General features: G+C 51.8%; 40 protein-coding genes and 1 pseudogene (1 of these 41 only partly in view). 21 read left to right on the forward strand and 20 right to left on the reverse strand.

Annotated elements, in window-relative coordinates; translation table 11 throughout:
- Nucleotides 1–84 precede the first annotated feature (84 nt).
- Nucleotides 85–840, reverse strand: coding sequence for a Rossmann-fold NAD(P)-binding domain-containing protein (locus BQ5453_RS06040; RefSeq protein WP_071122515.1), 756 nt, complete (start codon nt 838–840; stop codon nt 85–87).
- 496 nt (nt 841–1,336) lie between these two features.
- Complete coding sequence (locus BQ5453_RS06045; RefSeq protein WP_071122516.1) at nt 1,337–2,473, reverse strand: hypothetical protein; 1,137 nt, start codon at nt 2,471–2,473, stop codon at nt 1,337–1,339.
- 1,144 nt (nt 2,474–3,617) lie between these two features.
- Between BQ5453_RS06045 and BQ5453_RS06055 the strand changes: the two genes are divergently transcribed.
- Both BQ5453_RS06055 and BQ5453_RS06060 read left to right on the forward strand, forming a co-directional pair.
- Nucleotides 3,618–4,940, forward strand: a complete 1,323-nt coding sequence (locus BQ5453_RS06055) for a nucleotide sugar dehydrogenase (RefSeq protein WP_071122518.1) — start codon at nt 3,618–3,620, stop codon at nt 4,938–4,940.
- Between the two features lie 88 nt (nt 4,941–5,028).
- On the forward strand, nt 5,029–5,292 hold the full coding sequence (locus BQ5453_RS06060) for a hypothetical protein (protein WP_071122519.1): 264 nt from the start codon (nt 5,029–5,031) through the stop codon (nt 5,290–5,292).
- Between the two features lie 1,314 nt (nt 5,293–6,606).
- Here BQ5453_RS06060 and BQ5453_RS06065 read toward each other — a convergent pair.
- Both BQ5453_RS06065 and BQ5453_RS06070 read right to left on the reverse strand, forming a co-directional pair.
- Nucleotides 6,607–8,541 carry a polysaccharide biosynthesis protein gene (locus tag BQ5453_RS06065; protein WP_071122520.1) on the reverse strand — a complete coding sequence of 645 codons (1,935 nt, stop codon included), beginning with the start codon at nt 8,539–8,541 and terminating at the stop codon, nt 6,607–6,609.
- 1,172 nt (nt 8,542–9,713) lie between these two features.
- Complete coding sequence (locus BQ5453_RS06070; protein WP_071122521.1) at nt 9,714–10,553, reverse strand: patatin-like phospholipase family protein; 840 nt, start codon at nt 10,551–10,553, stop codon at nt 9,714–9,716.
- 236 nt (nt 10,554–10,789) lie between these two features.
- Between BQ5453_RS06070 and BQ5453_RS06075 the strand changes: the two genes are divergently transcribed.
- From BQ5453_RS06075 to BQ5453_RS06135, 15 genes are all read left to right on the forward strand, one after another.
- A complete protein-coding gene (locus BQ5453_RS06075) occupies nt 10,790–12,211 on the forward strand; it encodes an aminopeptidase P family protein (protein ID WP_071122522.1) in 1,422 nt (473 codons plus the stop codon).
- Nucleotides 12,207–13,460, forward strand: coding sequence for a C1 family peptidase (locus BQ5453_RS06080; protein ID WP_262503126.1), 1,254 nt, complete (start codon nt 12,207–12,209; stop codon nt 13,458–13,460). Before BQ5453_RS06075 ends, BQ5453_RS06080 begins: the two co-directional genes overlap by 5 nt.
- Before the next feature lie 553 nt (nt 13,461–14,013).
- Entirely contained in the window at nt 14,014–16,170 is a 2,157-nt protein-coding gene (locus tag BQ5453_RS06085) for a S8 family peptidase (protein WP_071122524.1), read from the forward strand.
- A 135-nt stretch (nt 16,171–16,305) separates the two neighbouring features.
- Nucleotides 16,306–18,384, forward strand: coding sequence for a TonB-dependent receptor plug domain-containing protein (locus tag BQ5453_RS06090; RefSeq protein ID WP_022101637.1), 2,079 nt, complete (start codon nt 16,306–16,308; stop codon nt 18,382–18,384).
- A gap of 400 nt (nt 18,385–18,784) precedes the next feature.
- A complete protein-coding gene (locus BQ5453_RS14065; protein WP_143033314.1) occupies nt 18,785–19,006 on the forward strand; it encodes a hypothetical protein in 222 nt (73 codons plus the stop codon).
- Nucleotides 19,007–19,371: 365 nt separating this feature from the next.
- The gene (locus BQ5453_RS06095) at nt 19,372–19,893 is read left to right on the forward strand and encodes a ferritin (RefSeq protein WP_071122525.1); all 522 of its coding nucleotides are present in this window, start codon (nt 19,372–19,374) and stop codon (nt 19,891–19,893) included.
- A 398-nt stretch (nt 19,894–20,291) separates the two neighbouring features.
- The gene (locus BQ5453_RS06100) at nt 20,292–22,811 is read left to right on the forward strand and encodes a hybrid sensor histidine kinase/response regulator (RefSeq protein ID WP_071122526.1); all 2,520 of its coding nucleotides are present in this window, start codon (nt 20,292–20,294) and stop codon (nt 22,809–22,811) included.
- Between the two features lie 24 nt (nt 22,812–22,835).
- Nucleotides 22,836–24,275 carry a sigma-54-dependent transcriptional regulator gene (locus BQ5453_RS06105; protein WP_071122527.1) on the forward strand — a complete coding sequence of 480 codons (1,440 nt, stop codon included), beginning with the start codon at nt 22,836–22,838 and terminating at the stop codon, nt 24,273–24,275.
- 954 nt (nt 24,276–25,229) lie between these two features.
- Nucleotides 25,230–25,568, forward strand: coding sequence for a hypothetical protein (locus BQ5453_RS06110; RefSeq protein WP_143033315.1), 339 nt, complete (start codon nt 25,230–25,232; stop codon nt 25,566–25,568).
- A gap of 547 nt (nt 25,569–26,115) precedes the next feature.
- Nucleotides 26,116–28,536 carry a discoidin domain-containing protein gene (locus BQ5453_RS06115; protein WP_071122529.1) on the forward strand — a complete coding sequence of 807 codons (2,421 nt, stop codon included), beginning with the start codon at nt 26,116–26,118 and terminating at the stop codon, nt 28,534–28,536.
- Between the two features lie 44 nt (nt 28,537–28,580).
- A complete protein-coding gene (locus BQ5453_RS14335) occupies nt 28,581–28,757 on the forward strand; it encodes a hypothetical protein (RefSeq protein ID WP_154668739.1) in 177 nt (58 codons plus the stop codon).
- A 481-nt stretch (nt 28,758–29,238) separates the two neighbouring features.
- Nucleotides 29,239–30,636: a phosphoglucosamine mutase gene (gene glmM, locus BQ5453_RS06120; protein WP_071122530.1), complete on the forward strand. Its 1,398-nt coding sequence runs from the start codon at nt 29,239–29,241 to the stop codon at nt 30,634–30,636.
- A gap of 90 nt (nt 30,637–30,726) precedes the next feature.
- Nucleotides 30,727–32,268 carry a sulfatase family protein gene (locus BQ5453_RS06125; protein WP_071122531.1) on the forward strand — a complete coding sequence of 514 codons (1,542 nt, stop codon included), beginning with the start codon at nt 30,727–30,729 and terminating at the stop codon, nt 32,266–32,268.
- A gap of 641 nt (nt 32,269–32,909) precedes the next feature.
- Nucleotides 32,910–33,260, forward strand: a complete 351-nt coding sequence (locus BQ5453_RS06130) for a PadR family transcriptional regulator (protein ID WP_071122532.1) — start codon at nt 32,910–32,912, stop codon at nt 33,258–33,260.
- A gap of 38 nt (nt 33,261–33,298) precedes the next feature.
- Complete coding sequence (locus BQ5453_RS06135) at nt 33,299–34,978, forward strand: PspC domain-containing protein (RefSeq protein ID WP_071122533.1); 1,680 nt, start codon at nt 33,299–33,301, stop codon at nt 34,976–34,978.
- A gap of 1,150 nt (nt 34,979–36,128) precedes the next feature.
- Here the strand turns inward: BQ5453_RS06135 and BQ5453_RS06140 are convergent.
- The 4 genes from BQ5453_RS06140 to BQ5453_RS06155 form a co-directional block, all read right to left on the reverse strand.
- Entirely contained in the window at nt 36,129–37,859 is a 1,731-nt protein-coding gene (locus tag BQ5453_RS06140; protein WP_071122534.1) for a GEVED domain-containing protein, read from the reverse strand.
- 90 nt (nt 37,860–37,949) lie between these two features.
- Nucleotides 37,950–39,473, reverse strand: a complete 1,524-nt coding sequence (locus BQ5453_RS06145; RefSeq protein ID WP_071122535.1) for an alpha-L-fucosidase — start codon at nt 39,471–39,473, stop codon at nt 37,950–37,952.
- Between the two features lie 101 nt (nt 39,474–39,574).
- Nucleotides 39,575–40,525: a DMT family transporter gene (locus BQ5453_RS06150; RefSeq protein ID WP_071122536.1), complete on the reverse strand. Its 951-nt coding sequence runs from the start codon at nt 40,523–40,525 to the stop codon at nt 39,575–39,577.
- 223 nt (nt 40,526–40,748) lie between these two features.
- Complete coding sequence (locus BQ5453_RS06155; RefSeq protein ID WP_071122537.1) at nt 40,749–42,017, reverse strand: adenylosuccinate synthase; 1,269 nt, start codon at nt 42,015–42,017, stop codon at nt 40,749–40,751.
- A 566-nt stretch (nt 42,018–42,583) separates the two neighbouring features.
- Between BQ5453_RS06155 and BQ5453_RS14070 the strand changes: the two genes are divergently transcribed.
- Entirely contained in the window at nt 42,584–42,850 is a 267-nt protein-coding gene (locus BQ5453_RS14070) for a hypothetical protein (RefSeq protein ID WP_143033316.1), read from the forward strand.
- 96 nt (nt 42,851–42,946) lie between these two features.
- Here the strand turns inward: BQ5453_RS14070 and BQ5453_RS06170 are convergent, their stop codons facing one another.
- The 7 genes and pseudogenes from BQ5453_RS06170 to porQ all read right to left on the reverse strand — a co-directional run bounded on the left by BQ5453_RS06170 (nt 42,947) and on the right by porQ (nt 47,446).
- Entirely contained in the window at nt 42,947–43,726 is a 780-nt protein-coding gene (locus BQ5453_RS06170) for a TatD family hydrolase (RefSeq protein ID WP_071122540.1), read from the reverse strand.
- 25 nt (nt 43,727–43,751) lie between these two features.
- On the reverse strand, nt 43,752–44,735 hold the full coding sequence (locus BQ5453_RS14555; protein ID WP_071122901.1) for a polyprenyl synthetase family protein: 984 nt from the start codon (nt 44,733–44,735) through the stop codon (nt 43,752–43,754).
- Nucleotides 44,724–45,395: pseudogene (cmk, locus tag BQ5453_RS14560) on the reverse strand ((d)CMP kinase); the annotation flags it as partial. The pseudogene cmk and the gene BQ5453_RS14555, both read right to left, overlap by 12 nt.
- A gap of 208 nt (nt 45,396–45,603) precedes the next feature.
- Nucleotides 45,604–45,882 carry a DUF4160 domain-containing protein gene (locus BQ5453_RS06180; protein WP_071122541.1) on the reverse strand — a complete coding sequence of 93 codons (279 nt, stop codon included), beginning with the start codon at nt 45,880–45,882 and terminating at the stop codon, nt 45,604–45,606.
- A complete protein-coding gene (locus tag BQ5453_RS14775) occupies nt 45,875–46,114 on the reverse strand; it encodes a DUF7723 family protein (RefSeq protein WP_071122542.1) in 240 nt (79 codons plus the stop codon). The genes BQ5453_RS06180 and BQ5453_RS14775 overlap by 8 nt, the downstream gene beginning before the upstream one ends.
- Nucleotides 46,104–46,394: a DUF7724 family protein gene (locus tag BQ5453_RS06190; protein ID WP_071122543.1), complete on the reverse strand. Its 291-nt coding sequence runs from the start codon at nt 46,392–46,394 to the stop codon at nt 46,104–46,106. The genes BQ5453_RS14775 and BQ5453_RS06190 overlap by 11 nt, the downstream gene beginning before the upstream one ends.
- Nucleotides 46,395–46,447: 53 nt before the next feature.
- Entirely contained in the window at nt 46,448–47,446 is a 999-nt protein-coding gene (gene porQ / locus BQ5453_RS06195) for a type IX secretion system protein PorQ (protein ID WP_071122902.1), read from the reverse strand.
- A 264-nt stretch (nt 47,447–47,710) separates the two neighbouring features.
- On the opposite strand from porQ, the gene BQ5453_RS06200 reads away from it, so the two are divergent.
- The 3 genes from BQ5453_RS06200 (at nt 47,711) to BQ5453_RS06210 (ending at nt 53,228) form a co-directional block, all read left to right on the forward strand.
- A complete protein-coding gene (locus BQ5453_RS06200) occupies nt 47,711–50,599 on the forward strand; it encodes a bifunctional fucokinase/fucose-1-phosphate guanylyltransferase (protein ID WP_071122903.1) in 2,889 nt (962 codons plus the stop codon).
- Nucleotides 50,600–51,168: 569 nt separating this feature from the next.
- A complete protein-coding gene (locus BQ5453_RS06205) occupies nt 51,169–52,266 on the forward strand; it encodes an agmatine deiminase family protein (protein WP_071122904.1) in 1,098 nt (365 codons plus the stop codon).
- A 68-nt stretch (nt 52,267–52,334) separates the two neighbouring features.
- Nucleotides 52,335–53,228, forward strand: coding sequence for a carbon-nitrogen hydrolase (locus BQ5453_RS06210; protein WP_071122544.1), 894 nt, complete (start codon nt 52,335–52,337; stop codon nt 53,226–53,228).
- A 325-nt stretch (nt 53,229–53,553) separates the two neighbouring features.
- On the opposite strand, the gene BQ5453_RS06215 is transcribed toward BQ5453_RS06210, so the two are convergent.
- The 5 genes from BQ5453_RS06215 to BQ5453_RS06235 all read right to left on the reverse strand — a co-directional run.
- Nucleotides 53,554–53,937 carry a hypothetical protein gene (locus BQ5453_RS06215; protein WP_143033317.1) on the reverse strand — a complete coding sequence of 128 codons (384 nt, stop codon included), beginning with the start codon at nt 53,935–53,937 and terminating at the stop codon, nt 53,554–53,556.
- 256 nt (nt 53,938–54,193) lie between these two features.
- Nucleotides 54,194–54,406, reverse strand: a complete 213-nt coding sequence (locus BQ5453_RS14080) for a hypothetical protein (RefSeq protein WP_143033318.1) — start codon at nt 54,404–54,406, stop codon at nt 54,194–54,196.
- A gap of 371 nt (nt 54,407–54,777) precedes the next feature.
- Complete coding sequence (gene mnmA, locus BQ5453_RS06220) at nt 54,778–55,854, reverse strand: tRNA 2-thiouridine(34) synthase MnmA (protein WP_022102188.1); 1,077 nt, start codon at nt 55,852–55,854, stop codon at nt 54,778–54,780.
- 388 nt (nt 55,855–56,242) lie between these two features.
- Nucleotides 56,243–56,998, reverse strand: coding sequence for a LytR/AlgR family response regulator transcription factor (locus BQ5453_RS06225; RefSeq protein WP_071122546.1), 756 nt, complete (start codon nt 56,996–56,998; stop codon nt 56,243–56,245).
- A 657-nt stretch (nt 56,999–57,655) separates the two neighbouring features.
- Nucleotides 57,656–57,671: the final stretch of a patatin-like phospholipase family protein gene (locus tag BQ5453_RS06235; protein ID WP_071122548.1), read on the reverse strand. The gene runs 908 nt beyond the window's last position; only the last 16 of its 924 coding nucleotides appear in the window; the start codon falls outside the window, past its right edge; its stop codon occupies nt 57,656–57,658.

A 57,671-nucleotide genomic window follows, 5' to 3' on the forward strand; every position in this document is an offset into this window, starting at 1 on the left:
TAATAGTTATTCTTTAGTAGCCGTTGGTGGTATCGAACCACAAGCATATAAACTTTACACCAGTACAACGGCTTTCCAATAGTATTAAATATGCTCCTCTACTCCTCGGAAGTGTACATTTAATTCATGTAGGTGTTCCAAAAGAGTGCCGAGCGGGGTACCTTCTGTCATTTTTGCGAAGGCATTGACATCTTTGGGGAAGCATTTACCTCCATAGCCAAATTTGCCATCAGGGCCTGGCACGTAGGTGTGTGTGTCGTTGATATAGCCAGAGAGAAGTATGCCTGTATGCACTTTGCGCCAATCAGCTCCCATCTGTTCGCAATATTCGCGGCAAGCATTGAAGTATGTCACCTTGTATGCACCAAATACATTGTGCATATATTTTGTCAATTCTGCCTCTAAGGGTGTCATAACAGTGAATTTCTTGCCAACAAAAATTTTGGTAAGTAGTTCGTGTGCACCCGTGAACACCATGGTCTGTTTTCTAAAGTCCTCAAGGAACGTACGTTCTGTTAAGAACTCGGGCATATAACATACTTGATGCTTCGTTTCACGAGAAAGTCGCTCACTCGTACCTGGGAGAATTGTGGTTCTTACAAAGACTGGTACGTTTGGCAAATTTGTTATCAGCTCTTTCATCAGAGACAAATCCTGTGTACCGTCATCTTCGGTCGGTACATGAATTTGTAGGAAAGCTATGTCTATGTTGCTTAAGTCATCATTGTACCCCTTGGGAGGGTCGCTAATGAATAGTTTGCAGTCTGGATTGTTATGTTCTAGCCAATCCTTTAGGGCGCCACCGACAAAGCCGCACCCAATAATTCCAACGTTGATCATATTAAAATGTTTTTATAATGTTGCCTTTATGTTTCGAACGATCCTTTATAAGGATGAAGCATCTATGAAGAATGTAAGCGAATACAAAATTTGGTTATATTAAAATGCTGCTAAGGGAAAGCATACTTATATGCAGATAACAGTTGCTGTTAGGCGCGTGATTGAGTAAAACGTAGCCTGACACACAGCCAACCGAGGGTCGCGGCAGGGGATGCTACGACCTGTTAATAACCCATTGACGGAATTCTTGGTTGACAAGTAAGCAAGTAGACTGGTTAACAAGTAGGCAAGTTGATAAGCTTAAAAGAATTTGGCAAACTTACCTGTTAACCCGTTAACTTGTTAACTTGTTTACAAGTCCCGTCAACGCATTAAATGGAAAGGAATAAATGTGTGTGTTGAAAAAAGTATGCTTGGTTAGGCTGGGTATGAAAAAGAACAGAATGATGAAACATTCTGTGTGTGAATCTTCTTTTTGGAAAAAAGGCGAAAGGCCTTAAGGGTTTTGTAATGCCAGCACCCAATACCCACATCGGTTGACCAGCTCGTCGTATTCCGCCTCGCGGAGTTGGCGGGTGGGGCTGTTGGCGGGCAACTGCGCTATAAGGGTGCTGATGGCCTGCATGACGCGGGACGTGGCTGCGGTGACGGGCTCGAGTTCGGTGCTGAAACGGGGGAGGAGTGGCGCGTAATAATAGTCGGACTCCTCTACCATGAAGTGAAGCATCTCGTAGACCTCGGCAGGGTCAATTTTGCCCTGTGCCGTGTCGGCAAGCAGCTGCTGGCGCAGCAGGTCGATGCTCTCGGCTTGGGCTGCTGCCTCGTGCTGCGTGCGCACGGGGTGAAAATAATGGTCGATAAAGGCGTTGCGCTCGTGCAGGGCACGGGGATAGCGTGCGGCGCCCTCATGGCGTGTAGCGGCCTCGTGCTTGCCCACCTCCTCAAAGCGTTCGGCGTGCACCCCCGACAGGGCTATGCTCATGCCGCCAACCTGCATTACCAGACGGCGGTCGCGTGAAATGCGTATGACGTAGCCCTCAATGCCTGCAAAGGGGCCTGAGGTGATGCGCAGCAGGGTGCGGTTTTGGGCATAATAATGAAAGGGGTGGAGCAGAAAACGAATGCGCTCGGGGTCGGCTTGGGCTATGCGCATGAAGGGTGTCATCTGGCTGTGGGGTATGATGGCCACACGGCCGTTGCTGCAGTCCTTGCACAGGTGGTAGGGCGGCAGGTTGTTGTCGAGGTAGAGCTGGGTGTCGGCCGGGGTGCCTTGTAAAAACACAAGGCCGCTCACCGTGGGCACCGACAGGGAGCGGGCGCCTCCAGTGCCGTCTTTGTGGCGCGGCACGTATTTAATGCTTTTGTGTATGAAGTAGGGGCGTCCGTCGTGGCGCAGTTGTTCCTCAACAGCCCGCACCCGTTGGTTGTGTACAAAAATATAGCACCAACCTGTGGCCGGTGCATTGTCGTGGTGGAGTGGTGAACTCGATTTGGTGTACGGTTTTATTGCCGGACCTGCTTGTGGGGCTGGTTCGGCGTGCTGTTTGCCTTGCAATGTGCGCGTTTTGCCATCAAGACGGCAATAGTGCGTTTGCGGGGCGGCAGAAAGAGAATTCGTACTATCCAGTGTCATAAACTCTCTTCTACATTATGTTGTCAGCTGTGGCTGGGCAGAGGTTGGCTGCATGTGCAATCTCTGTAGTCCTATACGCATAGGCCCTGTCACTTGCCACTGGCGTTGACGCTTGGTGCGCAGCAGCCAGTTTTGCAACATTATTGTTCATAGTCTGCTTGCCATTTTGGGTATGAATGATTGGCAAATATCTCTATCAGTTCGTGTATGTTTTCTATTATAAACACGACCTATGGCACAAAGGTAGTGTTTTTCTTGCAATTAGGACACTTTTACACTGCAAATATTCTGCTTATGTACGCTTTATATCTGTCTTTGGCACAGTTAAGGTGTTCGGAAATGGCTGGTTATCAGGTGTGTTGCGAAAAATATGCCTGTTTTATAATGTTAAAGTCATAATGATAAGAGGCTTCAAGCTTCGGATTTAACAAGGGCGGGCTGAAAGCCCAATGGAGCACATAGCCCAGGGCAAGCGAAGCGACACCCTGGGGCATCCGCATAGTAGAGTCTCCGCGCCCTGTAAGGGCAAAAGCTTTAACCCTTTATGTTGTTATTTTTACTTGATAGCTGATTTAGCGGTCTTAAAGAGGAACATCGTATGTATATTTTGTTCAACACCTGTGCCATGTCCTAAAGCTTTTGCCCTTACAGGGCACGACTACTCCAACACGCGATACCCAGGGTGTCGCTTCGCTTGCCCTGAGCTAAGTGCTCCATTGGGCTTTTATTGACATCATCGGCTGCGGCTCAGCAATTCAAGCAAGCTTGATTGCATTCGCCTTGCACGATGATTCAGCCCGCCCTTGCTAAATCCGAAACTTGAGTAAGAGGCTTAAAAACCTTGGCAGACTTACCTGTAAACCTGTCAACCTGGTCAACTTGTTTACTAATTCCACCAGCTCTTCTGTATCCCGCGTTAGCGGCCCAAGAGCGGAGAACTCTTAAAGGTTCGTCGCACCCAAAATAGGGTGAGCCTGAAAAAACGCCATAAAAATTTGGGCAAACACCTCCTTTCACCTTAACTTTACAAAACCAAAAGTCCCCATGACGCTTAACAGTAAGAGCGTGGGGCGTAGTAAACATTTCAACTTTCGGATTCAGCTCCTTCAAGTTAAAACCGGAACTTGAGTAAACACATATAAATATGCGCCAATTCAAAGATATACGTATTGCTGTGGCTGGCACAGGCTACGTGGGCCTGAGCATAGCCACCCTGCTGTCGCAGCATCATCACGTGACAGCCGTTGACGTGGTGCCCGAAAAGGTGGAAAAACTCAACCGCCACGTCTCGCCCATACAGGACGACTACATTGAAAAATATCTGGCCGAAAAGCCGCTCGACCTCACCGCCACCCTCGACGGCCGCGCAGCCTATGCCGACGCCGACTTTGTGGTGATAGCCGCCCCCACCAACTACGACCCTGTAAAAAACTACTTCGACACCAGCCATGTGGAGGAGGTTATCGACCTCGTGCTTGAGGTCAACCCCCAGGCCGTGATGGTGATAAAGAGCACCATACCCGTGGGCTACACCCGCAACCTCTACCTCAAGTATGCGCAGCGGGGCGTCAAGCAGTTCAACCTGCTCTTTTCGCCCGAATTCCTGCGCGAGAGCAAGGCCCTCTACGACAATCTCTATCCCAGCCGCATCATCGTGGGCTACCCCAAGATAATTGACACCCACGAGTTTGAGGCCGAAAACCGTGCCATCGAGTCGGTGACCGATGTAGAGGCCATGCACCAGGCCGCCCGCACCTTTGCCGCCCTGTTGCAGGAGGGCGCCATAAAGGAGAACATCGACACCCTGTTTATGGGCATGAAGGAGGCCGAAGCTGTCAAGCTCTTTGCCAACACCTATCTGGCCCTGCGCGTGTCATACTTCAACGAGCTCGACACCTATGCCGAGATGAAGGGTCTCGACTCGCGCGCCATCATCGAGGGCGTGGGTCTCGACCCCCGCATCGGCACACACTACAACAATCCCTCGTTTGGCTACGGCGGCTACTGCCTGCCCAAGGACACCAAGCAGCTGCTTGCCAACTATCAGGACGTGCCCGAAAACCTCATCGAGGCCATTGTCGAGAGCAACCGCACCCGCAAGGACTACATAGCCGACGCCGTGCTGCACAAGGCTGGTTGGTACGACTATTCAAGCCGCAACCAGTATGGCACCGACCCCGCTTCGTGCACCATTGGTGTGTACCGTCTGACCATGAAGTCGAACTCCGACAACTTCCGCCAGTCGGCCATACAGGGCATCATGAAGCGTATCAAGGCCAAGGGTGCCGAGGTCATCATCTACGAGCCTACGCTCAACGATGGCACCACCTTCTTTGGTTCACGTGTGGTCAACGACCTGGCAGCCTTCAAGGCTCAGAGCCACGCCATCATAGCCAACCGCTACGACAGTTGCCTCGACGATGTGAAGGACAAGGTGTACACACGCGACCTGTTTAGAAGGGATTGAGAGTGAAAAGTTGTCGTGAAATTGTTTAAGTGAAATTAAAAGCGTAGCTTTACGTTCATAAAACGGAAAATGCAAAAATGGCCATGATATGACTAACAACGAATTCTGGTCTTCGGTGTCTGCTATCATTAGCAACGGCTTTAATAATGAGGATCTTGTAAAACTCGAAAACTATGCAGAGCAATTCATCAACAGACAGTTATTATTTGAACGCTACACACAAGGCGAACAGTATGGCTGCGCAGAGGGAGGTCGCCTCCATGTTATTGTCACCATACTCGCGGGAGCAGAAACTCCGGCAGATAAACTCACTGCGCCAAGGGGCAGTTTCAAAAAGATGATGTGCGTATAAACACGTCGGAACTTAAATGCAATGGGACACGTCAGTTGACTAATCATGTGAGGTTTATAGAAAGCGCATTTGAAAACCCCTAACTCAAGTTTCGGATTTAGTAAAGGCGGGCTGAAAGTCCAGTGGAGCCCATAGCCCAGGGCAAGCGAAGCGGCACCCTGGGTATTGCGTGTTGGAGCAGTCGCGCCCTGTAAGGGCAAAAGCTTTAAGACGTGGCGCAGCTGTTGAACAAAATATACATACGATGTTCCATTTTAAGACCGCTAAATCTGCTATCAAGTAAAAATAACAACATAAAGGGTTAAAGCTTTTGCCCTTACAGGGCGCGGAGACTCTACTATGCGGAAGCCCCAGGGTGTCGCTTCGCTTGCCCTGGGCTATGTGCTCCATTGGGCTTTCAGCCCGCCCTTGCTAAATCTGAAACTTGACCCCCTAAGTTTTTAGCTTAGCGGTAGTTCACTGACAAATAAAAGTCCGTACAACATACTTCTCCACCCGAGTGGCGGCAAGCGCAGAGCGATACTGCGGTGGAGAACTTCATTTAATAGCAATACAACGCATGGCTTCCGAGCATATAATATAATGTAACGGCTTGAAAGCACTTACCACATTAGTTAAACACTTATTTTATTTGAGCATACCACCTCGACCCTCGTGCAGGGCTGGGGAGGGTGCGTTGTGCTGTTTTTTTTGCTGCTGTGCGGCCTTGCCAATGATAGCATTTTATGCTTTTGCCCTTACAGGCAAGGTGTTCAAAATCGGCATCAAAAGCGAGACCGTTTTGGGGTATTCTATCCGTTGTTTCTGTTGTCTAGTAAAACGTAAACATGCGAACGGACTCAAACACTAACCCAAGTACCAAACGCTATCACCAAACGCTACCTCTAATGGGGGCGACGCGTCTCGCGGCTGCTGAAAAATGCCCGACGCGAGACGCGTCGCCCCCATTAGAGCGCAATTTCTTGGCATAACAGTTCTTCCCATAGCTTCAAATCCGCTTTTTAACCTGTCAATCTGATAGAAAACGCAAGCACTAATGGGGGCGACGCGTCTCGCGTCGGGAACTAAGGCAAAGGCTCACAAACAGACATGTAATTAGTGCTGTTTGTGAGCCTTTATTTAGTGTGTGCACATTGCAATTTTCCCGACGCGAGACGCGTCGCCCCCATTAGAGGTAGCGCTTAGAGGTAGTGCTTAGTGCTTGCGTTTGGTGCTTGCGTTTAGTGGTAGCGTTTCGCGCTTGGGGCCGTTCGCATGTTTACGTTTCAGCGGACTGCAATAATTTGTTTTTACCCACCGCCATGTTGATGGCGGCTACTTTTGGTTTTGCTCGTCCAGCACCTCGTAGCGTGAGTGCTTGCTTACATATTCGGGCACGATTTGTTTCATTTTGCGCACGGTGTCCATGTCGTTGTAGCGGGCGGCAATGTCGCGCAACTCCTCAAGCTCGCGCTCAGCCTCGTCGTACTCGTAGTTGCGCACCATGGCAATGCGTATTTTGGGGTGGAACGACGGCAGCGTGTTCTCATTCTCGTTGAGCACCTCCTCGTAGAGTTTCTCGCCCTCGCGCAGACCAGTGTACTTTATCTCCACATTGGTGGCACCGCTCAGCTTTATCATGCGCTGTGCCAGGTCGGCAATGCGCACAGGTTCGCCCATGTCGAACACAAATATCTCGCCGCCCTTGCCGTGTGTGCCAGCCTCGAGCACCAGTTTGCAAGCCTCGGGTATGAGCATGAAGTAACGTATGATTTTGGGGTGCGTCACCGTGAGCGGTCCGCCGGCAGCCAACTGCTTGCGGAAGAGGGGAATGACCGAACCATTCGAGCCGAGCACATTGCCAAAGCGTGTGGTGACAAATTGGGTGACACCCTTTATTTTGCCGTCCTTGATGGCCTTGTCAAGGCTCTGCACGTATATTTCGCAAATGCGCTTTGAGCAGCCCATCACGTTGGTAGGGTTCACAGCTTTGTCTGTCGAGATCATGACAAACTTTTTCACGCCATATTTCACGCTCAGGTCGGCTATCACCTTGGTGCCCCACACGTTGTTCTGCACGCTCTCGCTGGGGTTGTCCTCCATCATGGGCACATGCTTGTAGGCTGCTGCGTGGAACACGTAGTCGGGGCGGAACTGGTTGAAAATCTCCTCCATGCAGTCCTCCTTGCAGATGCTTGTTACCACGGTGTGAGCCACCAAATCGGGGTATTTGTTCTTCATCATCAGGCGTATGTCGTGTTGTGGCGTTTCGGCCTGGTCGATGAGCATCATTTCGGCTGGTTTGTACACGGCTATTTGTCGTACCATTTCAGAGCCTATGCTGCCTGCCGAGCCCGTGATGAGCACCTTTTTGCCGCTGAGCAGTGCGCCCACGCTCTCCATGTCCACCTGTATTTCGTCGCGTGGCAGGAGGTCCTCGATGCTCACCTCGCGCACCTGCACATTGCCCTTAGAGTCCTTGTGCTTGTTCCATTCGCGTGCGTTTTGCGTGATGTATATCTTAACACCAGCGTTGATGAGCAGGTCTTGCAGCTGCTTGTTGTTGACAAAGTCGTCGTGTTTGAGCGGACTGATGAGCACCGCTTTGATTTGCTTGTTGCGTATGACAGCTGGCAGGTTGTTGTGCGCAGAGTAGATGCGCTTGCTCATGAGGCGGGTGCGCATGTCCTTGTCGTCATCGCTGATGTATCCCTCTATCAGGAATTGCACGGGTTTGTTGTTGCGTGCGTTATTAGTCAGGGCAATGGCGCCCTCGCGTGTACCATATATGAGTGTGCTCTTGGCCGATTTGCTCACCAATGCGCTTTCGTACAACAGTTTAATTAGTATGCGCGACATGCACAGCAGCGACAGTGTGCCGATGTACACCACCAGGGTCATGCGTCCGGTAATGGCGTAGAAAGTGCTTTCGAGCGCATAGTAGCACACTGCAAAGTTGAAAGCCAGTGCCAGCACCAGCGACAGTGTTTGTGCATACATCACCTTGAGCAGGTCGATGAACTGCGAGTAGCGCAGAATGCCCGAGTAGGTGTGGAAGGCGCGGAACCCGATGAGGTTGAACAGTGCAAATATCAGGAAGGTGTGCAGCAGCGTGCTCCAATGGGCCATCATCTCGCTTGCGGGGTGTCGCAGCCACATGACAAACAGTCCGCCAAAGAAGCAAGCGGCCAAGTCGAACAATATGATGCACCAATAGGGCAGGGCATTGCGCCCGAAGTACCAATTGAATATCTTGTTGACTATTTTCATAATTAGAGAGTACTTCCTATAGTTTTTTCGATTATAATTATATATAGTTCGTGTTTGTGCGTCGGTCGTGTGGTTCCATACATATTGGCCGGCCGACTGTTTGTTTGGTGTGTCATTGTTGTGACATTTAATGGTTTTGTGCAATCGTGTAAAAGCTATCCAGCACGCGGCACATTGTTTCCAAAATTCTCCAAAGCCTTTATTTGCTCGGCTTGTGCTGTATACCATGTATTGGCACAAGTGGCAAGTGATTGCAAATTTACAAATAATTAGTTTGTGAACAAGTGTGAGAGGATAAATTTGTGAAAGAAAAAGTGCAATTAGTGTGGTAATGTGACACGCCGTACCATTGCTTGTTTGTTGCTTGGTGCGTTGGCTGCTAACGCGGGAAACAGAAGAACATAAGGACATAAGGACATAAGATATAGCGTTTGTGCTTGCCGCTTACCGCGGGAACATAAGAACATAAGTTTGCATAAGATACACATAAGGCCGCTGCGCGGCTGACGGCCACGGACTATCGTCCGGGTGGCCTCAAGAAACATAAGGGCTGGCGCCGTAGCGTGGATTGGTTGGCCGCTAACGCGGTAACATAAGAATATTACCGCATTAGCATATTGGTACAATATTACCATATTGTTTTTTTGTTCTTTCCTACATCTTACACTTTTTGGGTATAACAGGTTGAAAATCATGCAGTTGTGCAGTGTAGGTTGTATTGATTTTTACCTACACTGCCGTCTGCACAATCGGTTGCTTGCACAAGGTGGAAAAAGCGGTACGTACCGATATTTCAGTGGGTTGTGGCAGGTCGTTTTTTGGTTTGTAAGAGCGCGTTTTAATGTTTACGGGAGGGCGGAATTTCTGTTGCTCTGACAGAAATTCCGCCCTCCCGTTAGCGTTGCGCGTAGTGGTTGTGGCGCGATTGTGTGGTAGTACAAGCCTGTGTGCCGGTGGTGTGCAAGCAGTGTGCAGACAAGTGCAGGCATGGTGTAATAGTGTAGGCTTTTTTTTGATGGATCCTACACTGCTGAAACGTTTGAAAATCAGTGGGCTTTTTGCCAAAAGTGTAAGATGCAGGCAAAACGGCAAATAGTAAATTGTATGTAGTGGCGCTTGCACAAATTTGTCTGCACTCGCCTTAATATTCGTTTGCGCTCACGTCACCCATGTTACAACCGTTCCAGGGCCTTCCGTGCACACTCATAGCCCTCCTCATACAGGGCGTTAAGTTTGTCCAGATTGTTTTCAAGACGCCCCACCTCGACAGGGCGTTGCGGCCTGATGGACAATATGCGGCCCTCGTCCTCGAGGCGCTCCACCAGTTCGAGCTGGGCATTATATATGGCATGGCGCTTGCTCAGCAACAGACGCAGGCGCGGAAAACGGCGGTAAATATATTTCGGAATTTTGATGTCGCGACTCGTTTCGCGGTAGCCGCGGTTGCGTGTGAGCACCACCACGTTGAAATCGTGCCCCGTGTTGATGGCGCGCTCCACTGGTATGGAGTCGGCAATGCCGCCGTCGAGCATGGGCTGGTGGTTAATCCACACAATGGGGCAGACATAAGGCAGCGACGACGAAGCCTTGGCAATGTTGAGCAGACGGTCGGGGTCGGTGCGCTCCGTAAGGTAGCATGCCTTGCCCGTCAGGCAGTTGGTGGTGACCATCTCAAATGTCATGGGATTGGCAAAACAGGCATCGTAGTCGAAAGGCAATATCTCGTTGGGCACGGTGTCGTACAGAAACTTGCGGTCGAGAATGCAGTGCTGTGTCCACAAATACTTCATGCCAATGTACCGGTGCTTTTCAAGCATGTCGATATTCGTCGCCTTGGCACGACCGCGCTGCCGGCTCAGATACGACAGACCGTTGCACGCTCCCGCCGAAACGCCCACGCCATAATTAAAGGTGATATTATTGTCGAGAAAATAGTCGAGCACGCCGTCGGTAAACACGCCACGCATGCCTCCGCCCTCAAGCACTAGTCCGGTATTTGTGTCAAATGTCATGGTTTTGTAGCTTAAAACACACTATTTATTATTTATTTAGGGCAAAGATACGCGATTGTGAAAGAAAAGCAGTACTTTTGCCCATATAAATAAAGTGAAAGCGTGCCATTACGACGCACCATGTCACACATTATAATTAAAGACCGGTGGCGGATTTTTGGGTTGTCAACTTGTTAAGCTGTTACTCCGTTAACCAAGAACACCGTCATCGCGTAATAATATAAGGAACAAGCAATATGTTATTTTCAAAAGAGACCTACGTGGAACGCCGCCGCAAGTTGCGCGAGCTGGTAGGCAGCGGCCTGATTGTGCTGTTTGGCAATAACGACAGCCCCAATAACTATCCCTCAAACGTGTACAAGTTCCGTCAGGACAGTGCATTCCTCTACTTCTTTGGCCAGCACCGCAATGGGCTTGTGGGCGTGATAGATGCCGACTCGGGCAACGAAGTGCTGATAGGCGACGACATAGACATCGACGACATTGTGTGGTATGGTTCAGTCACCTCGGTGGCCCAAATGGCCGAGGAATGTGGCGTGGGCGCCTCAGCCCCTATGACACGTTTGGCCCAGATGGTAGAACACGCTGTGACTGACGGCCGCAAGGTGCACTACCTGCCGCCCTACCGTCACGACACCATGATACAGATAATGGACTTGCTCGGCACCCACCCCTCGCAGCAGCGTGAGGGCGCCTCGCTCAGCTTGATAAAGGCGGTTGTAAAATTGCGCTCTATCAAGAGTGAGGAGGAGATTGCGGAGCTTGAACGTGCCTCGGTCATTGGCTACAAGATGCACACCACGGCCATGCGCTTGGCGCGTCCGGGTGTGACGGAGCAGTACATTGGCGGTGTGCTCGACGGCATTGCCTCAAGTTATGGCGCACAGGTGTCGTTTCCGAGCATTGTGTCGATGCATGGCGAAATATTGCATGGCTACCCCTCGCCCCGCGCACTCGAGGCCGGACGCTTGCTGCTGGTTGATGCCGGTGCCGAAACCAATGAGAATTATTGCTCAGACCACACCCGCACCACCCCTATCAGCGGCAAGTTTACCACCAAGCAAAAGGAGATATACGACATTGTGGCCGACTGTCACGACCTGGCTTTGAGCCATGCCCGTCCTGGTGTGCGCTGGTGGGACGTGCACATGGCAGTGTGCGCCCTTATGACCGACCGCCTCAAGGAACTCGGCTTGATGAAGGGTGACACCGAGGAGGCTGTGCGTGCCGGTGCCCATGCCTTGTTCCTGCCCCACGGCCTTGGCCACATGATGGGCATGGACGTGCACGACATGGAGGGCCTCGGACAGGTGTATGTAGGTTTTGACGACGAGACACGTCCCTCAAGCCAGTTTGGCACCAACGCCCTGCGCTTTGGCCGCCGCCTTGAGGCCGGACACGTGGTGACCGACGAACCGGGCATCTACTTTATACCCGACCTCATTGACGATTGGCAGAAGAAGGGTATCAACGCCCAATACCTCAACTTTGACAAGATTAACGCATACCGCGACTTTGGCGGCATTCGCATCGAGGACGATGTGCTTATCACTCCCGATGGCTGCCGTTTCCTTGGAAAGGACCGCATTCCGTACCACACGGCTGATGTGGAGCGCTATGTTGAGGAACACCGCGAGGAGAGTCCGGTGATTTATTGAATTTACTTATCAAACAAATAACACAAACCAACAAGTAATGAAGAAGACTATCCTTATTGCAGTAGCTGCACTCTGCCTGCTGCCAGGAAGCCTCGCAGCACGCAAGAAAGCGTCTGCGACAAAGAAAGCCGACGAGATCACTTTTACCACAATCAAGGCTAATCCTATCACTTCTATTAAAGACCAGAACCAGAGCGGTACCTGCTGGGCCTACTCTTCGCTGGGCTTTTTCGAGGCCGAACTCTTGCGCATGGGCAAGGGCACACACGACCTTTGCGAGTCGTTCCTCGTATATAATACATATATGGACCGTGCCGACAAGGCTGTGCGCACACATGGCGATGTGAGTTTCTCACAGGGCGGTTCGTTCTACGATGCCGTTTATTGTATGAAGAACTATGGTATGGTGCCGCAGTCGGCCATGCCTGCTCCTGGCACGCTCTATGGCGACAGCCTCTTCAACTTCAACCAGCTCGATGCTGTGACCAGCGCTTATGTGGGTGCCATTGCTAAGGGTAAGCAGAACAAGATTTCGCTCTCTTGGAAGAAGGATCTCTCAAACATTTACAAGAATTACTTTGGCGAACTGCCTACCGAGGTGAAGGCTGAGGACGGCAAAACTTATACGCCGAAGACTTATGTGACAGATTACCTCGGCCTTAACATGGACGACTATGTGTCACTCACTTCGTACAATCACCACCCCTTCTACAGCAAGTTTATCCTCGAAATTCAGGATAACTGGCGTTGGGCCGAAAGCTATAACTTGCCTCTCGACGAGTTTATGCAGGTGATGGACAGCGCTGTGGTTAACGGCTACACCTTTGCATGGGGTGCCGACGTAACTGAGGAGTACTTTGGCCGTCGCAATGGCAAGGACTACGCTTATGTGCCCAAGGACCTCAAGGTGCGCGACCTCACTGGTTCGGACGCAGCCCGCTGGGGTGGCACTATCGGTACTAACAATGTACAGGTGCCCTCAAACGACGAGTTGACTATCACACAGGATCTCCGTCAGCAGGGTTACGACAACTGGGAAACTACCGACGACCACGGCATGGTTATCTATGGTTTGGCCAAGGATAACAAGGGCCGCGAGTACTTTATGGTTAAGAACTCATGGGGCGACTATGGTAAATACCATGGCATGTTCTATGCCTCAAAGGCTTATGTGGCTTACAAGACCATGAATATTCTTATCAACAAGAAGGCTATCCCTGCCGCTATTGCCAAGAAGCTGGGCTTGTAATAAGGGCTGATATGTTAACGGGCTGACGCCGTAGTGTTGCGAGTAGTAACGCTACGGCGTCAGTTTGTTTGCACATCTGCGCATTTGCGCATTTGCAAGCATTGCTTGCACGGCCGCTAACGCGGGAAGCATAAGGACAGAAGAACAAAAGAACAGAAGATGTATCGTTTGTGTTAGCCGCTTACCGCGGGAACATAAGAACATAGGTTTACATAAGAAACACATAAGGCCGCTGCGCGGCTGACGGCCACGGACTAACGTCCGAGTGGCCTCAAAAGACATAAGGGCTGACGCCGTAGCGTGGCTTGTTAGTTGCTTGGCGTGTTGGCCGCTTACCGCGGGAACATAAGAACACAAGTTTACATAAGGATACAAAGCCGTAGCGAGTGCGTCCGTGCTTTAACAAACATTGTTACCACATTGTTACTGATTTATAGGCGTTTGCTGTCCTTTTGTGCCAAATAATGCTTAACTTTGCACGCTTGGTAAGGCGCATGTGCGCCAACTACACATTTCGATCAATCAAAACAGAAGAAGTATATATCACACTACGATGAACAAGAAGTTGTTTTTTGCCGCAGCCATGGCCTTGATGTGCGCCAATGCCTCGGCACAGCAAGTGAAAGTGTATGACACTGGCCGCAAATGGAACCAGGAGTTTGATGCGCTCATTCAAGGACAAAACATCAAGCGTGTGGCAGCACGTGGCTTGCAAGCTGTTACCCCCGACAGCCTGCTGCGCATCAACGTGAGCACTGCCGAAAATGCTGCCGGTGACGTGGCCGACTTTATAAAGCAAGCCGGCTACGAGGCTGAGGCTGCTACCGACCAGCTGGTAGTGGCCAACATTCCCGCAAGTTTCATTCCCACGCTCGCTGCGCAGCGTGACGTGCTCTATGTCAACAAGACGCGCCAGTTGCGTGCATTGATGAACAATGTGCGCCCCGAGACGGGTGTGACCAAGTTGCAAGAAGGCACGGGCCTCGACACCCCCTACGATGGCACCGGTGTGCTGATAGGCGTGATAGACCAAGGTTTTGAATACAAACATGTAGCCTTTGCCGGCCGCAGCAAAAAGTGGGGTAGCTCCACCGCCAGCGGTGCGTTGTCGGGCAGTGCCCCTGCAGCCGACAATACCGATGAAGTGGGACACGCCACACACGTGACCAATATAGCTGCGGGCAACAAGGTGGACGGCAGCGACTACTATGGCGTGGCCACCGGCTCAGAGTTGCTCATGATGAAGTCGGACTTCAACGACGGCACCGTGCTGTTGCAAGCCTCTGCCATCAAGAAGTATGCCGAAGATAATGGCATGCCTTGGGTGCTCAACATGAGTTTCGGTTCGAACCTGGGGCCGCACGATGGCTCTACCGACTATGACCAAAACATGGACAAGCTCTGTGGTAAGGGTGCCATCATGGTGGCAGCCATGGGCAACAGCGGTGGCGAGAAAATGCACTGCACCTATACCTTTGAGTCGGACAGCACCATATATATATATATGAAGCCCGAAAGCGGCAACACCAATCAAGCTGTGGTGTCGGAAGTGTGGGGCAATAGCAACAGCGGTGAGAAGAACCTCACCATCACCCCCGTGCTTGTGTCGGGCAGCACCATGTACACCCCGACTTCGGCCCAGCTGCGTCAGGCAGGCTTTACCACCACGGGCGGCATCAACCCCTACAACAACCGCCAGTATTACTCATTGGCAGGTGTTGTTACCGATTTGGCATCAGCTGTATCGGCCAGGAACGGCAGTCTGTTGTGGAAAGTTACAGGTAAAAAAGGCGAAACCATTCACGCATGGGTTGAGCCAGATCAATATCCTTGCTCCTTTACGCGCAAGACATTCACCATCACCAAGCCCACACCTGTAAGCTTTACTACGCTTGCTGGCGATGACAACTACATTGTGGGCGAAGGTGCAGCCTCTGTGCCCCAGGCCATAGCCGTCGCTTCGTACAACGCTGCAAGCAGTTGGACCTCGTTGAACGGTAATAGCTATAACTATACAGCCTCTATTGGCACAGCCAAGGCCATGAGCTACTTCTCGAGCAAAGGCCCGTGGCTGGGCAAGGCTAACAAGCCTACCATTGCCGCTCCTGGTGGTTGCATCACCTCAGCCTATTCTAAAAAGTCGCAGAATTTCAGTGCCACGAAGGCAGAACTGGTGCAGGATGTCAAGGTTAATGGTCAGCACTATTACTATGGTGTGATGAACGGTACTTCAATGGCCACCCCGGTTGTGACGGGTATCATAGCCTTGTGGTTGCAGGCCAACCCCGATTTGACCCCGGCCGACATTGTGCGCATCATGCAAAAAACTGGTCGTCACGACAGCTACACTGGCAGTCGCAATCCCGACGAGTGGAGTCCCTCATGGGGCTATGGCAAGATTGACGCCTACGAGGGTTTGAAGGAGGCCATCAATTTGCGCACAGCCATTAACGAGACGATGAACACTGCCGCTCCGGTAACTCTGAAAAAGGACAATGACAGCTGGAAGGTTCTCTTCAACAACGATGAGTCGTATGCCGACATCCAGGTAGTGTCGTTGGGCGGTCAGACTGTCAGCCATGCTCACCTTAATGCCCCCCGTCACGGACAAGAGCACGTTGTGAGTTTGCAGGGCCTGACACCGGGTGTCTATATCTTCCGCATCAACACTACTGCCAGCAGTTTGACACGCAAGGTGGTGGTGAGATAATGTGTTAATGAGATAATGTGCTGACGCCTTAGTATTGCTATAAATATATAACAACGCTAAGGCGTCAGCACATTAGCATAACAGCATATCAGCTCGCGTAAGCGGGCATATTTTTCATTTTATTCATTCTATATTATGTACAACTCAACCAAGAAAGCGCAAGTTGCTACGTTCAGCCAATTCAGCCGCAAGGGCTGGAGCCTGTTCAGTTGCCTGCACCGCGAGGTGCGCATCGGTGTGTTGGGCGTAGCCACTTTGGCCAGCGCCACACCGCGACTCATGGCCGCCACTCCGGCACAAGCCGAAGGCAGCATGCAGACAGGCATTGCCACCCACGCCGACACCCTGGCACTGGGCGAGGCCAACGTATCAGCCTCACGCGCTCCAATGGCCGCCAATGTGGCCGCACGACAAGTGTTGACGTTGACGCACGACGACCTCGCGGCAGCGGGTGTGCGCACCATCAACGACGTTCTCAAACTCTCAGCAGGCGTAGATGTCCGGCAACGCGGAGGGTTTGGTATTCAAACGGACATCAGCATCGACGGCGGAACGCACGACCAAATCACCATTCTGCTAAATGGCGTTCCCCTTGTTAATCCGCAGACAGGCCACAACGCGGCCGATTTTCCCGTTAATATTTCAGACATTGAGCGCATCGAGATACTCGAGGGTGCTGCATCGCGCGTAATGGGCAGCCAAGCCTTTAGTGGCGCCATCAATGTGGTGACACGTGGCACGAGCGCCACCACGCCCCACCTCGACGCCATGGTAGAGGGCGGCAGCTACGGCACTGTGCGCGGCGAGGCCCGCACCGCCTGGCAGTGGGGCCAGGGCTGGAGCGGCACCGCAAGCGGCAGTTATCAGCGCAGCGATGGGGCCACAGCCAATAGCGCCTTTAAGGGCGGCAAGGGCTTTGGCACACTCAACTATGATGGTTCCGACTTTAGCTTTAACCTGCAAGCCGGTGCCACAGCCAACGACTTTGGCGCCAACACCTTTTATTCGGCAGCCTATCCCAACCAGTGGGAGGCCACACGCCGCTACCTTATATCGGCACGGGCCGAAAGCAAGGGACGTGTGCACCTTGTGCCACAGGTGTCGTGGGTGCGCAGCCTCGACCATTTCCAGCTCATCAAGGGCAGCACCACGGGCGAGAATTTTCACCGTGGCGATGTGTTTACCGCAGCCATTAACGCCTGGACACAGTGGGCCCTTGGGCGCACAGCCTTTGGGGCAGAAGTGCGCAACGAAAACATTTACAGCACCAATCTGGGCCGCGACCTGCAGCCCGGGCAATATATCGGCATAAAGCACGAGGACGGACGTTCGTACACCAAAAAGGACGACCGCACCAACCTGTCGTACTTTGCCGAACACAACTTTATGTGGCGGCAAGTCACCCTGTCGCTTGGCGTGATGGCCGAGCGCAACAATGCCATCGACCACAAGTTCCGTTTCTATCCCGGCATCGACCTCAGCTATCGTCCCACCAATGCGTGGCGCCTCTTTGCCTCGTGGAACAAGTCGCTGCGCTTGCCGTCGTTTACCGACCTGTGGTATAAAAGTCCCACACAGGAGGGCAATGTCGGACTCAAACCCGAGGAGTGTTCAGCCTTCCGCATAGGGGCCGATTTTATACACCGCATTGTCACACTGCGTTTCAACGCCCGCTACCAGCGTGGCACACACATGATAGACTGGGTGATGCGCTCGGCAGAGGACAGCAAGTATTACGCCACCTCATTCTCGCTCGACAACTATGGCGTTGGGGCCGATGCGCGCATTTCGCTCAGCGAGTGGTGGGGCAAGCGCCAGCCGTTTGAGTGGCTCACACTGTCGTATGCCTGGACTACGCAGCACCGCCGTGCGGGCGAGCCTTACTTCAAGTCGAACTACGCCATGGAGTATTTGCGTCACAAATTTGTGGCACATCTGCACCACCGCATCGTGTCGCGCCTTAGTGCCGACTGGACTGTGCGTGTGCAGCAGCGCGAGGGCGCCTATCTGGTGTATCAGGCTGCCAAGCCTACCGCCGACCTGCGTCCTTACGGCACACATGCCCTGCTCGACTGCAAATTGCAGTGGACTGCCCCGCGCTACACACTCTTTGCCGACTTGAATAACTTGACCAACCACCACTACTACGACCTGGCCAATGTGCGCCAGCCCGGCTTTATTGTCATGGCCGGTGTAAAGTTTAATCTGTGGTGAGGCGGGTTAACAAGTTAACAACTAAACTTTGTTGACGGGTTAACAGGTTAACAAGTTAACTTTGTTGACGGGAAAGTTTGTCGTATTTACAGCCCCTTGTTTTGAATAAGGGCAATACGGACAAACACCAAACGCTACCTCTAATGGGGGCGACGCGTCCCGCGTCGGGCATTTAGGAAAAGGCTTACAGGCAGAAGTGTAATTACTGCTGTCTGTGAGCCTTTGTTTATAGTGTATGAGCCTTTCCTTAATGCCCGACGCGAGACGCGTCGCCCCCATTAGAGCTTGCGTTTGTTGGTAGTGTTTGGTGCTTGCGTTTAATGGTAGCGGGACCTTTACCATACTACAAAAGCTTTACTTACCGAGTATCTTGCATCTTACACTAATACGCTACAACTCATTGACTATCAACACTTTACTTAGTGTAAGATGCTGCCAATTTCACCTACACACCACCTACACACCCCTCATGCTGCCACACGGCACGAGTACGGGAGGAGAATATTACGGCATAGGGGTACAGAAAAGTCTGTTGCTCCGACAGATATCTCTACGTCCCAGTGGCGTAAAACCCACCGCATACGATAAAACCAACTGCGAGGCAGCGGGGTGGGGTGTGTAAGATGTATGCAGGGGAGTGTAAGATACTTTGAAATCATCTTACACTCTTGAAACGTTTGTATATCAACTTGTTACGCATAAAAAGTGTAAGATGGCAGTAAAAACACACACTCTCTTTTATAAGAGGGATGACGCGAAGGGAGCAAATATTTGTGTACAAATTGTACACTTTTTTTGATGGGTGCAATGCCTTAGTGTTACCTTTGCAGCGCTTATGTATCAAACCAAATTGGAAACTGTCGCCCTCCCCCCTTGCCCGTCAACTTTGGCAGCCAAGTGTTTTTTAACACGATGTATCATGCCAGGGCACAACTATTGCTTACCTTTGTAATAGTTAAACGTATAACCAATTAAACATTAAGTATTATGCTAAGCAATAAAATGGAAGAAGCGCTCAATGCGCAAATCAACGCAGAGTTTTGGTCGGCATACCTTTACCTGTCAATGTCAGCCTGGTGTGCACGCGAAGGGAAACCCGGCATGGCACATTGGTTTGAAGTACAATTTCAGGAGGAGCAGGACCACGCCCGCATCTTGTTCAACTACGTGCTGCAACGTGGCGGCAGGGTAGAGCTCCAACCCATTGCCGAGGTGCCAACCAAATGGCAGTCGGAACTCGACGTGTTCGAGGCCACACTCAAGCACGAGCAGCACGTGACAAGCCTTATCAACAACCTATACGCCCTCACTCACCAGGAGAATGACTATGCCACACAGAGCATGCTCAAGTGGTTTGTAGACGAACAAGTGGAAGAGGAGGAAAATGCCACCAACATCATCGACAACCTCAAGATGCTCAACGGCAATGGCTATGGCCTCTTTATGATGGACAAAGATTTGGCCGCCCGCGTCTATACACAGGCAGCCCCATTGGCCGGCAAGGCATAAATGTACGCGTTGTCGGAATTGGTAAACGGGTTGACAAGTTGACAGGAAAGTTGGTCAAGTTATTACGTATTCAATTTTCGGATTTGGCAAGTGCGGGCTGAAGGCCCAAGTATTTACTTAGCCCAGGGCAACACCCTGGGTGGAATTGAGCAAGGTCGTGACGCCCTGTAAGGGCAGAAGTAGAAACACTTCATTATACTTTTGCCCCTACAGGGCGTCGCTTTTCCTTTTGCTGATAACCCAAGGTGCTGCCTTGGGCTATGGAAGTCATTGGGCTTTCAGCCCGTTCAAGTTAAATCCGAAACTTCAGTTACGTATCTTGTCTTTCAGACCTTAATAGTGCAGAGCATACTTAATTGTCAACCCGTTACCGCGTTACCCAAGAATTTATATTGCCCATGTCCAACGGACTTAAAATAATCATAGGCTACATCATGCTCACCGCAGCGCTCTGTGCTACGGTGGGCTTTGTTGTAAAATCGGCACGCTCGGTGTATGATATTTCACACGCCGAGCAAACCGTCATGTTGCAGCGCCGGGCCACCGACCATCTGCTCACCAGTCTGCTCAACGCTGGCACGCAAGCCGAAACCGCCACCTTGCAGTATGCCGACAACCGTGAACTCAAACGCTACTTGCAAGCCAATGCCGAAACCGACTCGGCACTGCTGCGCGTAAAGCGGCTCTGCACCGACACCACCCAACGGCTGCGGCTTGACACACTGCAGGCGCTGATAAACTATCGCTGCAGCAGTACGCTCGACTTGATAGATGCCCTGCGTAAGGAAAATAAGCAAGGCTCCTCGCTGCAGCAGCAAATCAAGGCACTGAAACACAGCGACAAGCCCGTGCAGATGCAGGTGGAGGTGCCCGTGGTTGAACGGGGAGAGCAAATCGTGATAGAGCGTCGCAAAAAAGGCTTTTTCCGTCGTTTGGGCGATGCCTTCCGTCGTGCCAAGGACGACACGGTGCACACGTCCGTTACGCAGAACGAACACGTGCGCCACGACACCACACGCACCAACGTCAATCTGGGCGACACCCTGGCCGGCATACTCAGCACCCTGCACAACGACATGGCCAACAAGTCGGCCGCGCAGCAGCACCGCATCTACAAAAAGTCTGACAAACTGCGCAACGCATCGGCCCAACTGTCGGCACAGATATCGCGCACCATCGACAATTTTACCGCCAGCCAGCAGCAACAGCTCAAGCAGGCCACGCTGCACGAACAGGCACGCCGCACGGGGGCCGCGTGGCAGTTGGGCATGCTGGCCCTTGCCACCACCTTGCTGTCGGCCATACTCTTTGTGTGGCTGTGGCGCGACATGAAACGGGCCAACCGCTATCGCAAGGCCCTCGAGCTGGCCAAGACAAAGGCCGAAACGCTGATGCAGCGGCGCGAGCAGCTGCTGCTCACCATATCGCACGACATCAAGGCCCCCATCAACACCATATTGGGCTATCTGCACATGCTCACCCCGGCGGCAGCCAATGCGCGCTCCTACGAGGCCATCGGTGCATCGGCCACGCACCTGAAGCGTCTTGTGACCGACCTGCTCGACTATCACAAACTCGAGGCGGGGGGCATTGTGCTGACGTGCGACACCATCAATGTGGACACCTATATAGATAATATAGTGCGCGCTTTCACCCCGCTGGCACAAGCCAAGCAGCTCGCTTTCAATGCCAATGTGCAAGTGCCGTCCACACTCAGCATCAGTACCGATGCCTACCGTCTGCGGCAAATTGTCGAGAACTTGCTGAGCAATGCCATCAAATACACCCAACAGGGCAGTGTGAGTCTTGATGCACATTACGACGCTACCGCCCACCAGCTCACCCTCAGTGTGAGCGACACAGGCTGCGGTATGACACGGTACGACCTTGACCACATATTCGAACCCTTCACACGTGTAAAGGGGAGTGAGGGGCAAGAGGGCACAGGACTCGGACTCAGCATTACGCAGCGCCTTGTGGCCTTGCTCAATGCCCACCTTGGCGTAACCAGCCACGTGGGACAAGGGTCGCGCTTTACGCTCACCCTGCCTTGTAGCGAGGTGGCGCCAGCGGTTGCTGCTCCGCAGTCTGACGCCGCATCGGCCACGGTGCCTGCTGCCAGTGCCAAAGCCCTGGTGGCCATTATCGACGACGACACCCTGCAGTTGCAACTGGCCGAAGCCATGTTGCACAATGTGTTGCCCGACGGCAGTATCAATGCCTTTACCACCCCCGACGCACTCTTTGCCTGGCTCGACGAGGGCCACCAGCCGCAATGGCTGTTTACCGACATCGAAATGCCGGGCATGACGGGCTACGAACTGGCCGAGCACCTGCGCACCCAACTGCCACAATGGCACACGCCCATAGTGGCCATGACGTCGCACATCATGCTGCCAGTGAGCCATTTCAAGCAAAAGGGCTTTGCCGATGTGCTGTTCAAACCTTTCAACCAAAACGACCTGCAGCGCGTGTTCGGTGCGCAGCCAGCGGCCCAACCGTCAGCATTGTCACACCATCACGACAACGCGGACGGCAATGAAGGCACCGTGCCGGCTGATGCGCTGGCAGCCCCGGCTGCCCCGTCGTTGCAATGGCCGGCCTTTGTAGCCCCGCTCCTGGCCTTTGCCGAGGGCGATGCCGAGGCCGAAACAGCCATTGTCAAGCAATTCAGCACCGACTGCCACACACACCTTGAGCGCATTGCGGCAGCCAATGCACAGCACGACAAGGCTGCTTTGTGCCAGGTGGCGCACAAAATGCTGCCCACATTCACGCTCATTGGCTCGCCTGTTGTAACTTTGCTGCACAAACTTGACACGCAGCGCGCACAACCCGCATGGCAGCCCGACGACTCAGAGGCCGCCACACAGATGATGACGGAACTGCAGCGGCTGATTGACACCCTTGAGGGTTAACAGAAGAACGACGCTTTTTTTGAAATGAATAAATCTGATTTAGCTAACATATCGCTGCTGATGGTTGAGGACGACCTCACCTTCAGCACCATGCTGTCAACATGGCTGCGTAAAAAAGGTTTTGAGGTGTGCACCGCATCGAGTGTGGGGGCGGCCATCAAACTGTTGAGGCAGCCCGAGGGTAATGCACCGCAACTGGTGCTGTCGGACCTGCGCATGCCCGACCACGACGGACTTTATTTGTTGCGGTGGTTGCGCACGCAAGGCATGAACACGCCCTTTATCATCATGACAAGTTATGCCGATGTGCAAAATGCTGTTGAGGCCATGAAGTTGGGGGCAAACGACTACATTAGCAAACCGGTGCAGCCCGACTTGCTGTTGCAAAAGATAGGTGATGCGCTTTCGGCCCGTACGCAATGCCACACCGAGGGCGCAGCGCCACAGCCCCCGGTGGTGGGTCAGCCAAGTGCCCCTGCCGCTTCTTCACAGCCGGCTACCTACGCCACCGGCTACACCGCCACACCGCCAAGGCACCCGGGCATAGAGGGACATTCGTCGCCCGCCCGCGAGCTATACCGTTTGGCAGCACTCGTGGCGCCCACTCCCATGTCGGTGCTCATTATCGGCGCCAGCGGCACAGGCAAGGAGCATGTGGCACACCGCATTCATGAGTTGAGCAACCGTGCCAATGCCCCATTCGTGGCACTCGATTGCGGGTCGCTCACCAAGGAACTGGCAGCCTCCGAACTTTTTGGACATAAAAAAGGCGCCTTTACCGGTGCCACGGCCGACAAGGTGGGGGCGTTTGAGCAGGCTTCGGGCGGTACGCTCTTTCTCGACGAAATAGGTAATCTCAGCTACGACGTGCAGGTGCAGCTGTTGCGCGCCCTGCAAGAAAGGCGCATACGTGCTGTGGGCGGTAACGAAGAGCGCCCCATCGACATCAGACTGGTGTGCGCCACCAACGAAAATCTGCCAAAGGCCATTGCCGAAGGGCTGTTTCGTGAGGACCTCTACCACCGCATCAACGAGTTTACGCTGCACATTCCGCTATTGCGTGAGCGCGGCACCGACATCGTGGAGTTTGCCAACTACTTTTTGGCACAAGCCAACACGGAGCTGCACCGCCACATCACGGGGTTCACGCCCGAGGCTGAGGCTGCCCTGATGGCATACCCCTGGCCGGGCAATCTGCGCGAGATGCGCAATGTCATTGTGCGTGCCGCACTGTTGGCTGAGCAATCGTCGGTCATCACGCCCTTGCTGCTCAATCTGCCGGGGGCCGGTGCCCCTCAAGCGGCCACACCAGGCGCCTCGTTGGCCATCAAACCCTCGCCCGACGAGGAGTTAGCACGTATTAACCAGGCCTTGCAGCAAACGGGCGGCAACAAAAGCCGGGCTGCACAACTGTTGGGCATTGACCGCAAAACGCTTTACAACAAGCTGAAGGGGAATAGGTAAATACGTATTGGCGGATTTTAGGGTTAACGGGTTGACTGGTTAACAGGTTGACAAGTAAGTATGCTCTGCACTACTTGTTGTTAAGGATATAACCTCAAGTTTCGGATTTGGACGGGAACGGCCTGAAGGGCCAAAAGCACCAAGCCCAGGGCAAGCGAAGCGACACCCTGGGTATCGCGTGTTGGAGCAGTCGCGCCCTGAAAGGGCAAAAGCTTTAACCCTTTATGTTGTTATTCTTACTTGATAACTGATTTTGCGGTCTTAAAGTGGAACATCGTATGTATATTTTGTTCAATACTTGCGCCTTGTCTTAAAGCTTTTGCCCTTTCAGGGCGCGACTGCTCCAACACGCGATACCCAGGGTGTCGCTTCGCTTGCCCTGGGCTTGGTGCTTTTGGCCTTTCAGGCCGTTCCCATCCAAATCCGAAACTTGAGGTTATAGCTATTCGCTAACGCGAAAACATAAGGACAAAAGGACATAAGAACAAAAGAGCTTCAAGACATACGGGCATGGACTTGCGTCCATGTGCCCTCAAGAACATAAGGGCTACGCCGTAGCGTTTAATGCGATTTCGTTCTTGTTTATGACGATCAAAGTTTTAACGGCGTAGCCCTTATGTTCTTGAGGGCATATGGACGCAAGTCCATGCCCGTATGTCTTGAAGCTCTTATGTTCTTATGTCCTTTTGTCCTTTTGTTTCCGCGTTAGCGGCAAATCTCATAACTCGCAAACAATGCCCCCATGTGTGGCATGCCATTCTACACAATAAGTGTGGAAAGTTTCCACACATTCCACACACAATTCCCCACTTTCTACACTACCACTTATTTTGGCACGTGTGCAATAATATTTGATAATCAGCGATTTTGTGCTACCTGAGAGTTTTTGGCACACACCTTGCGCTTTATATGGGCAGAAACAACATTACTCACAACAACAAAAACGAACAAGTTATGAAAAAGTTCACAGTTTCTGCCATCGTGGCAATGGGAGCCGTAGTGCTCAGCAGCGCAGCATTCGCTGGTACAACAAGCTACAACAGCCGTGGCTTTGTGTCTAACTCATCATCGGCCGACACCGTGGTACCCACCGACACCGTAGTGCCCGAAAACCAAACTCCCGAACAGAAGGACACCACTGCCAAGCAGGAGGCTCCCGTCCTGTTCAGCCTGGTCGACACCGTAGTGCCTGCCGACACCCTCACTCCGGCAAAGAATGACGAACCTGCCAAGCAGGACACCCCCGTCAAGGAGGAGACTCCCGTCAAGCAGGAAACCGCCCCAGTTGAATAATCCTGTGCCCCATCAACCCAGGCTACAATAAAAAACAATTCAGACTTAGTATATATAATCGTGTAGTGCAACAGATAATAGTGCCTCGAGTTGGTGACACGCCTCGCGAATGTGCAAATGCTTTAGCAGCTTGCACATTCGCGAGGCTTTTTTGTTTGTTCAGGCAGGCACATGGGCCACACTTGCCTGTGCCCCTTGTCACCCCCGTCCTCCCGCCTCTCTGTTAACTTGTCTGTCTGTCCTCTTGTTCCCTCGTCTTACCTGTCCTCTCCGTTTATTTTGTTACCTAAATATCGTTTCAGTGTCATGAAAAGGCCCTTTCTGTCCCCCATTTTCCACGAATTATTAACACTAAAGTCACTTTTCTGAATATATTAACAAAGTTTTACCACCCCGTTTGGAATATTCACTTTACGGGCGTATATTTGCCACGTGAACGAGAGATGTATTTAAGTTTTGCTACCTAATATTTAACAACTTGACGTCTCTGCACGTTACACACAGTTCTGACTGGCTAAAAATTACTTTAACTTAATATTTATCTAACATGAAGAAAATTACTTTCATGCTGTCGTTGCTCATGTCTATGGGAGCAATGACAACTTCTGCCCAAGTACTTCCGCGTACGGGGTGGACAATTACTACGTCTGGCGAGTGTGATGACAGTGGTTCTGGTCATGCCGCAGCCATTATTGATGGTAATAACAACACTTTTTGGCACACTAACTGGGGCGGTTATAATGCTTCGGGTGATACGTCTAAAAGATTGCCTCAGTTCTTCCAAGTAGATTTGGGCTCAGAGCAGGAGTTCCAAACAATTGGTTATATGCCACGTACACAATTAGACGCAAATGGTGTGGTAAAGGGTTATAAACTATACGTGAGCAACAACCCATTTGAAACTGTAAGTGGCGGTAAAACAGCAGCACAAATTGTATCTGCATTAGGTGATCCTGCAATGGAGGGCACATTCAGCTACGATGGCGAAACATCTGCTTCGCTCAAGACGGCTACCGCAGCATCAGTATTAAAAGGCCGTTATGTGTTGTTTGTTGTGACTGATGCAGTTACAAAAGAAGCACCTAAATGTTTTGCTACCTGTGCCGAGTTCTATCTGGCCAAGGGTCCTACGATTGAGGCTAAGACCATGACCTATCATTACAAGGTCGATGATGTAGAATACGCCACACGTTCTGTTCAATATGTTGATGCTTCTACTGCTGCTGTGCCAACTATCGATTACCTAACCAATGGTACAATAACAGACAATGCCGACGGAAGTAAGGACGTAGCTTGTACCACAACTTATCCATTTGTAGCGCAAACTACATTCGATGCCAATACCGCTCATTGGTATTCAATGGCCGTGCGTGCTAATGATGGCAATCATCTGTTGGCTGCTAAGGACAACGGCAAGGTTGGTACCATTACCAAAGGAACACTTCCTGATGGCTGCCCAGAGGGTATAGCTGATGAAATGCAGTGGGCATTTGTTGGTAACCTTAAAGATGGCTTTAAGCTCTACAATAAGGCAAATAACAAGCAAATTGTGGTAAAGCAAGTAACTGAAACTAAAAATGGTAAAACGACTACTTACACCCAATTAGAACTTGCCGATAATGAAGGTGCTGCGCTCAAACTCAGAAAGGATAACAATGGTTTTGGCCTTTATGCAACCGAAGGTAATTGCTTTAATCGATACGACCAGGATCGTATTGCTCAATGGGAAGGTTTTGATGATGGTTCAACATTCCGCATTCAAGAGCCTAATGACTATGTGCTGCAGTATGCTGCCCGGTTCGCCCTTGTTGATGACAGCGATGCACCCGAGGGTGCTATCGGTGCAAACTCTTACTTGAGCGTTGCTGAGAACTCGAATGCTTTCAAGGCTGCCTATACTGCTGCAAGTGCAGAGGGTGCTACTGCTGAACAAATAAAAGCACTCGCGGCTGAAAATGGAAAGGTTGCGGCTGCCACTACCACAACTATGGAAATTGGTAAGTATTACCGTTTGTATAATAAGGCGCACAAAAAATACGCTTGCCTCAATGATAATCCTGCACAGGTAACAAGCAAACTTATCGGTACAGTTAACGGCAAGGGAGCATCATCTGTTTTCTATATTGAAAATGCAGGAACTGGTCGCTACCGCATCAAGGTGGGTGATCTAACCTTGGGTAAAGCGTCAAAGAGCACCGATATAGCACTTGGTGATAACAATTACGGAAATAAAGGTAGTTATGTCATCTCGCACGCAGGTAAAATATTCTGGTTCTTTGATAAAGCAACAAATTCTAATTACAGCTATATCCATGCTGCAAACAGTGGCGCAAATATGGTAGGTTGGGAAGCCCAATCTGATACTTATGCCAGCCAGTGGTACGTTGTCCCCGCTACCGATGTAGAAATTGACATGACTGCTCAGGGTGACAAGAAGTATGCTTCGGCTTACTTGCCCTTCGGTGTAAGCAATGTGGCTGGTGCTACTGCCTACACTGGTGCACTCAACGCAGAGAAGAATGCCATCGACATGACTGCTACTACTTCAGTTCCTGCCAACATTGGTTTCGTACTCGTTGGTACAGAAGACAAGGCTACTCTTACTATCGGTGAGGCAACTGCTATTGCAGGTGAGAATGTTTTGACTGGTACTAACACTGGTATTGCATTTGCTGAGGCTACACCCAAGGCTAACTACCTCGTATTTGGTGTGAACAATGGTACTGTAGGTTTCTACACTCCAGGCAATGTAACCGCTATTCCTGCCAACAAGGCTTACATCAACGCAAGCGAAATCTCTAACCAAGCTATTGCCCTCAACTTTGGCAATACTGTAACTGGCATCAACGCTGCTACTATCAACAATGGTGAGAACAATGCTCCCATCTACGATCTCAGCGGTCGCCGCGTATGGGCTCCTGTTAAGGGCGGTCTCTACATTCAGAATGGCAAGAAGCTCGTTAAGTAAGCATTACCCAATCATCAACATTTAACCAAACAAGTTACACAATTATGAAAATGACATATAGCAAGCCTCAAGCTCAGGTTATCAACCTCTATGCCGAGGACACTATGCTGGCTGGATCTGGAAACGTTTCATATGACGTTGACAAGACCAAGGAAACTAACGTGATAATGTCTGACCAAAAGGGTTGGAGCAGCGACAGCTGGTCTGCCGACGAGGACTAATCCACATGGCATAATACGCTTTAAGGCGGAGATATTTCCCGCTTTTAATCCACTTGCAAGGAAGTAGGTAGCCTTGCAGGTAAGAAATTATCAATCGTAATTTCTTTCATTTGGTGAGCCGCCCGGAATGCTTTTCCGGGCGGCTTTTTAGATATAGCGTTTGTTAGTAGCGTTTGTTGGTGGCGCTTTGTGCTTGAAGAAACGCAAGCTCTAATGGGGGCGACGCGTCTCGCGTCGGGGATAGTGCAGCTGATGTTTAGTGGGTTTTGTGTGTCTTTTCTTTTTATTTTTCCGACGCGAGACGCGTCGCCCCCCATTAGAGGTAGCGTTTTGCCCCCTTGCACTTTCGCTTACGCGCAAGTTAGGCTGCGGCTCGGAAATAAAAACGAAAGTTTTAGGACTTTCGTTTTGTATTTCGCTCGCCTTGCACTAACTTTGCTATCTCAAACAATAAAACACATAATAAAACAATAAAGATACTATGACACTGATTAAATCCATTTCAGGTTTCCGTGGTACTATTGGCGGTAAAACAGGCGATACGCTCAATCCTGTCGATATTGCCAAGTCTGTTTCTGCATTCGCTGCACTGCGCGAAAATGTGGTAAGCCGTGCCTTCCGCCGTAAGATTGTTGTCGGCCGCGATGCCCGTATCTCGGGCGAGATGGTAAGCCATGTGGTATGCGGTACACTCATGGGTATGGGCTTTGATGTAGTCAACATCGGCCTGGCCTCAACACCTACCACCGAATTGGCTGTGACCATGGAACACGCTTGTGGCGGTATCATCATCACTGCAAGTCACAACCCGCGCCAGTGGAACGCCTTGAAGTTCTTGAACGAAAAAGGCGAATTCCTGCCGCCCGCAGAGGCATCTGAAGTGGTACGTCTGGCCAACAACTGCAACTTCGAGTTTGCCGATGTCGACAGCCTCGGTTGCTACACCAAAAACTTCAGCTACGACCAGCGCCACATTGAGCTGGTTAAGGATCTCGAACTGGTTGACATCGAAGCTATCCGCCGTGCACACTTCAAGGTGGCCATCGATACAGTCAACTCGGTTGGTGGTATCATCATACCCAAATTGCTGGGCCAGCTTGGTGTGACAGAGGTTACTGGCTTGAACACTGAACCTACCGGCAACTTCTCCCACAACCCCGAGCCCTTGAAGCAGAATTTGAGCGAAATACGCAACCTGCTGCGTAAGGGACGTCACGACCTGGGTATTGTGGTTGACCCCGATGTTGACCGCTTGGCACTTGTATGCGAGGACGGCAGCATGTTTGGCGAGGAAAACACACTCGTGGCCTGCGCCGACTACGTATTGCGCCACACACCTGGCCCCACGGTGTCAAACCTCTCGTCAAGCCGTGGCTTGCGCGATGTAACCGAAAAGTACGGTTGCAACTACGCAGCAGCTGCTGTGGGCGAGGTAAACGTGGTAACCAAGATGAAGGAAACTGGTGCCGTAATTGGTGGTGAAGGCAATGGCGGTGTGATTTACCCCGCTGCCCACTCTGGCCGCGACGCATTGGTAGGTATCGCCCTTATCCTTACTTATCTGGCCAAGACTGGCATGCGCGCTACCGAACTCCGCAACTCTCTGCCGCAGTACTACATTGCCAAAAACCGCATCGACCTCGATCCGACTACCGACATCTTTGGTATTCTGCAGAAGGTTAAGGACCTCTACAAGAACGAGCAAGTTACCGACATCGATGGTGTGAAGATTGACTTTGCCGACAAGTGGGTACACCTGCGCAAGAGCAACACCGAGCCTATCATTCGTGTATACTCTGAGGCACACACTATGGAGGAAGCCGATGCCCTTGGCAAGCAAATCATGGACATCGTTTACAACATGACACAGAAGAAGTAATGGCATAGTTGCTCTTCAATAAATAACGCAAGTTGACGAGCTGTCGCTATAATAGCCGGCTCGTCAACTTTCTTTTTTCCAACCTGTCTTATGAAGAAGAATCTCCTGCTTTTAGCACCAATGCTGTTCCCCGCCGCTGCTGCAGCGCAAGGGCACTACAACATAGTGTACATCATGACCGACGACCACACGGCGCAAATGATGAGTTGCTACGACAACCGTTTTGTCGAGACACCCAACCTCGACCGCATTGCGGCCGATGGCGTGAAGTTTGTTAACTCTTATGTGGCCAACTCGCTGTCAGGCCCCAGCCGCGCTTGTATGCTTACTGGCAAACACTCACACAAGAATGGCTTTACTAACAATGAGCACGGCGTGTTTGACGGTTCGCAGCAAACCATGCCCAAACTCATGCAAAAGGCTGGCTACCAAACCGCCATCATTGGCAAGTGGCACCTGGTGAGCACCCCCACGGGTTTTGACTACTACAACATTTTGCCGGCACAGGGTGACTACTACAACCCCAACTTTATCAACATGGACGGCACCGAAACGCGCGAAAAGGGCTATGTGACCAACATCGTGACCGACAAGGCCATTGACTGGATGGAGCACAAGCGCGACAAGAGCAAGCCCTTCATACTCTTTGTGCACCACAAGGCTTGCCACCGTGCCTGGTTGCCCGAACTCAAATATCTGCGCGAATATGAGGACAAGACATTTGCCCTGCCCGAAAACTTCTACGATGACTATGAGGGCCGCGATGCTGCTAAAACGGCCGAGATGCAGATTGGCAAGCACATGGACATTGTGTACGACACCAAGATGTACACTCCGGGCTCAAAGACATTCCTGACCGACAATTACCTCAACATGATTGGTCGTCTCGACTCAAGGTCGCGTGCCGAGTATGACTACTTCTACGATTCACTGGCCTTAGACTTTAACAGCCGTCACCTCACGGGCAAGGCTTTGGACGAGTTCAAGTATCAGCGCTACATGCGCGACTATGCCAAGGTGGTGAAGAGCCTTGACGACAACGTCGGCCGCATGCTCGACTACCTCAAGCAGTCGGGATTGCTCGACTCCACGCTCGTGGTTTACACCTCCGACCAAGGTTTCTACATGGGCGAGCACGGGTGGTTTGACAAGCGCTTTATGTATGAGGAGTCGCTCAACACGCCGTTGGTAATGCGTCTGCCAAAGGGCTTCAATGCCCGTGGCGACATCAGCGAGATGGTGCAGAACATTGACTATGCACCCACATTCCTGCAACTGGCGGGTGCCCCCGTGCCAGCCGACATTCAGGGCGTGTCGCTCCTGCCGCTGTTGCAAGGCAAACACCCCAAAAACTGGCGCAAGAGCATCTACTACCACTATTATGAATATCCGGCCGAACATGCTGTAAAGCGTCATTATGGTGTACGCAGTTCTGATGGTTACAAGCTCATTCACTTCTACAACGACATCAATAAGTGGGAACTTTATAATCTCAACACCGACCCGCACGAAATGCACAACATCTATGGCCAGCCGGGTACTGAGAAAATCACTGCCCGCTTGATGAAGGAGCTTGTCCGCCTGCAAAAGCAGTATGACGACCAGGACGCGCTCAAGCTTAATGCAAAGTGATGCGAGCATGGTAATGTGCTAATATGCTAATGGGCTGACGCCGTAGCGTTGCAAATAGCAACGCTGCGGCGTCAGCTGTATTTGTACATTTGCATATTATTGCCAGTAAAACCGTACTCAAGCACCAAACGCTACCTCTAATGGGGGCGACGCGTCTCGCGTCGGGAAAAGGGTAGTAATAAGCAATCTCTAAACTGAGCGTTCCGTGAGTTATGAGATTTGCCGCTAACGCGGAAACAAAAGGACATAAGAACATAAGAACAAAAGAGTTTCAAGACATACGGGCATGGACTTGCGTCCATGTGCCCTCAAGAACATAAGGGCTACGCCGTAGCGTTTAATGCTATTTCTTTCCTGTTTATGACGCTCAAGGTCTTAACGGCGTAGCCCTTATGTTCTTGAGGGCAAATGGACGCAAGTCCATGCCCGTATGTCTTGAAACTCATTTGTTCTTATGTTCTTATGTTCTCCGCGTTAGCGGCAAATCTCATCGTTCACGAGACGCGTTGCCCCCATTACCGCATTCCCCCATCGCCACGTATAATAAACCTTAAATCTTGGCGGTTTTATAGTACTATGTATTGCACAGTACTAAGTTATAACCTATATTTGCACCATCAAACAATTAAGGAATACTGTTTATGAATGTAGACAATGCCAAACAACAGATGCGCAAAGGCATGCTCGAGTACTGTGTACTGCTGTTGCTGAGTCGTGAGGAGAGTTATGCAAACGACATCATCGCACGTTTGAAAGAGGCCGAACTGATAGTAGTTGAAGGCACGCTCTACCCACTGCTCACCCGACTAAAAAAGGACGGGCTGCTACAATACGAGTGGCGGGAGTCAACACAAGGACCTCCACGCAAATACTACAGTCTGACCCCCGAAGGGCGAAACTTTTTGTGCGAACTCGACAATGCCTGGAACGAACTGGCACGCACGGTGTCATTGCTCAAGAATATGACGCCACAGTTGCCGCTCAAGGCGTAGCACTTTATTATTAAACAAACAAATCAGAAACCCGCATTATGAAAAAGAATATTACCATCAACATGTTTGGCGTGCTGTATGCCATCGACGACGATGCTTGCCAACTGCTCGAACAATACATTGACAACATGCACCGCTACTTCGACAAACGCGAGGGTGGGGCAGAGATAGCCGACGACATAGAGCATCGTGTGGCCGAATTGCTGAGCGAACTTAAAGACCAAGGAGTGGAGGCCGTCAGCATTGAGCACGTGCAGCAAATAATAAAGCGCATTGGCAACCCCGAACAAATGGACGAAACGGCCGATGATGCCGAATCTGCCAGCCATGACGGTGAAGCTTCCGAAAGTCAGACACAGTCCGGTGACGATGGCACGTCGGCCGGCCAAGAAAAGAACGGTATGGGTGCCCGCAAACTTTACCGCGACCCGCAGGACAAAATGCTGGGTGGCGTTATGTCGGGCTTGTGCCGCTATTTTGGCTGCGACGACCCCCTGCCGTGGCGCATACTCATGGTGCTGCTGGCATTGGTCAGCTTTTCAACCATCGGCATAATTTACCTTGTGGCGTGGGCACTCATACCGGCAGCCAACACCCCCGAAGACCGCTTGCGCATGCAGGGCAAACCCGTCAATGCACAAAGCATCAGCGAGGAGGTTATGCGCGAAGCCAACCGGGCAGCCAACTATGTGCAGTCGCCCGAGTTTCGCAGTGCCGCACGCAGTTTTTGGGGCACATTGCTAAGCATCTTTGTGTTCTGTGTCAAACTGTTAGTACTGCTGATTATTGGCACCTTCATCGCATCGGTTTTGGCGTGTGCCGTATTCCTTGCCATAGCCTATGGCGAGAGCAGTCACATTGGCAATGCCATGAACGACAGTCTGGGGTGGCTCATAGCCCACGATGCCATGATAGGTGTGCTGGGCTGGTTGGGTGTAATATCGTCACTGGTGTTTTTAGGTACACTTTTCTATTTGTTGGTGCGCTCGTTGTTCAAGTCGTCAAGCACCCGTCCGTTGTCGGCCTCTACACGATGGGCTTTGGCTCTTGTGTGCCTTGTCACGCTCATTTCGTCAATAGCCTTTGGCAGCCTGTTTGCATACAAAGTAAAATGGGTGAAGGAGACGAACCCCAACATCTACAATCTGTCAACCATACCACGTTCGGTCAACCTGTTGGCACGCGATGGGTGGAAACTGAACACGGCTGTCAACATCAATGCCGGCGACAGATGTGTGTCTACTACCGACGACTTTGGCAGCAGTGTAGAATTGCCGTACTACAAGTTTGAAAAGGAAATAGACACTAAGCCTATGTCGCTTGACATGGAGCGTAGTGAAACCTTGTCCGCCGGGCGTTACCACATCGAGGCCATTACGGCTGCCGATGGTCCTGGCATCAATCTGTTCTATACCGAGCGCGGCCGGCGCATCGTCACGCCAGTTCTGCCGCGTCTGAGTTCAGGCTTTGGCAACATGAGCACCATGCCTTACGACAGTGTGGCAAAACTCGGACTCTTTACCGACAGCATAACGCCCTTGCAATGGCATACCATGCAGGCTGATGATGCCGGTGAGTGGAGCTTGCAGCGTACCCCGTCGTTTGACCATGCTGGTGGCAAACTGACCTATGGCTTTGCTGGCACACTGCCTGTGGGTGCCGACAAAATAAAGGTGTTGCGCATACGTGTGGTGTCTGAAGCGTATGGGGCAAAATAAAATTGACTTTTTGTTTATCAGTTGATATATAACCATTATGTGGGTGCAGTGCTTTGCGATAAAGCGCTGCACTTTTTTTGGCTACAAGGTGATGGAACCAGGGGAAATAGGAACTTGGTTTGCCTCAGAAAGGTGATGACAGTAGGGTGGTGTAAGTTGGTTTATCCCTCCATATTATTTGTTTTTGCAAAATTGTCTGCACTCTGCACTTTTTGTCTGCACTCAGCTGGTTTTCAGTGCGTTACGCAGTGTATGTAGGTGCAATGTACCTGCACTTTTGTCTGCACTACCTACACTTTTGTCTGCACTGCCTGCACTTTTGTCTGCACTACTTGCACTTCGTCTGCATTGTCTTGCATATACAAGCATATTATATGTTGTGCCGGCAAGGTATGCGGGTATAGAGAGGGCGTAAAATTTGTTGGAGCAACTGAAAATCTGCTCTCCCTATGTCCGGCAAACGCGTCCCCTATGCTGTTGGGTTTTGTGACTACGCGTGCAGGTAGTGTAGGTAGTGCAGACAAAAGTGTAGGCAGTGCAGACAAAGTGTAGGTAGTGCAGGCAAAAGTGCAGGTAGTGTAGGCAAAAGTGTAGGTAGTGTAGACAAAAGTGCAGGTATATTACCTCTATATACACTACGTAACTCATTGAAAATCAGCTGAGTGCAGACAAAAAGTGCAGAGTGTAGACAAATTGCACAAAAAGTGCCGTGAGGGGGTGTGAGCCATGCTTGTTGCACTTGCAGATGTGCAAATATTGCTGTCCAGTAAAATGTAAGCATTCTAACGTAGTCAAGCCCCCAACGCTACCACCAAACGCAAGCTCTAATGGGGGCGACGCGTCCCGCGTCGGGCATTAAGGCAAAGGCTCATACACCAAATAAAGGCTCACAGACAGTGCTAATTACACGTCTGTCTGTGAATCTTTGCCTTAATGCCCGACGCGGGACGCGTCGCCCCCATTAGAGTTTGCGTTTGGTGGTAGCGTTTTGTGATAGCGTTTAGTGCTTGAGTACGGTTTTACAGACAGCAATAATGTGCAGATGTGTAAATATAGCAAACGCCGTAGCGTTACTATTTGTAACGCTACGGCGTCAGCCCATTAGCATATTAGCTCATTGTCATATTAGCACATTAACGTGCATCGCTCGTTATGGCACAACCACCTTGGTGTCGTTCACCACATACACGCCCTTGGGCAGGGCGATGGTGCGGGTGCCCTTAACCTTGCTGCTGAATAGTATGCGGCCATTGGCATCGACCACTGTCACCTTGGCTGCTTTGGCAGCGTTGAATGTCAGTGTGCCGGCCGCTGTGCTAAAAGTCAGCGCACGATCATTGGCAGCACCTTTAACGGCAGTAGCTGTAGCACTTGCAAACTGGCCGTCGATGCTTATGTCGCCATCAACATAGCGTGCATCGAGCGTGTAGGTGCCATCGGCAGCAAAGTCGGCCGCACGCACTACCAGTTTGTCATACTGCTTGTTGCCATAGGCATTGTACTGGTCGCCTTCGAGGTTGTAGCCGTGGCTGATAACGAGAGAGTCGATTACAAAGCCGGGGGCAGGAGTAGCCTTGAGCTTTACCGACTTGCCAAAGGCCGTTTTGTAGTTGACAAGTTCGGTGCCATCGCTCAATGTGATGTAACCGTTGCGGCTGCCAGCCGACAAGTTTACTTGGTCGGCATGAACGTTGAGGCGCACGTCGACAATGTAACCACCATTCTGCTGAATGCTGTTGGTGCTGGTCATTCGGCCTGCGGGGTCGATGTTGCCCCAGTCCACCTTGTAGCGCATGCGGTAGAAACCAGGTGTCATGCCGGCAGGCAATGTAAATGCCGGTGTTGACAAGTTGTTGCGATCATTACCGCTAACGGCAGTGCCATCGTACTTGTAGCCACTTTTGTCTTCAACTGTTTCGTAGTAATAGTAGCTCATCAAGTCCGACCCTTCGGTAACCTTGTGCGTATTGTTGTCAAATGTGGCTTCGAATTTGCCGTTGTTGTTTTGGTCAACGTACACGTAGCCATTCATCCAGCCACCATTTTTATAGTCAATAGAGGGTGTGAGCGTTTCGCCCGCTTTGGCATTGAACACCTTTTCGGTAAAGTCGCGATAGATGAGTTGCGGCGTTACGGAACCCACTTCGATAGTCTGGTTGCCGGCAGAGGGGCTGTTCAGCTTGACGCTGGCAATGTAGCGTCCAGGTTTGCCCGAGGTGGCGTTATCTTCAAAGTTGAGGCCGTAGAAGGCTTCAGCCGTGAAACGTGGGTCTGGCGAGTTGTTTACCTCAATGTCGTCGATGTATGCAGCAAAATCGCTGGTAAGCTCCTGTGGCGACGAGGCGTCGGGCACAACCACAAGGCTGTGTACCTGCACGCCATTGCAACCCTTGATGGGGAACACGGCGTCGAACCATTGGTTGGCAACCGACACAGAGGTAGAGTATGCCCAAGCCTGCTCCACATCGTTGCTCTGGCCTGCACGGTCGGGGCGCTTGCCAAGTGCCACCAGCATGACACGGCCCTTGATGGGCTTGTATATTTTGACGTGCACATACTTGTAGTCGGGTGTAATGTCGAAGGGCGTGTTAAGGTCGATGCGTGCGCCAAAGGTGTTGCTGCCGAAGCGTGAACGCTGTACGCCCAGAATCTTTTTAGAGTCGTTTACTACTTCGCCTAATTCGTTGGTAGGTGAGATAAAGTTGTCTACCACAGCACAGTTGCCCTTGAGGGTGCCAAGGCGGAAGGGAGACTCCTCCCATGTGTCGTACACGCCCACACTCTTGTAGCCCGAAGCGTCCTCAAAGTCTACTTTTACGGTCTGTGCCATTGCTGCGAGGGGCAGGCCCAGGGCAGCAAGCGCTATTATATGCTTTTTCATTGAATAATCTATGTATGTCAGATGGACCCCTCAAAGCGCACCTGCAAAAGGTGTGCGTTTGGCAGTCCACTTGTTAAACCATGCTTTGTTTTATCGCAGTTCAATGTTCTCAATAGTAGGACAAGCGCGGCTGTCGAGAATGTTGACGCGCAGGTACTTAACCTTTTGCGGGTTAGCCTCGTAGCTGTTTGAGGTGCTGCCGTTGAGCGGAATGATGCGCTTGTAACCAATGGTAGTGGTGGCAATGTTGCCGCCGCGCTTGGTCCATTTAGTGCCATCGTTGCTGGTTTCGATGCTGAACGCCTTGACGCGCTGGCCGAGCTGTATATGCTCTTGAAGCACCACATAGCGAATGGGTTTGGCCTCGTCCCAGGCAAAGGTGATCGTGCCCTTGTTCACACCATCGTTGGTGGCCCAATAGGTGGCAGAGTCGCCGTTGCACACGTTTTCGGCCTCGAAGTTGCGACCAGTGCCTGCGCTGCGGGTTTCGTTGGCAGTGACAGTGGCCTCTTTAGCATAGTTGGTGCCTTGCAGGCGTTCGGTGAGCATTTTGCCCATTTCCTTTAAGCGTTCGACAGTGGCAGCGGGCAGTGAGCCCGATTTGTCGGGCGGGCAGTTAAGAATGAGTGTGGCGTTGCGGCCCACGGTTTCGAGATACATTTGGAACAGACGCTCGGCCCCGAGCTGGCCCTCGCCTGAGTGCCAGAACCAGCCACCGGTGGTCATTTTGGCATCGCTTTCGCCCGGTTGCCAGTACCAGCCGTCCATGTTGCCGTACATACCGTTCTTTTCGGGTGCATAGAGGTACTCCTCGGGGCTCCAGTTGGTCTCGCCGGCCCAGCCCTCTTCGTTGCCAATCCAACGGCTCTCGCCGCCTACGCCCCAAAGCACGCAGTCGGGGCATACCTTGTGCACGGTGTCGCGCAGGTTAGGCACATCGTAGTAGGTGGAGCGGTCGATGTTGCGTTTGCCGCCCTTGCCGCCATAGTAGCCATCGCCGCCATTGGCGCCGTCAAACCACATCTCGAACTGGTCGGTGCCGTATGCTGCCAATTCGGCGCACTGGCGAAGGAACACGTCCTTTACGTAAGTGTCGTCGCCATAATGCTCGTTGTTGCGGTCCCACGGCGATACGTAGAAGCCATACTTCATGCCCAACTTTTTGGCGGCAGCCGCAAAGTCGCGCGGAATGTTGGTGGCCTTGGCGTAGGCGTTGTTCGACGAGGTCACGTTGTGCGTGGTGGTGGCAGTGGGCCACAGGCAGAAGCCGTCGTGGTGCTTGACCACGGCTATGCCGCCCTTCATGCCGGCAGCCTTTACCGCAGTGAGCCATTGCTCGGGGTTGGGGGCTGCAGTGGGGGCAAATTTGTTTTCGTCTTCATTGCCATATCCCCACTCATTGCCGGTGTAGGTGTTCATGCCGTAATGAAAGAACGCATAAAACTCGGTGCGCTGCCACTTAAGCTGACGAGGGGCAGGCACGGGGTGTACGGGGGCGGGCTCGTTTTCGGCATTCACCACGCTCTCGTTGACCAACTGCAACTGGGCGTTGGCGGTGAGCGGAGCTGTCAGTGCCAGGCACAGAGCCGAGGCCCAAAGGTAGATTTGCTTCATAATTTATTTGTTTGTGTTAGATGATGTTTCTCATTTCGTGCGCTAATATACGCATTATATTCCGTATTGTAAACTTATGGCTTGCTTGGAGGGGCGTGTTTTTAGCTTTTTTGTGTGTTTTTGTGTGCTTTGTAGCTATCCAGCTCCTTGCGGCTGCGGCTGGCCGTTACCAAATAGACACCGCCAAAAATCAGCACCACAGCCACGCCTTTTATCCAGTTAAAGGAGTCCATGCCCCAAAGCACGGCCACAATGCAGGCCACGAGCGGCTGTACATAATTGTACATGCCGGCCACTGTGGGGCGCAGTAATTTTTGACCTACAACAATGAGCATGTAGCTAAGGAAGGTGGCGCCTATCACAATAAAGGCCAGCGCGCCAATGTGGCTTGGCTGCAAGGCTGCCCAGTTGGTGCGCATGAGGTCGCCGGCCGAGAAGGGCAGGGTGCATATAAAGGCGTAGGTAAACATCCACTTCATGATGGTGGTGAGCGAATATTTGTTTACGAAGTTCTTGTAGAGTACAATGTAGAGTGCGTAGCAAAGCTGTGCGCTCAGCACCAGCAGGTCGCCCCAGATGGCATAATTGCCGCCTGTTGTGGCTGTGGCCTTAACTTGGTTGCCGCTACCCATGATGAGCAGCAGTGCGCCAGCGGCGCCAGCGGCTATTCCGAGCACCTTTTTGCCAGTGATGGGTTCCTTCAGTATGAAGGCAGCCAGCACCATGGCCCATAATGGCATGCTGGTGGTGATGATTGAGGCATCGCCGGGGGTGGTGAGGCTTACACCGAATATAAAGCACCCTTGGTTGAGCACAATGCCCAGGAGGGCTGCGCCAAACAGGCGTGCCAGGTCGCCATGTGGCACGTGTTCGGGTTTTTGAAAGAATGATGCTATCCAAAACAGTACCATGGCGCCGGCTATGCGCATATCGGTCACCACGAGTGGGGTGACGACACCGGCCGCCATGACAAATTTTGAGAGTGGGGACATCAATCCCCACAGTGTGTTGGCACCTAACATTGAAAGGTGTCCTTTGATTGATGAATTCATGTGTTTGTTTTTGTGTTAGTGCGTGGGGGGGGAGGAGGCTGTACTATTTATAGTGGAAGGTATGGGGTTATACTAACTTACCTGTCAACCCGTCACCCCGTCAACAGCGTTTGTATACAATGCCGGCCCCACACTTTAATCTGCTCCCCTGATTATTTAGAGAGAAGATTAAGGTGAGGGGCCGGCCTTGTTGGGGTGACGCGGGGGTCACTTGCCTCCTTTGTTATCGAATGATGGTAGCCTCGCGGTCGGGGCCTACAGACACAATCTTGATAGGTGTGCCCGTGGCCTTTTCAATATAGGCAATGTAGCTTGCAAAGGCAGCGGGGAAATCCTTCTCGGCACGTACGGCGGTGAGGTCGGTTTTCCAACCGGGCAACTCCTCGTATACGGGTTGCCAACCCTCAGTGTCGTAAGGTATTTCGGTAACAGTTTCGCCGTCCTTGGTGTAGGCTGTACATACCTTGATGGTGTCGAAGCCATCGAGCACGTCGCCCTTCATCATAACGAGGTCTGTCACGCCATTTATCATGATGGCATATTTCAGTGCTACAAGGTCAAGCCAACCGCAACGGCGGTTACGTCCTGTTACAGCACCATATTCGTTGCCAATGTGGCGAATGGTGTCGCCAGTTTCGTCAAACAGCTCGACGGGGAAGGGACCACCACCCACACGGGTGCTGTATGCCTTGAAAATGCCGAACACATGGCCAATGCTGTTGGGGGCAATGCCCAATCCGGTGCAGACACCACCACTTGTGGTAGATGATGATGACACATAGGGGTAGGTGCCATGGTCGATGTCGAGCAATGAGCCTTGTGCGCCCTCGGCCAGCACATTTTTACCTTCGGCCAAAGCGTGGTTGAGCTCATATTCGGTGTCGGTCAAGTTGAACTTGCGCATGTATTCGATGCCCTGCATCCACTTTTGCTCCTCCTCGGTAATGTCGTAGTCGGTGTAGTGCAGGTCGCGCAGAATTTGCTCGTGGCGTGCTTTGAGCGCCTTGTATTTCTCGTCGAAGTTGTGCAAGATATCACCTACGCGCAAACCTACGCGGGCAGCTTTGTCGCTGTAAGTAGGGCCAATGCCCTTACCAGTAGTGCCAACCTTGTTCTTACCCTTTGCGGCCTCGTAGGCACGATCGAGCACACGGTGGGTAGGCAGAATGAGGTGGGCGCGGCGGCTGATGTGCAAACGCTTGGTCAATTCATAGCCGGCAGCTTCAAGTTCGTGGGCCTCGGACATAAAGAGGTCGGGGGCTATCACGCAGCCGTTGCCAATGATATTGATTTTGCCCTCGTCGAAAATGCCTGAGGGAATAGAGCGAAGTACGAATTTCTTGCCGTCGAATATAATGGTATGTCCAGCGTTGGGGCCACCTGCAAAGCGGGCCACAACATCGTAGCGCGGTGTGAAGTAGTCTACAACCTTACCTTTACCTTCGTCTCCGAACACGATACCCAGCAGGGCATCAACTTTTCCTTTTGTCATATTTGTTATAGGTGATGATTAGCAATTTTAAGCAACACTTTAGAGGCGTAACAACATCAATTGTCGCGCCTCCCGTCCTTTTGTTGGCCAAAGTTAGTGCAAGGCGAGCGAAATACAAAGCGAAAGTGCAAAAACTTTCGCTTTTTATTTCCGAGCCGCTGCCTAACTTGCGCGTGAGCGAAAGTGCAAGGCGAGCGAAATGCAAGTTAAAGCGAAGGGCGAAAGTGCAAGGTGAAAGTGCAAGGCGTGCGATTTTTTTTCACCACATAACCATGAACTTCAACCACATATACTTTATTTGTCACCACTTGTGCACTGTGCTGAATATGGGCAAGTGTTTGGAATGCTTATTCTTTGTATTTTTGCAATAAATATGACTATAAAACCACAAAATCATGAAACATCTTTTATTGCTATTAACAGCTCTTGTGTGCTTTCTCACAGCATCGGCGCGTCGTGACCCTAGATATCATTATGAGGGGGCTAATAGCGGAACTTACGGCCTTTCTAATAAAAGAATACAGTGTTCTAATTGCGGTGAATTCTATTCGGCTGGTTCGCAACACATGTGCTTAAAACATGATGCGGGAGGTAGTAGTTCCTCATCATCGTACCCCACAGATGGTAGCGATGTGTCGGACGGGGAGGCTGATGCTCTTCTTGCAGCAAATCCTGATTTGCTCATTAACCAAACTGGTATTCGCAATCCCGCTCCTAATGAGGAAGAGGCAGAGAGTGCTTCTGATGATGACGATGATGACAATACTGACGCCTGGATAGGTGGTGCAATTGTTGTCGTAGGCATTATAATATGGCTAAAATCGAAGGCGTGACGATTTTGGCGCTTTAGCATCATATAGTTGTCCCTCTTAAAAAAGCATCTCGGCGAGATTCTGCTTTTTCAAGAGGGACAACTGCATTTATTACGTTCAAATATTAAACATTGCTTTCGTTGTGTCCATAAGCGTTTGTGCCACATTGTCGACTGGCAGTTCGTACACCTCGGCCAATTTCTCGATGACCAATGGCACAAATGCCGGTTCGTTGCGTTGGCCGCGGTGCGGTGTGGGGGCCAAGTACGGCGCGTCAGTTTCAACTACAATGCGGTTGAGCGGTACGCTGCTGCGCAATACGGCTGGCAACTTCGACTTTTTGAAAGTCAGCACACCGCCTATGCCAAGTACAAATCCCGGAAACGTGTTGAGCAGTTCACTCGCCTCTTCGGCTGTGCCGCCAAAGCAGTGGAACACCCCAGTCAGTTCGTCCTTCATAGGTAGCAGCGTGTCCACCAAGTCGCGGTGTGCCGCCCGGCTGTGCACCATGAGCGGCAGATGATAGCGCATAGCCCATTGTGCCTGGTGCTTGAACACCGCTATCTGTTCGTCGCGGCGGGAGTCGTCCCAATAAAGGTCGATGCCCACCTCGCCCACGGCCACATAGGGATTGTTGGGCGCGGCAAGCAGTTGTTCCATTCGGTCGAGCAGCGGCCAGGGGTCCGACGGCAGTTCTGTGGGGTGCAGTCCCATCATGGGAAAGCATACACCAGGATAGTTTTGGCATATTTGCAACATGGGGCCAATGCTTGCCTCGTCAATGTTGGGCAGTAGCAGCATTCGGGCACCAGCTTGCAGGGCGCGCTCCATAACCATCAATCTGTCGTCGTCAAACTCCTCAGTATATATATGTGTATGCGTGTCGATAAATTGCATGTGCCAGAGTGTGTAGGTGTTGACATTACTTGTTGCGTCCTAACAGCGATGTGGCATAGTTCCACAACACGCTCCATTGCGACTCGGGCAATGAAAGTTTGCGCAGTTCGTTGTGCGCCTCGTCGTAAAAGCGGTTGATGGCGGCGCGTGTCAGGGCCGGAATGTCGAGTGCATTATAAATGTCTGTTACAGCCTTAATCTTAGCTTCAGCCTCCATGCTGTTGTTGCCGATGAGCGTGAGCAGTTGCGCCTTTGTAGCCTCGTCGGCACGCTGGTAGGCGTTGATGAGCAGATACGTCTTTTTGCCGCAAAGAATGTCGCCGCCAATCTTTTTGCCAAACACGGCAGGGTCGCCATATACATCGAGATAATCGTCCTGCAGTTGGAAAGCCAACCCCACGCGTTCGGCAAAACGGTAGAGCACCTCGGCGTCGGTTTCGGGGGCGCCAGCCAGCAGGGCACCCATCTTTGTGGCACAGGCCAGCAGTACAGATGTTTTAAGGCGAATCATTTCAATGTACTCGTATTCGGTCACATCGGTGCGTGTCTCAAAGTTTACATCATACTGTTGTCCCTCGCAAATCTCTTGTGCCGTGCGTGCAAAGAGGTCGAGCGCTTCGGCCTGATGCTGGCACTGGCATTGCATGATGTGGCGGAAGGCCATGATGAGCATGGTGTCGCCCGAGAGCACAGCCGTGTTGTCGTTCCACTTTTTGTGTACGGTGGGTTTGCCGCGTCGCATGTCGGCATGGTCCATCAAGTCGTCGTGCAGCAGGGTGTGGTTGTGGTAAGTTTCGATGCCCACAGCCGCGGGTGTGGCATGGTTGATGTCGTCCTTGTACAAGCCATAAGTCATGAGCAGCAGGGTGGGGCGCAGACGCTTGCCACCCATTGAGAGCACATATTCGATAGGTTCGTACAGTCCCTCGGGCTTTTGGGGGTAAGGCACCGCCGCCAGCGCCTGTTCGATGTAGGGCACCCATGACGTATGTTTGGCAAACTGGGCCATCAGCCATTGTTGCTGCTCGGCAATGGTCATGTCAGAGTTGTCAAGCAGCACAGCGTCGTCGGCCTGTCGCAGGGGGGCCACCTCGCGGTGTGAATCGATGTAGTCGCGCTCCTGCACATTTTTCAGTATATCGTCATAGTTCACCTCTTGGCCCTTAGCCTTGAGCTCGTCGTAGCGGCGTTGTGCACGCACCTCGGCCGATGCGGTGACAAATATTTTGAGTTCGGCATCAGGAAACACCACCGTGCCAATGTCGCGGCCGTCCATCACAATGCCTTTGTCGCGCCCCATGCGTTGCTGTTGGGCAGTCATGGCCGCACGCACAAAAGGCAGTGCCGCCACCGGACTGACATGCGAGCTCACCTCAAGTCCGCGAATTTCGTTTTCCACACATTCGCCGTTAAGGTGAACCAAGGGGAGCTTGCTCTGCTCGTCAAGCTTAAAACTCACCTCGACCTGTGGCATGAGTTGTTCGAGTTCGGTAGCTTTCACAGTGCCGTCGGCATTAAACAATCCCTGACGGAGTGCAAACAATGTGACTGCGCGGTACATGGCGCCGGTATCAACATATATGTAGCCCACCTCGCGGGCGAGCGCTTTAGCCATAGTGCTTTTGCCACATGACGAGTGACCGTCGATGGCTATGACAATCTTTTTCATACGAAAATTAATAGTGCCGTTTTGCAATACCACGGCATAAGTTTTATATATTTATTCGTTTGTTCGGAGATTAAGACACAAGGAGAGCGAACACTCTATATGAGGCAAGTGTCTGGTTGCAACTCGGGCAATTTGATGTGTTGTACTGATGAGTAGAACTTTGAATTTTCATACACGTACTCTTTCGTTGCAGACTTTGCCAAATCTTCTATCCTTTATAGAATCCGTTAGGACTCATCTTTGCCCAACGGATATACATATCCTTGTAATTGTCTTTGATAAACTCTCGAATGATACGTATGTCTCTGTCTGTAAGTATACCTCGTGCCATTACCTCTGTGTCACCATTGCCTTTTACAAAGAGCTTCGCAGAGCCGGCCTCTGTGAGTTTTTTGTCGCTGGCATGCACGTGCATTGCTTCAATGATGCAGTGTGACGTGTAATACAAGTAATAACCCGAAACCTTGAAATCGAAATATTTAGGCATGCGACTCCTCCATATACTTTTTGTTCTTCTCCCAATATCCTTCCACAATGCTCAATTCCACATCGTCCATGGTAGTTTCCAATACCTCACCTTGTGCAGACATAAGTATTGCATGGTGGGGTTCTTTAAGGTCTAACACTCGTATATTGGAATTTTCTGCTTTGGAAAACGCATAACCACAAACAATCATGTCAGCAGCAGAGCTTACTTTCAATAACTCGTCATTGTTCATAGTTCCCGATTTTTACAGTTTGAATATTCTTTAAGAATGTCTTTGGATTGATATAGAGGTTCTGAAGTATAGGCACTAAATCAATGTATTCTTCAGTTATTCCCATACCGTCATAGTCTGCCATAACAACAATATAACCATTGTCCCACGACTTTACTTCAACATACTTTTTCAGTATGCTTGGAGTTCGGAAACGAATGTTGTAGCCGGCATATCTGAATGAGGTCATATTGCCTTGATTCGACAATATAGCCTGAGTAGTTGCTTCTTGCGTATTCATAAGTTCACATTCTGTTCAACTTTCGGGGTTAGACGGTGCACACACATTCTGCATCAGAAGGCGTACCCCACATTGGCCATAATAGAGTTGCTGGCCTGATGATATTTGGCGTACGACACGCCAAACTTGAAATGCTTGACATTAACGCCGGCACCAGCCGACAAGCCTGCCAAATGTGACGAACCAGAAGCCTTGAGCTCGTAGGCACGGCGGAAGTTGTAGCCGACTGACAGATACAAATAGTCGGTGGGCAGAATATCCAGACCCAGCACAAAGTGGTTGAGAGCTATTTTGCCAAATCCCACTTTGTCGCTCTTGTCCTTATCCTTGTTTTCGGGCAATACGTAGTAGCTCGACTTCCAGCGTGTTACGTCGGTCATGGTAACATGAAAGCGCACTGGCAGGTGTGCCATGCCCTTGCTAAAACCTAATGCCAGGGTGAAGGGCAAATGCGTGCGTTGCCCGTCATGGTACGCCTTCAGCTGTGTGCCAATGTTTTGCAGCGAAGCCGACACCGACAGGTCATTTTCATCGTCATAATAGTTTACGCCCACATCAATGGCTGCTGCCAGGGCAGTGTAGTCGGCCAGGTTTGACACCATCATTTTCAGGTTGGCGCCACCCGTCCATCGGTCAGACAGCAAATAGCTGTAGCCTGCCCCTATTACAATGTCCTTGGCGCTGAATTGCCCCAAGGTGTTCCCTGCCTCGTCGGTCTCGTCCATTTTGCCGTAATTCATGTATTGCACACCGACTGCCATGGTGTGGCGTTCGCCAAAAGCCTTGACAAAGTGTGCTCCCATCCACGTGCTGCCCGCGGCATAGGTCATGAAATCAAGGCCGGCCGACAAGTCGCTTACGTTGGCATAAAGTGCCGGGTTATACCAGCCGGCAGTTGGTTCGTCCTCAATGAGCGTCACGTTTTGCCCGCCCAGGGCGGCTGCGTGCGACGACGCGGGAAGCCTCAACGTGTTGAACGCTGAGGCATACTCCTGTGCTAATGCCGTTGCAGGTAGTACGGCCAGTAACAGGCTGAATATTTTGATGTTCATTGTGAGCATTTCTGTTTCAGTGCCAAAATTACAAATAAAACTCGGTGCGGAGGGGCATGTAACTTAAAAACTTGTATTATCTTGCTGCTTCTCCTAATAAGATAGGCTGCACCTCGGCAGAAAGTTCAAGCAAGCTTGACTTTCTTCACTCGGTTTGCACTATCTTTTGATAAGATAGGCTGCACCTCGGCAGAAAGTTCAAGCAAGCTTGACTTTCTTCACTCGGTTTGCACTATCTTTGCAAGCAGATAATCCGCATATATGATAAAGAACTTGCTATCGCTGCCACCTAATGCCGTCGGGGTGTTTCACCAACTGACGGGGGCGGAGCGTGATACATACTACTGCACAGCCGACCCTGCCGACCACAAACTTGGCTCGGGCGGCGGCACGGCATGGTTGCTCAAGTCGGCCCATGCCGACGAAGGTGCCAATGTGTGTTTTGACACATGGCTGGCACAGCACAAACGTGTGTTGCTGCATGCTGGCGGACAAAGCCGGCGACTGCCGGCCTACGCACCAAGCGGCAAGGTGCTCACCCCAATACCCGTGTTCAGGTGGGCACGCGGCCAACGCATTAACCAAACGTTGCTCGACTTGCAACTGCCGCTCTACCACGACATCATGCACAAGGCACCGGCATCGCTGCACACACTGATAGTGAGTGGCGATGTATTGCTGCGCACCACCGAGGCTTTGCAGGACATTCCCGAGGCCGACGTGGTGTGCTATGGTTTGTGGGCCGACCCCGTGCAGGCATCGCACCATGGTGTGTTTTTGATGAACCGCCAAACGCCCACACAACTCGACTTTATGCTGCAGAAGCCTACAACCGCACAACAAGCCGAACTGATGCCCACGCACTTGATGCTGATGGATATCGGGGTGTGGCTGCTCAGCGACAAGGCTGTCAAGCGTCTGATGCAGAAGTGTGAGGCTGGAGCCAATGGCGGCAAGGGCTGCACACCGGGCGGACATCTTGCAGCACTGCCTGGCTACTACGACCTGTATAGCGACTTTGGTTGCGCATTGGGCCAAAATCCGTCGCGCCCCGACGCCGCTCTGGCCGACTTGTCGGTGGCCATATTGCCTCTGCCGGGGGGCGAGTTCTACCACTATGGCACGGGGCCGGACATGATAGCCTCGTCGGTGGCTATACAAAATTTGGTAAAAGACCAACGCTATATATTGCAAAGGGGCGTTAAACCGCAAACTTCGGTGTTCACACAGAACACCTTGCTCGTCAACCGTCCCACACCTGCCACCCGCAATGTGTGGATTGAAAATGCTTATGTGGGCAAGGGTTGGCACTATGGCAGCAACCACATTATTACGGGTGTGCCTCAAAACAACTGGCAGGTGACCTTGCGCAATGGCGTGTGTGTCGACTTTGTGCCGGTGGGCGATGCGGCTTATGCCGTGCGTCCTTATGGCTTTACCGATGCCTTCAGGGGCGATGTGGCCAGCCTCGACACCATGTATATGGAGCAGCCCCTGCACAGCTGGCTCGCGGCTCGCGGCTTGTCTGCCAACAGTTTGGGCGGGGCAGGCACCGATTTGCAGTCGGCACCCTTGTTCCCCGTAACTTCCGACATGGAGGCGTTGGGGCAACTGCTCAACTGGTTTGTGAGCGACACACCCGACGCCGAGACGTCAGCTCTTTGGGGCAAATTGCCGCGTCTGTCGGCCGACGAACTATCAGCACAGGCCAATTTGCCGCGACTCTTTGAACAGCGCCGTACCTTGCAAGCTCAAACGCTCCCCTTGGTGGCAAAGAACTGGCAGCGCAGCGTGTTCTATCAAGTCAATCTTAAAGACATGGCAGCGCAGTATGCCGCAAACCAATGGCCGCTGCCCGATGCGCTGCCGCAAACGGCTCCGCTGATGACACGCATACACGATGCCATGTTCCGTGCCGAATGTTTGCGCCCCACCCAGGCTGCCGAGGCCCAGGCCTACGAAAGCCAGGCATTTGCCCTGCTGCGCGACGGGCTGACCGAGAATGTGCTGCGCCACCAATGCACCCCGCGCTGCACCACCTATGCCGACCAAATAGTGTGGGCACGCAGCAGTGTGCGCATCGATGTGGCCGGCGGCTGGACTGATACGCCACCTTACAGTTTGATAGCTGGCGGCAACGTGGTAAATCTTGCGGTCAACCTCAATGGCCAACCGCCCTTGCAGGTGTATGTCAAGCCATGCAAGGAACCTGTGGTCATTTGCCGCTCCATCGACCTCGGTGCCATGGAGCGCATCGAAACCTACGAGGCTCTGCTGCAATACAACAAGGTGGGGTCGCCCTTCTCCATACCTAAGGCGGCCTTGGCCCTTGCGGGGTTTGCACCAGGCTTTGGCACAGAGCATTTTGCCTCGCTGCGCCAACAGCTCGAGGCTTTCGGCTGTGGATTAGAAATCACACTGTTGGCAGCCATTCCGGCAGGTTCCGGCCTTGGCACGAGCAGTGTGCTGGCAGCCACCGTGCTGGCAGCCTTGAGCAATTTCTGCGGCCTTGGCTGGGACAAGAACGAGGTGTGCAACCGCACCCTTGTGCTTGAACAGTTGCTCACCACTGGCGGTGGCTGGCAAGACCAGTATGGCGGTGTTTTGCCAGGCGTAAAGTTGTTGCAAACCACAGCCGGATTCGACCAAAATGCCATGGCGCGCTGGTTGCCCGACACCCTGTTTACCCACCCCGACACGCGTCCGTGCCATTTGCTTTATTACACGGGCATCACACGCACGGCCAAACACATACTTACCGAAATTGTGCGGGGCATGTTCCTCAACAACACGCAACACCTGCATCTGCTCAACTATATGAAGCAGCATGCGCTCACGGTGTTTGATGCCTTGCAAACCAACGACCTGGCCCGCTATGGCCGCATGGTACGTGCCACTTGGGAGCAGAACAAAGCGCTCGACGCCGGCACATCGCCCGAGGCTGTTGAGACTCTTTGCCGCCGCGTAGACGACTTGTGCTATGGCTACAAACTGCCGGGTGCCGGTGGTGGCGGATTTATGTATATGGTGGCCAAGGACGCCCAAGCGGCACAACGCATCAGGCAGTTGCTCACCGATAATCCGCTCACGCCAAACTCGCGCTTTGTCGATATGGACGTGTCTGCCGAAGGGTTGCAGGTGAGCCGCAGTTGATGGATTAACGAGTAAGTAAACATGCGAACGGATTCAAGCACAAAACGCAACCTCTAATGGGGGCGACGCGTCTCGCGTCGGGAAAAGATGCAGCTATTATCAGTAGAGTTTGTATTCTTTCCTTTCATTATCCCCGACGCGGGACGCGTCGCCCCCATTAGTGCTTGCGTTTTTTACAGCGCGTTTCTGACAACTTAACGTGACCCCCAGGGTGTTGCTTCGCTTGCCCTGGGCTTGGTGCTACATTGGGCTTTTATTGACATCATCGGTTGCAGCTCAGCAATTCAAGCAAACTTGATTGCATTCGCCTTGCACGATGATTCATTGTCATCATCGGCTGCGGCTCAGCAATTCAAGCAAGCTTGATTGCATTCGCCTTGCACGATGATTCATTGTCATCATCGGCTGCGGCTCAGCAATTCAAGCAAGCTTGATTGCATTCGCCTTGCACGATGATTCAGCCCGCCCTTATTAAATCCGAAACTTCAGTAATAATATAAAACAGCACACATACATTGGCACTATTTTCACTACCACCCACCGCCTCGCGCGACGGACTCAACCTGAGCATGGTCGTGGGGCAAATAGCGGACGACGAAACAACCGCAACATTGAAACGCACCCTGGCTCCCGAATGGGCCTTGCAGAGCGGTGTGCAACTTACGTGGCCACACGCTGGCACCGATTGGGCATATATGTTGCCCGAGGTGACAGCCTGCTATCTGCGTCTGGCCTACGAAATAGCCACGCGCGAGACGCTGCTCATTGTGGCACCCGACATCGAGGCCGTGAAACGCCTGATTGACGAGCAACTGCCCAAGCGCGCCACCGCACACATTATATATAAAACTTGCAATACTAACGACACGTGGGCACGCGACCACGCCTTTCTGACTATGGCCACCACCGAGGGACCCGAACTGCTCGACTTCCGTTTCAATGGTTGGGGAGGCAAGTTTGAGGCTTCGCTCGACAATGCCATCAACGCCCACCTGGTTGAGGGTGAAACGCCTGTGCTGAAAGGCAAATACGTTGACTGTCTCGACTTTGAACTCGAAGGCGGAAGTGTCGAGGTGGACGGCCTTGGCACATTGCTCACCACATCGGAGTGCCTGCTCAACCCCAACCGCAATGCGCAACTTGACAAGGCACACAAGGAGGCTCTGCTCAAGGAGCGCCTTGGCGTGAACCGCGTGCTGTGGCTCGACCATGGCTATCTGGCCGGCGACGACACCGACTCACACATCGACACCCTGGCCCGCCTTTGTCCTGACAATACCATTGTGTATGTTAAATGTACCGACAAGGCCGACGAACACTATGCCGCACTGCAGGCCATGGAGCAGCAACTGCACACGTTCTGCACGGCCGACGGCAAGCCTTACCGCCTGTTGGCACTGCCCATGGCCAACGCCATATACGACGAAAACGGCGAGCGCCTGCCTGCTACCTATGCCAACTATCTGGTAATGAACAATGTGGTGCTGTACCCCACCTATGCACAGCCCGACAATGATGAGGCTGCGGCCGAAGTGCTGCACAAGGCCTTTCCCGGACGCGATGTGGTGGGTGTGGACTGTCGCGCGCTCATACGCCAACATGGTTCGCTGCATTGTGTCACCATGCAGTATCCCAAGGGCGTGTTGCCGCAAACTTTCTCTGAATAAATAACTCATGTTCCGGATTCAGCCCGTCCTTGCTAAATTCGAAACTTCAGTAAACAATTGCTATTACAATGACCAAACATAAAACACTCAAGGTAGGCATCGTACAACAGGCCTGTACGGCTGATGTGGAGGCTAACAAGCAAAATCTTAAACGCAACATTGCCGATGTGGCAGCCCAGGGGGCAGAGCTGGTGGTGTTGCAAGAGTTACACAACTCGCTTTACTTTTGCCAGGTTGAGAGTACCGATAATTTTGATTTGGCAGAGCCTATTCCCGGTCCTTCAACCGACTTTTATGGCCAGATAGCCAGCCAGCATGGCATAGTGCTCGTCACTTCGCTGTTCGAACGGCGCGCTGCCGGCTTGTATCACAACACCGCCGTGGTGTTTGAGCGCGATGGCAGCATTGCTGGCAAATACCGCAAAATGCACATACCCGACGACCCTGCCTATTACGAAAAATTCTACTTCACACCGGGCGACATGGGTTTCCACCCCATCGACACATCAGTTGGTCGCCTTGGGGTACAGGTTTGTTGGGACCAATGGTACCCCGAGGGCGCGCGGCTCATGGCCCTGCAAGGTGCCGAACTGCTCATTTACCCCACTGCCATAGGCTACGAAAGCAGCGATACCCCCGACGAGCAGGAGCGCCAACGTGAGGCATGGACTACTGTGCAGCGCGGTCATGCTGTGGCCAACGGACTCCCCGTGATAGCCGTCAACCGCACGGGCCACGAGCCCGACCCTTCGGGCCAGACAAATGGCATCAGTTTTTGGGGCTCAAGTTTTGTGGCCGGCCCGCAGGGCGAGTTGTTGTATCGCGCACCAAAGGACGAGGCTGTGAATGCCGTGATAGAGGTGGACATGCAGCGCAGTGAAAATGTGCGCCGCTGGTGGCCCTTCTTGCGCGACCGCCGCATCGAGGAGTTTGGCCCGCTTGCCAAGCGCTTTATTGACTGACGCAAAATTCAAGCGCCAAATGCTACCACTATAGCTTGAGTTTTGTGATAGAGCTTAGCTAAAAGCACTACCTCAAAACGCAAGCACTAATGGGGGCGACGCGTCTCGAGTCGGGAAAAGATGCAGCTATTATCAGTAGAGTTTGTATTCTTTCCTTTCATTATCCCCGACGCGGGACGCGTCGCCCCCATTAGTGCTTGCGTTTTCTATCAAATTTACAGGTTAAAAAGCGGATTTGAAGCCATGTAAAGGACTGTTGTGCCAGGGATTTGCGCTCTAATGGGGGCGACGCGTCTCGCGTCAGGGCATTTTTCAGCAGCCTCGTTCACGTACTGTTCCACACCATGCAGCCCCGTTTGTGCAGGTCAATCACCATCGTGTTGCGCACCAGTTTGCTCACGGGCACACCCCCTTTGTCCGCCTGTTTGCGCCGTTGCACTTCGGGCGTGCGGTCAGGCATATTATAGCGCATGTCGCACAGTTTGTCCATCAGGGTGATGGTTTGTTCGGTCAGACCGCAGTTTGTGGTGCTGTCAGTCGCTTGCGGTGCGCAGTCAGTGTCGTTGCCCATGCTTTTTTGCGGCCGGGGTGTTTCAGCGTTTTTAGTTTGTGGTTCCGCGCTTTGTCCGATAGCGTCTATCAGTTTGTCAACACCACGTTTCACAATGGCATCGGCATAACGCAGCATTTTGTTAAGCATTCGTTTCATGGTAGTTACTACAATTTGGTTTAGTACAAAAGTAAAGTGCTGCAAAGGTAACACCAAGGCATAGCACCCATCAAAAAAAGTGTACAATTTGTACACAAATATTTGCTCCCTCCCCGTCTGCCTACATGTAAAAGAGTGCGTGTGTTTTTACTGCCATCTTACACTTTTTGTGCGTAATAAGTTGATACACAAAGGTTTCATGTGTGTAAGATGATTTCAAAGTATCTTACACACCCTTGCATACATCTTACACACTTCACCCCGCTGCTGCACAGTCGGTTTTGTCGTATGCAGTAGATAATACGGTATAGGGGAGCAGAAAAATCTGTCGGAGCAACAGACTTTTCTGCTCCCCTATGCCGTAATATCTTCCTCCCGTGCTTGTGCCGTGTGGCAGCGTGAGGGGTGTGTAGGTGGCGTGTAGGTGGCATATGTTGTATCTTACACTAAGTAAAGTGTTGATTGTCAATGTGTTACGATGTATTTGTGTAAGATGTAAGATACTCGATGGGTAAAGTTCTTGTAGTATAAAAAAGCCCCCTCAAGCACCAAACGCTACCACAAAACGCTACCACAAAACGCAAGCACTAATGGGGGCGACGCGTCCCGCGTCGGGATAATTAAAAGGAAAGATACACTAAATAATAGCAGAATCTTTTCCCGACGCGGGACGCGTCGCCCCCATTAGTGCTTGCGTTTTCTATCAGATTTGCAGGTTAAAAAGCAAACCATGTAAAGGACTGTTGTGCCAGCGCATTACACGCAAACAATGAAACACTACACGCTCTTGACTTTAGGGTGGCTCTAAAAACAGAATTTTTAGAACCACCCTTATAATTGTCAAAATCTGATTTCGCCGCTGCCTGCACAAATTTTGCCATCGGCAGTGTAGAGCACCCCAAACTGGCCAGGCGCAATGCCCTGTACCGGGGTGGGCGAGGTGATGAGAAAGCGGCCGTCGGGCTGGCGTACCATGTGGCCGGGGCGCGGCCGCTCGGTGTGGCGAATTTTGAATAGCACGTCCACCTCGGGGGCCCCCTTCCATGGGTCGGCCGTGATAAAGTGGAAACCCGTCAGGTGAAACTCGGTGCCGTAGAGTCCGTGGCAAGCATCGGTGTGCGACACATAGATGATGTTGCGCTCAATGTCCTTGTCGGTCACAAACCACGGGCCGCCGCCAAGGCCAAGCCCCTTGCGCTGCCCCACGGTGTGGAACCAGTAGCCCTTGTGCTTGCCAATGACCTTGCCCGTTTCGCGCTCTATCACCTCGCCTTCGCGCTCGCCGAGCAGCATGCGCAAGTAGTCGTTGTAGTTAATCTTGCCAAGGAAGCAGATGCCCTGGCTGTCGCGGCGGTGGGCCGGTGCCAGATGTTCGCGGTCGGCAATGTCGCGCACCTCGTGTTTGAGCAGATGTCCGATGGGGAAACAGAGCTTTTGTGCCTGCACATCGGTCAGTTGCGACAGAAAGTCGGACTGGTCCTTTACGGGGTCGGGGGCCGGTGCCAGGTAGAGTTGGCCGTCGGCGTCGTGGTAGGTTTGGGCATAGTGGCCGGTGGCAATGTAGTCGTAGGCATAGCCAGCCTTCTCCTCAAAGGCACCAAACTTGATGAGGCGGTTGCACATTACGTCGGGGTTGGGCGTGAGGCCGCGTTTGACACGCTCCACCACGTAGGCTGTGACGCGGTTGTGGTATTCCTGCTGCAAGTCGACAATGTTGAGTTGCAGTCCGTAGCGTTTGGCAGTGAGTGTGGAGAGTTCGATGTCCTCCTCGGCTGTGCAGGTTGTGCCTTCGCCCTGCATGCCAATCTTTATGTAAAAAAGGTCGGGCTTGATGCCTTGCTCACACAACAGGTGGCAGGCCACGGCGCTGTCAACGCCGCCCGAAATCAAAAGTGCGTATTTTTTGTCTGTTTGCATATCATGTAAAGGTTGCAGCGGTCGTAGCCCGGCACGTAGTCGGCCACGGCCTCAAATCCCAGCTTGTTACAATGCTGATACTTGTGCTTTGTGTCAATGGTGGTGAAATGTTGTGTGCAAAGTTACAACTTTAAGCAAGTGCTCAAAACTATTTTTACACTGAAAGTGCCCACCTGCTTGGTATTGGCACGTGGTATTGGCACGTGTCACGCATTGTTTGCACGTACAGGCACGAAAAAGCCCCAACCTTTACCACCATGAGTATGGAACATTGTCAGGATAGCTTGGCTGGGGGTGCGGTTGAGGCTTATGTGGAGAGGGTTAGGTTAAAATAACGTCGCTCCTGTGTTTTCTCATCAGTCTATATGTATAGTATAAGAGAGGTAAATCAAAGTAAATCAAGCCTTTCCTTCAGTTTGCTGAAGTAGCGGCGCGATGCTGTAATTTCGATGTTGTCGAACGGTGGGCACAGGCGGCAGTGTTGCGTGTTATTCTCAACTGCTGCAAGGTAGTTGAGGTTGATAATGCAAGTGTTGCTTATGCGCACCATGGTCTGGCTGAAGTTGGCCAGGTCGTCGGCCGTAACGCCTTTTTTCAGCACGTGTACTGTGCCGTCTGTCAGGGTGAGCACCCACGAGCGTCGTTCGCTTGAGTAGTTGAACATCAGTGCCTCGTCGAGGTTTATGAGCAACAGTTCGCTCACTGTCTGCATAGCTATTTTGCGTTGCATGGCGTCGCTGCCTATGCGTTGCAGTACGCGCTCGTTCTCGCTTTGTTTCATGCGGTCGATGATGAGGCGCAGCTCGCTTTGCTTGTACGGCTTGAGCAGATAGTCGAATGCCGATTGGCGTATGGCGTCAATCATGTAGTCGGAAAAGCCGGTGTAGAACACTACCTTGAATGTGAATGTCACCTTCGAGCGTATGGAGTCGAGAAACTCCAAGCCCGTTTTGCCAGGCACTTCGACATCGAGAAACAGCACGTCGGGTTGTTTCTCAAGCAGTGGCAGCGTGGCTTCGGCGTATGATGCAAAGGTATACACCTCGGCAAACTCTGGCTGTTGGCGCAGGTCAGTGGCCAATGTCTCGAGTGCTGTAGGGTTGTCATCGACAATAAATGCCGTATAGCCTTTGTTTACATTCATGATTATCTGTCAGTTGTCTACGGATTTAAGAACTACTGCAAAATTACAATGTTTATTTTATATTTTTATCAGCATATTTATACTTGTGTGCATGAGCGGTATGATTTGGTGCATAAGTGGTGCAAATTTGCGCTTATGTGGTATCATTTTATAAGTAGATGGAGGCTGATGAAGTAGGGATTTGGTGGGCTTGGGGTTGGCGTGTTGATATATTTTCAACACTCAACCATGTTGTTGACGGGTTGACGGACAGCAATATTGTTCAAAAATTATTGCTGTCCGGTGAAAGTCCAAAGCACATTGTAATGCTTTTGCCCTTACAGGGCGCGACTGCTCCAACACGCGTAAACCCAGGGTGCCGCTTCGCTTGCCCTGGGCTGAGTGCTCCATTGGGCTTTCAGCCCGCACTTGCACACACGCTTCTACTACACTACAATTAGTAACGAGGCTGTGTATTGGTTATAATATAGCCTCTCAACCACGAGCATAGAAATGGCCACTATGATTTTAGCAAGGGCGGCCTGAAAGGCCAATGGAGCACTCAGCCCAGGGCAAGCGTAGCGACACCCTGGGTCCCCCCGTGTTGGAGCAGTCGCGCCCTGAAAGGGCAAAAGCATTACAATGTGCTTTAGACTTTTACCGGGCAGCAATAGTTAACTATAGCGCCCCCTCA

This window comes from Prevotellamassilia timonensis, assembly GCF_900106785.1.
Lineage (GTDB): Bacteria > Bacteroidota > Bacteroidia > Bacteroidales > Bacteroidaceae > Alloprevotella > Alloprevotella timonensis.

Excerpts from the sequence above, each read along its gene's own strand:
- BQ5453_RS06040 (WP_071122515.1), bottom strand. The coding sequence starts at position 840 with ATGATCAACGTTGGAATTATTGGGTGCGGCTTTGTCGGTGGCGCCCTA.
- BQ5453_RS06045 (WP_071122516.1), bottom strand. The coding sequence starts at position 2,473 with ATGACACTGGATAGTACGAATTCTCTTTCTGCCGCCCCGCAAACGCAC.
- BQ5453_RS06055 (WP_071122518.1), top strand. The coding sequence starts at position 3,618 with ATGCGCCAATTCAAAGATATACGTATTGCTGTGGCTGGCACAGGCTAC.
- BQ5453_RS06060 (WP_071122519.1), top strand. The coding sequence starts at position 5,029 with ATGACTAACAACGAATTCTGGTCTTCGGTGTCTGCTATCATTAGCAAC.
- BQ5453_RS06065 (WP_071122520.1), bottom strand. The coding sequence starts at position 8,541 with ATGAAAATAGTCAACAAGATATTCAATTGGTACTTCGGGCGCAATGCC.
- BQ5453_RS06070 (WP_071122521.1), bottom strand. The coding sequence starts at position 10,553 with ATGACATTTGACACAAATACCGGACTAGTGCTTGAGGGCGGAGGCATG.
- BQ5453_RS06075 (WP_071122522.1), top strand. The coding sequence starts at position 10,790 with ATGTTATTTTCAAAAGAGACCTACGTGGAACGCCGCCGCAAGTTGCGC.
- BQ5453_RS06085 (WP_071122524.1), top strand. The coding sequence starts at position 14,014 with ATGAACAAGAAGTTGTTTTTTGCCGCAGCCATGGCCTTGATGTGCGCC.
- BQ5453_RS06090 (WP_022101637.1), top strand. The coding sequence starts at position 16,306 with ATGTACAACTCAACCAAGAAAGCGCAAGTTGCTACGTTCAGCCAATTC.
- BQ5453_RS06095 (WP_071122525.1), top strand. The coding sequence starts at position 19,372 with ATGCTAAGCAATAAAATGGAAGAAGCGCTCAATGCGCAAATCAACGCA.
- BQ5453_RS06100 (WP_071122526.1), top strand. The coding sequence starts at position 20,292 with ATGTCCAACGGACTTAAAATAATCATAGGCTACATCATGCTCACCGCA.
- BQ5453_RS06105 (WP_071122527.1), top strand. The coding sequence starts at position 22,836 with ATGAATAAATCTGATTTAGCTAACATATCGCTGCTGATGGTTGAGGAC.
- BQ5453_RS06110 (WP_143033315.1), top strand. The coding sequence starts at position 25,230 with ATGAAAAAGTTCACAGTTTCTGCCATCGTGGCAATGGGAGCCGTAGTG.
- BQ5453_RS06115 (WP_071122529.1), top strand. The coding sequence starts at position 26,116 with ATGAAGAAAATTACTTTCATGCTGTCGTTGCTCATGTCTATGGGAGCA.
- BQ5453_RS14335 (WP_154668739.1), top strand. The coding sequence starts at position 28,581 with ATGAAAATGACATATAGCAAGCCTCAAGCTCAGGTTATCAACCTCTAT.
- glmM (WP_071122530.1), top strand. The coding sequence starts at position 29,239 with ATGACACTGATTAAATCCATTTCAGGTTTCCGTGGTACTATTGGCGGT.
- BQ5453_RS06125 (WP_071122531.1), top strand. The coding sequence starts at position 30,727 with ATGAAGAAGAATCTCCTGCTTTTAGCACCAATGCTGTTCCCCGCCGCT.
- BQ5453_RS06130 (WP_071122532.1), top strand. The coding sequence starts at position 32,910 with ATGAATGTAGACAATGCCAAACAACAGATGCGCAAAGGCATGCTCGAG.
- BQ5453_RS06135 (WP_071122533.1), top strand. The coding sequence starts at position 33,299 with ATGAAAAAGAATATTACCATCAACATGTTTGGCGTGCTGTATGCCATC.
- BQ5453_RS06140 (WP_071122534.1), bottom strand. The coding sequence starts at position 37,859 with ATGAAAAAGCATATAATAGCGCTTGCTGCCCTGGGCCTGCCCCTCGCA.
- BQ5453_RS06145 (WP_071122535.1), bottom strand. The coding sequence starts at position 39,473 with ATGAAGCAAATCTACCTTTGGGCCTCGGCTCTGTGCCTGGCACTGACA.
- BQ5453_RS06150 (WP_071122536.1), bottom strand. The coding sequence starts at position 40,525 with ATGAATTCATCAATCAAAGGACACCTTTCAATGTTAGGTGCCAACACA.
- BQ5453_RS06155 (WP_071122537.1), bottom strand. The coding sequence starts at position 42,017 with ATGACAAAAGGAAAAGTTGATGCCCTGCTGGGTATCGTGTTCGGAGAC.
- BQ5453_RS14070 (WP_143033316.1), top strand. The coding sequence starts at position 42,584 with ATGTGCTTAAAACATGATGCGGGAGGTAGTAGTTCCTCATCATCGTAC.
- BQ5453_RS06170 (WP_071122540.1), bottom strand. The coding sequence starts at position 43,726 with ATGCAATTTATCGACACGCATACACATATATATACTGAGGAGTTTGAC.
- BQ5453_RS14555 (WP_071122901.1), bottom strand. The coding sequence starts at position 44,735 with ATGGCCCAGTTTGCCAAACATACGTCATGGGTGCCCTACATCGAACAG.
- BQ5453_RS06180 (WP_071122541.1), bottom strand. The coding sequence starts at position 45,882 with ATGCCTAAATATTTCGATTTCAAGGTTTCGGGTTATTACTTGTATTAC.
- BQ5453_RS14775 (WP_071122542.1), bottom strand. The coding sequence starts at position 46,114 with ATGAACAATGACGAGTTATTGAAAGTAAGCTCTGCTGCTGACATGATT.
- BQ5453_RS06190 (WP_071122543.1), bottom strand. The coding sequence starts at position 46,394 with ATGAATACGCAAGAAGCAACTACTCAGGCTATATTGTCGAATCAAGGC.
- porQ (WP_071122902.1), bottom strand. The coding sequence starts at position 47,446 with ATGAACATCAAAATATTCAGCCTGTTACTGGCCGTACTACCTGCAACG.
- BQ5453_RS06205 (WP_071122904.1), top strand. The coding sequence starts at position 51,169 with ATGGTCGTGGGGCAAATAGCGGACGACGAAACAACCGCAACATTGAAA.
- BQ5453_RS06210 (WP_071122544.1), top strand. The coding sequence starts at position 52,335 with ATGACCAAACATAAAACACTCAAGGTAGGCATCGTACAACAGGCCTGT.
- BQ5453_RS06215 (WP_143033317.1), bottom strand. The coding sequence starts at position 53,937 with ATGAAACGAATGCTTAACAAAATGCTGCGTTATGCCGATGCCATTGTG.
- mnmA (WP_022102188.1), bottom strand. The coding sequence starts at position 55,854 with ATGCAAACAGACAAAAAATACGCACTTTTGATTTCGGGCGGCGTTGAC.
- BQ5453_RS06225 (WP_071122546.1), bottom strand. The coding sequence starts at position 56,998 with ATGAATGTAAACAAAGGCTATACGGCATTTATTGTCGATGACAACCCT.